At 70.6% G+C, this 57671-nt stretch carries 52 protein-coding genes and 2 pseudogenes (1 of these 54 only partly in view); 35 read left to right on the top strand and 19 right to left on the bottom strand.

The genetic code is table 11. The features are described 5' to 3' along the window. Positions 1-26 precede the first annotated feature (26 nt). The 3 genes from polA to AB1673_01615 all read left to right on the top strand — a co-directional run bounded on the left by polA (position 27) and on the right by AB1673_01615 (position 5935). On the top strand, positions 27-2705 hold the full coding sequence (gene polA, locus AB1673_01625; protein MEW6152675.1) for a DNA polymerase I: 2679 nt from the start codon (positions 27-29) through the stop codon (positions 2703-2705). A 368-nt stretch (positions 2706-3073) separates the two neighbouring features. Continuing rightward, entirely contained in the window at positions 3074-4405 is a 1332-nt protein-coding gene (rpsA, locus tag AB1673_01620) for a 30S ribosomal protein S1 (GenBank protein MEW6152674.1), read from the top strand. A gap of 111 nt (positions 4406-4516) precedes the next feature. Next, on the top strand, positions 4517-5935 hold the full coding sequence (locus AB1673_01615; GenBank protein ID MEW6152673.1) for a hypothetical protein: 1419 nt from the start codon (positions 4517-4519) through the stop codon (positions 5933-5935). 147 nt (positions 5936-6082) lie between these two features. Here the strand turns inward: AB1673_01615 and AB1673_01610 are convergent, their stop codons facing one another. The 8 genes from AB1673_01610 to cpaB all read right to left on the bottom strand — a co-directional run bounded on the left by AB1673_01610 (position 6083) and on the right by cpaB (position 14278). Next, the gene (locus tag AB1673_01610; GenBank protein MEW6152672.1) at positions 6083-6298 is read right to left on the bottom strand and encodes a Flp family type IVb pilin; all 216 of its coding nucleotides are present in this window, start codon (positions 6296-6298) and stop codon (positions 6083-6085) included. 157 nt (positions 6299-6455) lie between these two features. Next, the gene (locus tag AB1673_01605) at positions 6456-7109 is read right to left on the bottom strand and encodes a response regulator transcription factor (GenBank protein MEW6152671.1); all 654 of its coding nucleotides are present in this window, start codon (positions 7107-7109) and stop codon (positions 6456-6458) included. 85 nt (positions 7110-7194) lie between these two features. Continuing rightward, positions 7195-8844 carry a GAF domain-containing sensor histidine kinase gene (locus AB1673_01600; GenBank protein ID MEW6152670.1) on the bottom strand — a complete coding sequence of 550 codons (1650 nt, stop codon included), beginning with the start codon at positions 8842-8844 and terminating at the stop codon, positions 7195-7197. Between the two features lie 11 nt (positions 8845-8855). Then, the gene (locus tag AB1673_01595) at positions 8856-9782 is read right to left on the bottom strand and encodes a type II secretion system F family protein (GenBank protein MEW6152669.1); all 927 of its coding nucleotides are present in this window, start codon (positions 9780-9782) and stop codon (positions 8856-8858) included. A gap of 52 nt (positions 9783-9834) precedes the next feature. Then, complete coding sequence (locus AB1673_01590) at positions 9835-10800, bottom strand: type II secretion system F family protein (protein ID MEW6152668.1); 966 nt, start codon at positions 10798-10800, stop codon at positions 9835-9837. Further along, complete coding sequence (locus tag AB1673_01585; GenBank protein MEW6152667.1) at positions 10797-12284, bottom strand: CpaF family protein; 1488 nt, start codon at positions 12282-12284, stop codon at positions 10797-10799. Before AB1673_01585 ends, AB1673_01590 begins: the two co-directional genes overlap by 4 nt. A 10-nt stretch (positions 12285-12294) precedes the next feature. Further along, a complete protein-coding gene (locus AB1673_01580) occupies positions 12295-13551 on the bottom strand; it encodes an AAA family ATPase (GenBank protein MEW6152666.1) in 1257 nt (418 codons plus the stop codon). Positions 13552-13561: 10 nt separating this feature from the next. After that, a complete protein-coding gene (cpaB, locus tag AB1673_01575) occupies positions 13562-14278 on the bottom strand; it encodes a Flp pilus assembly protein CpaB (GenBank protein MEW6152665.1) in 717 nt (238 codons plus the stop codon). Positions 14279-14453: 175 nt separating this feature from the next. Here cpaB and AB1673_01570 point away from each other — a divergent pair, with 175 nt between their 5' ends. The 5 genes and pseudogenes from AB1673_01570 to AB1673_01550 all read left to right on the top strand — a co-directional run bounded on the left by AB1673_01570 (position 14454) and on the right by AB1673_01550 (position 19040). Further along, positions 14454-14939, top strand: coding sequence for a TadE/TadG family type IV pilus assembly protein (locus AB1673_01570; protein MEW6152664.1), 486 nt, complete (start codon positions 14454-14456; stop codon positions 14937-14939). Positions 14940-14954: 15 nt separating this feature from the next. Continuing rightward, positions 14955-16556 carry a pilus assembly protein TadG-related protein gene (locus AB1673_01565; GenBank protein ID MEW6152663.1) on the top strand — a complete coding sequence of 534 codons (1602 nt, stop codon included), beginning with the start codon at positions 14955-14957 and terminating at the stop codon, positions 16554-16556. 473 nt (positions 16557-17029) lie between these two features. Then, positions 17030-17398: pseudogene (locus AB1673_01560) on the top strand (transposase). Positions 17399-17712: 314 nt separating this feature from the next. Beyond that, on the top strand, positions 17713-18420 hold the full coding sequence (locus tag AB1673_01555) for a DUF222 domain-containing protein (GenBank protein ID MEW6152662.1): 708 nt from the start codon (positions 17713-17715) through the stop codon (positions 18418-18420). 5 nt (positions 18421-18425) lie between these two features. Continuing rightward, positions 18426-19040 carry a DUF222 domain-containing protein gene (locus AB1673_01550; GenBank protein MEW6152661.1) on the top strand — a complete coding sequence of 205 codons (615 nt, stop codon included), beginning with the start codon at positions 18426-18428 and terminating at the stop codon, positions 19038-19040. A 296-nt stretch (positions 19041-19336) separates the two neighbouring features. Here the strand turns inward: AB1673_01550 and AB1673_01545 are convergent. Continuing rightward, positions 19337-19537, bottom strand: a pseudogene (locus AB1673_01545) (ISNCY family transposase). 116 nt (positions 19538-19653) lie between these two features. Here AB1673_01545 and AB1673_01540 point away from each other — a divergent pair. Together AB1673_01540 and AB1673_01535 are read left to right on the top strand one after the other, a co-directional pair. Then, positions 19654-20412 (top strand): alpha/beta fold hydrolase, encoded by a 759-nt coding sequence (locus AB1673_01540; GenBank protein ID MEW6152660.1) that lies wholly within the window; start codon positions 19654-19656, stop codon positions 20410-20412. Positions 20413-20422: 10 nt separating this feature from the next. After that, a complete protein-coding gene (locus AB1673_01535; protein ID MEW6152659.1) occupies positions 20423-20716 on the top strand; it encodes a Dabb family protein in 294 nt (97 codons plus the stop codon). Between the two features lie 58 nt (positions 20717-20774). Here the strand turns inward: AB1673_01535 and AB1673_01530 are convergent, their stop codons facing one another. From AB1673_01530 to AB1673_01520, 3 genes are all read right to left on the bottom strand, one after another. After that, complete coding sequence (locus AB1673_01530; protein ID MEW6152658.1) at positions 20775-21335, bottom strand: hypothetical protein; 561 nt, start codon at positions 21333-21335, stop codon at positions 20775-20777. Between the two features lie 943 nt (positions 21336-22278). Then, positions 22279-22464: a hypothetical protein gene (locus AB1673_01525; GenBank protein ID MEW6152657.1), complete on the bottom strand. Its 186-nt coding sequence runs from the start codon at positions 22462-22464 to the stop codon at positions 22279-22281. Between the two features lie 28 nt (positions 22465-22492). Continuing rightward, a complete protein-coding gene (locus AB1673_01520; protein MEW6152656.1) occupies positions 22493-23056 on the bottom strand; it encodes a hypothetical protein in 564 nt (187 codons plus the stop codon). A gap of 96 nt (positions 23057-23152) precedes the next feature. Between AB1673_01520 and coaE the strand changes: the two genes are divergently transcribed. From coaE to uvrA, 4 genes are all read left to right on the top strand, one after another. Beyond that, positions 23153-23758: a dephospho-CoA kinase gene (gene coaE, locus AB1673_01515; GenBank protein MEW6152655.1), complete on the top strand. Its 606-nt coding sequence runs from the start codon at positions 23153-23155 to the stop codon at positions 23756-23758. Positions 23759-23879: 121 nt separating this feature from the next. After that, positions 23880-25898, top strand: coding sequence for an excinuclease ABC subunit UvrB (uvrB, locus tag AB1673_01510; GenBank protein ID MEW6152654.1), 2019 nt, complete (start codon positions 23880-23882; stop codon positions 25896-25898). Positions 25899-25916: 18 nt separating this feature from the next. Beyond that, a complete protein-coding gene (locus AB1673_01505; protein ID MEW6152653.1) occupies positions 25917-27665 on the top strand; it encodes a hypothetical protein in 1749 nt (582 codons plus the stop codon). Positions 27666-27712: 47 nt separating this feature from the next. Beyond that, positions 27713-30610, top strand: coding sequence for an excinuclease ABC subunit UvrA (gene uvrA, locus AB1673_01500; protein MEW6152652.1), 2898 nt, complete (start codon positions 27713-27715; stop codon positions 30608-30610). Here uvrA and AB1673_01495 read toward each other — a convergent pair. Further along, positions 30578-31777: a hypothetical protein gene (locus tag AB1673_01495; GenBank protein MEW6152651.1), complete on the bottom strand. Its 1200-nt coding sequence runs from the start codon at positions 31775-31777 to the stop codon at positions 30578-30580. The genes uvrA and AB1673_01495 overlap by 33 nt on opposite strands. A 43-nt stretch (positions 31778-31820) precedes the next feature. Here AB1673_01495 and AB1673_01490 point away from each other — a divergent pair, with 43 nt between their 5' ends. The 4 genes from AB1673_01490 to AB1673_01475 are packed head-to-tail and all read left to right on the top strand — an operon-like array spanning position 31821 to position 36214. After that, positions 31821-32942: a methyltransferase domain-containing protein gene (locus AB1673_01490; protein ID MEW6152650.1), complete on the top strand. Its 1122-nt coding sequence runs from the start codon at positions 31821-31823 to the stop codon at positions 32940-32942. Beyond that, positions 32939-34264 carry a sugar transferase gene (locus tag AB1673_01485; GenBank protein MEW6152649.1) on the top strand — a complete coding sequence of 442 codons (1326 nt, stop codon included), beginning with the start codon at positions 32939-32941 and terminating at the stop codon, positions 34262-34264. Before AB1673_01490 ends, AB1673_01485 begins: the two co-directional genes overlap by 4 nt. Further along, entirely contained in the window at positions 34261-35265 is a 1005-nt protein-coding gene (locus AB1673_01480; GenBank protein ID MEW6152648.1) for a glycosyltransferase, read from the top strand. Before AB1673_01485 ends, AB1673_01480 begins: the two co-directional genes overlap by 4 nt. Beyond that, on the top strand, positions 35258-36214 hold the full coding sequence (locus AB1673_01475; GenBank protein MEW6152647.1) for a glycosyltransferase: 957 nt from the start codon (positions 35258-35260) through the stop codon (positions 36212-36214). Before AB1673_01480 ends, AB1673_01475 begins: the two co-directional genes overlap by 8 nt. Here the strand turns inward: AB1673_01475 and AB1673_01470 are convergent. Continuing rightward, on the bottom strand, positions 36180-37994 hold the full coding sequence (locus tag AB1673_01470; protein MEW6152646.1) for an ABC transporter ATP-binding protein: 1815 nt from the start codon (positions 37992-37994) through the stop codon (positions 36180-36182). The two genes, AB1673_01475 and AB1673_01470, sit on opposite strands and share 35 nt — an antisense overlap. Then, positions 37991-38722 (bottom strand): hypothetical protein, encoded by a 732-nt coding sequence (locus AB1673_01465; GenBank protein ID MEW6152645.1) that lies wholly within the window; start codon positions 38720-38722, stop codon positions 37991-37993. The genes AB1673_01470 and AB1673_01465 overlap by 4 nt, the downstream gene beginning before the upstream one ends. A gap of 474 nt (positions 38723-39196) precedes the next feature. Between AB1673_01465 and AB1673_01460 the strand changes: the two genes are divergently transcribed. The 3 genes from AB1673_01460 to AB1673_01450 are packed head-to-tail and all read left to right on the top strand — an operon-like array spanning position 39197 to position 41213. After that, positions 39197-39982 carry a class I SAM-dependent methyltransferase gene (locus AB1673_01460; protein ID MEW6152644.1) on the top strand — a complete coding sequence of 262 codons (786 nt, stop codon included), beginning with the start codon at positions 39197-39199 and terminating at the stop codon, positions 39980-39982. Between the two features lie 2 nt (positions 39983-39984). Then, positions 39985-40578 carry an HAD-IB family phosphatase gene (locus AB1673_01455; GenBank protein MEW6152643.1) on the top strand — a complete coding sequence of 198 codons (594 nt, stop codon included), beginning with the start codon at positions 39985-39987 and terminating at the stop codon, positions 40576-40578. Further along, the gene (locus AB1673_01450) at positions 40554-41213 is read left to right on the top strand and encodes an NTP transferase domain-containing protein (protein MEW6152642.1); all 660 of its coding nucleotides are present in this window, start codon (positions 40554-40556) and stop codon (positions 41211-41213) included. Before AB1673_01455 ends, AB1673_01450 begins: the two co-directional genes overlap by 25 nt. Positions 41214-41216: 3 nt before the next feature. Here AB1673_01450 and AB1673_01445 read toward each other — a convergent pair whose 3' ends face one another. From AB1673_01445 to AB1673_01430, 4 genes are all read right to left on the bottom strand, one after another. Beyond that, the gene (locus tag AB1673_01445) at positions 41217-42131 is read right to left on the bottom strand and encodes a glycosyltransferase (GenBank protein ID MEW6152641.1); all 915 of its coding nucleotides are present in this window, start codon (positions 42129-42131) and stop codon (positions 41217-41219) included. 3 nt (positions 42132-42134) lie between these two features. Then, positions 42135-43229, bottom strand: coding sequence for a quinolinate synthase NadA (gene nadA / locus AB1673_01440; GenBank protein ID MEW6152640.1), 1095 nt, complete (start codon positions 43227-43229; stop codon positions 42135-42137). 127 nt (positions 43230-43356) lie between these two features. Beyond that, positions 43357-43875 (bottom strand): hypothetical protein, encoded by a 519-nt coding sequence (locus AB1673_01435; protein MEW6152639.1) that lies wholly within the window; start codon positions 43873-43875, stop codon positions 43357-43359. Further along, the gene (locus AB1673_01430; GenBank protein MEW6152638.1) at positions 43872-44189 is read right to left on the bottom strand and encodes a helix-turn-helix transcriptional regulator; all 318 of its coding nucleotides are present in this window, start codon (positions 44187-44189) and stop codon (positions 43872-43874) included. Before AB1673_01430 ends, AB1673_01435 begins: the two co-directional genes overlap by 4 nt. Before the next feature lie 44 nt (positions 44190-44233). Between AB1673_01430 and uvrC the strand changes: the two genes are divergently transcribed. From uvrC to AB1673_01360, 14 genes are all read left to right on the top strand, one after another. Further along, entirely contained in the window at positions 44234-46090 is a 1857-nt protein-coding gene (gene uvrC / locus AB1673_01425) for an excinuclease ABC subunit UvrC (GenBank protein ID MEW6152637.1), read from the top strand. Further along, positions 46083-46823 (top strand): class I SAM-dependent methyltransferase, encoded by a 741-nt coding sequence (locus tag AB1673_01420; protein ID MEW6152636.1) that lies wholly within the window; start codon positions 46083-46085, stop codon positions 46821-46823. The genes uvrC and AB1673_01420 overlap by 8 nt, the downstream gene beginning before the upstream one ends. Positions 46824-46892: 69 nt before the next feature. Beyond that, on the top strand, positions 46893-47294 hold the full coding sequence (locus AB1673_01415; protein MEW6152635.1) for a hypothetical protein: 402 nt from the start codon (positions 46893-46895) through the stop codon (positions 47292-47294). After that, complete coding sequence (rapZ, locus tag AB1673_01410) at positions 47291-48154, top strand: RNase adapter RapZ (protein MEW6152634.1); 864 nt, start codon at positions 47291-47293, stop codon at positions 48152-48154. Before AB1673_01415 ends, rapZ begins: the two co-directional genes overlap by 4 nt. Before the next feature lie 48 nt (positions 48155-48202). Beyond that, complete coding sequence (gene yvcK / locus AB1673_01405; GenBank protein ID MEW6152633.1) at positions 48203-49090, top strand: uridine diphosphate-N-acetylglucosamine-binding protein YvcK; 888 nt, start codon at positions 48203-48205, stop codon at positions 49088-49090. A gap of 65 nt (positions 49091-49155) precedes the next feature. Beyond that, entirely contained in the window at positions 49156-50169 is a 1014-nt protein-coding gene (gap, locus tag AB1673_01400) for a type I glyceraldehyde-3-phosphate dehydrogenase (protein ID MEW6152632.1), read from the top strand. Then, complete coding sequence (locus AB1673_01395; protein ID MEW6152631.1) at positions 50166-51278, top strand: phosphoglycerate kinase; 1113 nt, start codon at positions 50166-50168, stop codon at positions 51276-51278. The genes gap and AB1673_01395 overlap by 4 nt, the downstream gene beginning before the upstream one ends. Next, positions 51275-52054, top strand: coding sequence for a triose-phosphate isomerase (gene tpiA / locus AB1673_01390; protein MEW6152630.1), 780 nt, complete (start codon positions 51275-51277; stop codon positions 52052-52054). The genes AB1673_01395 and tpiA overlap by 4 nt, the downstream gene beginning before the upstream one ends. A gap of 42 nt (positions 52055-52096) precedes the next feature. Further along, complete coding sequence (gene secG, locus AB1673_01385; protein ID MEW6152629.1) at positions 52097-52324, top strand: preprotein translocase subunit SecG; 228 nt, start codon at positions 52097-52099, stop codon at positions 52322-52324. Between the two features lie 31 nt (positions 52325-52355). Further along, the gene (locus tag AB1673_01380) at positions 52356-54035 is read left to right on the top strand and encodes an ABC transporter substrate-binding protein (protein ID MEW6152628.1); all 1680 of its coding nucleotides are present in this window, start codon (positions 52356-52358) and stop codon (positions 54033-54035) included. A 36-nt stretch (positions 54036-54071) separates the two neighbouring features. Next, on the top strand, positions 54072-55064 hold the full coding sequence (locus tag AB1673_01375) for an ABC transporter permease (protein ID MEW6152627.1): 993 nt from the start codon (positions 54072-54074) through the stop codon (positions 55062-55064). A gap of 32 nt (positions 55065-55096) precedes the next feature. Next, positions 55097-56098 (top strand): ABC transporter permease, encoded by a 1002-nt coding sequence (locus AB1673_01370; protein ID MEW6152626.1) that lies wholly within the window; start codon positions 55097-55099, stop codon positions 56096-56098. Between the two features lie 81 nt (positions 56099-56179). Further along, the gene (locus tag AB1673_01365; GenBank protein ID MEW6152625.1) at positions 56180-57235 is read left to right on the top strand and encodes an ABC transporter ATP-binding protein; all 1056 of its coding nucleotides are present in this window, start codon (positions 56180-56182) and stop codon (positions 57233-57235) included. Between the two features lie 2 nt (positions 57236-57237). Beyond that, positions 57238-57671, top strand: partial view of a peptide ABC transporter substrate-binding protein gene (locus AB1673_01360; protein ID MEW6152624.1) — the 5' portion only. 1135 nt of this gene lie beyond the right edge of the window; 434 of the gene's 1569 nt are visible here — the first part of the coding sequence; the start codon lies at positions 57238-57240; its stop codon lies beyond the right edge, outside the window.

Genomic DNA, 57671 nt, shown 5'->3' with positions numbered 1-57671 from the left:
CCGTCCGCCGTACCATCTGCTGGCAGATGGCCCGCTACCTCCTCCTCGACGGCAACTCGCTCGCCTACCGCGCCTTCTTCGCTCTCCCGACGACGCTGGCCACGGCCTCGGGCCAGGTGACCAACGCGGCCTTCGGGTTCACCTCCATGCTCATCAACCTGCTCAAGGACCACCGCCCCGACGGCATCGTCGTGGCCTGGGACCGGCCCGAGCGGACGTTCCGCCACGACCTCGTGCCCGCCTACAAGGAGGGCCGGGCCGAGGCGCCCGACATCCTGCGCCAGCAGATGGGCCTGATCCGCCAGGTGGTCGAGACCCTCAAGATCCCCATGGTCGACGCCCCCGGCTTCGAGGCCGACGACGTGATCGCCACGCTGGCCACCCAGGCTCGCGACCGCCACGACGAGGTGATCGTCGTCACCGGCGACCGCGACGAGTTCCAGTTGGTCGAGGACCCGTGGGTCAAGGTCCTCTACAACCTGCGGGGCGTGTCCGACTACCTGCTGCTCGACGAGGCCGGCATCGAGGGACGTACGGGCGTGAAGCCGTCCCTCTACCCGATCTACGCCGCCCTGCGGGGCGACCCGTCCGACAACCTGCCGGGCGTACCTGGTGTGGGCGCCAAGACGGCGGCCAAGCTGGTCAACACCTGGGGTGACCTCGACAGCGTGTTCGCCAACGTCGACTCGAACACCCCCAAGCTGCGGGAGAACCTGCGGGCCGCCGAGGACCAGGTCCGCAGTAACGCCACCGCCACTCCCCTGGTGCGCGACGTCCCCCTCGACGTCCACCTCGACGACCTGCGTATGGGCCGCTACGACCTCGACGAGGTCCGCACCCTGTTCCGCTTCTTGGAGTTCAACACGCTGCTGCCCCGCCTCCAGGAGGCGGTGGGCAACGGCGTGGCGCCCGCCCCGGCGCCCCCCGCCGAGACCCTCGACGTCGAGACCCGCACGGTGCGCACCGGGGCCGAGGCCGCCGACCTGTTCACCTCGCTGGCCGCAGGCCCGGGGCCCGTCTCGTTGGTGGCCGCCTGGACGGGCGAGGAGGGCCGGTCCCCGCTGGCGGGCGTGGCCGTGGCCACCGGCCCGGCCGGCGCGGCCTGGGTGACTGCCGACCTGCTGGCCACCTCCGAAGCCCGCGAAGCCCTGTCGGCCCTGCTGGCCCGGGGCGGGCCTCCCCTGGTCACCCACCACGCCAAGGAGCTGACCAGGGGTCTTGGGCGGCTGGGCGTCGACGTCGGCTCCCTCGACGTGGACACGGCCATCGCCGCCTATCTCATCGACCCGGCCGAGGGCACCTACGCCCTCGAAGGCCTGGCCGCCCGCTACCTGGGCGTCGAGCTGCGCTCGCCTGACGCGCCGCCCGCCGGCCAGCTCGACCTGGCGGGCACGGCCGCCCAGCCCGCGGACGAGGCCGGCCTGCGGGCGGTGGCCACCGCCCGGCTGGCCGAAGTCCTCGACGAAGCCATGGGGGCGCGAGGCCTGCGCCGGCTCTACGACGACGTCGAGCGCCCCTTGGTGAGGGTCCTGGCCCGGATGGAGGACGCCGGCGTGCGGGTCGACGTGGACCAGCTCCGGGAACTGAACCAGGGCCTCGTCGAAGAAGGCCGGCGGCTCGAACAGCAGGTGCAGGAGCTGGCCGGCGAGCCGTTCCTCGTCAACTCGACCGTGCAGCTACGCCACGTGCTGTTCGACAAGCTCGGCCTCGAACCCCAGAAGAAGACCAAGACGGGCTTTTCGACCGACGCCGCCTCCCTGGAGAGGCTGCGGGGCCAGCACCCGATCATCGAGCCCCTCCTGCGCTACCGGGAAGTCGAGAAGCTGCGCTCCACCTACGGCGAGAACCTCATCGCCGAAGTCGGCCCCGACGGGCGTATCCACGCCACGTTCAACCAGACGGTGGCCCGCACGGGCCGGCTCAGCTCCGACCGTCCCAACCTCCACAACATCCCCATCCGCACCGAGGAGGGCCGCAAGATCCGGCGGGCCTTCGTCCCCGCCGACGGGTGCCGCTTCCTGGTGGCCGACTACAACCAGATCGAACTGCGGGTCATCGCCCACCTGGCCGAGGACCCGGGGCTGGTCGAGGCCTTCACCACCGGCCAGGACATCCACCGGGCCACGGCCGCCCGCATCTTCGGGTGCGACCCGGCCGAGGTCACGATCGGGCAGCGGTCGAAGGCCAAGATGGTCTCCTACGGGCTGGCCTACGGCATGGAGGCCTACGGGCTGGGCCAGCGCCTGGGCATCCCCACCGACGAGGCCGCCCACATCCTGGGGGCCTACTTCGAGGCCTTCCCAGCCGTGCGCTCGTACATGGACCGCACGGTGGCCGAGGCTCGCGACCGGGGGTACACCGAGACCTTGTTCGGCCGCCGCCGCCACATCCCCGAGCTGTCGTCGTCGAACTTCCGGCTGCGCCAGGCCGGAGAACGCCAGGCCATGAACGCCGGCATCCAGGGCCTGGCCGCCGACATCTTCAAGATGGCCCTGGTCCGCCTCGACCGGGCCCTGGCGACCGAAGGGCTGCGGAGCCGCCTGGTGCTCCAGGTGCACGACGAGGTCATCCTCGAAGTGCCCCCCGACGAGGAGGAGGCCGCCCGCGGGGCCACCCTCGAGGCCATGTCAGGGGTGTGCGAGCTGTCGGTGCCCCTCGAGGTCAACGTGTCCTGGGGCGCCAGTTGGGCCGACGCCAAGGGGTGAAGTGGCGCCTCAACTGGTCCCCGGGCAGGGCGGGCCGGATCGACGGTAGACTGGAGTGTTTGGGTGACCATGAGCGGAGGAGCACCCGCGAACGCCTCCCGGGAGTTGACCGACCGGGGGAGATCATGTTCCAGAAAGAAGGCTGACCAACAACCATGTCCGACCAGGCCGAAGCGCAGCGCGAGGCCGCTACGACCGACAGCGCAACAGAAGTGACCGGCGGGGAGCAACCCCAGGGGGTGGCGCCCGCCGAGAGCGCCCCCACCACCCCGACCGAGGCGGCCCCGGCGGCCGCCGAGGAGACCTCGGGGAACCAGACAGAGGGTGACTACGTCTACCGGACAGTCATCGACGACGACCTCGGGGGCATGTCCTTCGAGGAGGCGATCGCCAACACGATCGTCGAGTTCGACGACGGCGACATCGTCAAGGGTGTGATCGTCAAAGTCGACAAAGACGAGGTCCTCCTCGACATCGGGTTCAAGTCCGAAGGCGTGATCCCGGCACGCGAGCTGTCGATCCGCCACGATGTCGACCCCAGCGAGATCGTCTCCCTCGGCGAGGAGGTCGAGGCCCTCGTGCTCCAGAAGGAGGACAAGGAGGGCCGGCTGATCCTCTCCAAGAAGCGGGCGCAGTACGAGCGGGCCTGGGGCACGATCGAGCGCATCAAGGAGCAGAACGGCGTCGTCTCGGGGCCGGTCATCGAGGTCGTCAAGGGTGGCCTCATCCTCGACATCGGGCTGCGGGGCTTCCTGCCCGCATCCCTGGTCGAGCTGCGCCGGGTGCGAGACCTGATCCCCTACGTGGGCCGCAACCTCGAAGCCAAGATCATCGAGCTCGACAAGCACCGCAACAACGTCGTGCTGTCGCGCCGGGCGTGGTTGGAGGAGACCCAGAAGGAACAGCGCGAGGAGTTCCTCGACAACCTCAAGCCAGGCGAGCGCCGCAAGGGCACCGTCTCGTCGGTGGTCAACTTCGGGGCGTTCGTCGACCTCGGGGGCATGGACGGTCTCGTCCACGTGTCCGAGCTGTCGTGGAAGCACGTCGACCACCCGTCCTCGGTCGTCCAGGTGGGCGACGAGGTCGAGGTCGAGGTGCTCGAGGTCGACCTCGACCGCGAGCGCATCAGCCTCTCGCTCAAGGCCACCCAGCAGGACCCGTGGCAAGAGTTCGCCAACAACCACCGGGTGGGCGAGCTGGTCTACGGCCGGGTCACCAAGCTCGTGCCGTTCGGTTCGTTCGTCCAGGTGGGTGACGGGATCGAGGGCCTGGTCCACATCTCGGAGATGGCCGCCCACCACGTGGAGCTACCCGAGCAGGTCGTCACCCCCGGCGAGGAGCTGTGGGTCAAGATCATCGACCTCGACCTCCAGCGCCGGCGAATCAGCCTGTCGATCAAGCAGGCGGCCGAGGGCGGTGTCGTGGCCCCCGAGTACCAGGAGGCGTTCGGCGAGCACGCCTACGACGAGCACGGCAACTACATCGGAGCGGAGTACCCGGCCGCCGACTTCACGCCCGAGTCCGAGGGCCAGGCCGCGTGGGCAGCCGAGTACGCCGCCCAGCTGGCAGCCGAGGAGGCGGCCGCGGCCGCCGGCGGCACCCCCCCGGGAGCCGATGCCCCCGAGCCGGGAGCCGACGCCCAGGCCGGGCACGGCCAGGAGGACCCGGGTGGGGAGCAGGCTGGGGGCCCCACCGGGTAACCGCCCGGCTTCCCGACGAGGGCGGCGGCGAACCGCGACGATCGAGGCAATACTCAGCCCAGTGACCACGACCCACGCAGTTCCGGCGCGGGCCGGCGAGGGGGTGAGGCCTTGCCCACCGTGATGAGGCGCCTACGGGCACCCAGCCTCGAGTCGCTGTTCGTCGCCGCCCTCGTGCTCTTCGGTTTCCGGCTCGGCGCCCTGCCGATCTCGGACAACTCCATGTTCACCCACCTGCGAACGGGCATCGACATGGCCGGAGGCGCGGGCGTCCCTCGTGAGGACCCGTACTCCTATACGGCCGCAGGCGCCGAGTGGGTCGTGCAGAGCTGGCTGGCGGCGTGGAGCTACGGCGCTCTCGAGAACCTGGGCGGCTTCAGGCTCGTGGTCCTCCAACACGCCCTGCTCATGGCGTTGCTCGCCTTCCTCGTGGCCCGCTTGGCCCGGGCCGGCACCCCGCTGCGTACCGGCCTCTCGGCCACCCTGGCCGTGGGCCTGGGGGCCCCGTTCTGGTCGCCTCGCCCGTTGATGTTCGGCCTCATCTGCTTCGCTCTGGTCGTCACGGTGGTCGAGAAGCGGCGAACCCCGTGGCTGCTGCTGCCGATCGTGTGGGTGTGGGCCAACACCCACGGCTCGTTCCCCATCGGGCTGGTCTGGCTCGGGGCCCGGGCCGCGGGCGAGTGGCTCGACTGGCGCTACTGGCCCAAGGACACCGCCCGCTACGTGTGGGCCTTCCTCGGAGGTCTCGCCCTCTCGGTGGCCAACCCCCTGGGGGCCAAGCTGCTCCTCTTCCCGCTCACCCTGGGAGAGAAGAGCGCCGTGTTCGCCCGGGTTGTGGAATGGCGGTCACCCGACTTCCACGGCGGCCGGGTAATGATCTCCCTCCTGGTCCTGGCGGTGGTCCTCACCCTCTTGTTCCGGGCCCGGCTGACGTGGCGGGACGCCGTACCGGCGATGGTATTCCTCATCCTGTCGCTGTACGCCGTGCGGAACGTTCCGCTGCTGGCCGTCGTGCTCGCCCCCGTGCTCCAGCGGATCATGCGGCGGCCTGAGAGCGCCCGGCCCCGGCCCAGCGCCACACCCACCCAACTCCGTACCAACCGCGCGCTGGCCGCCACGCTGGCGGCCGCGTTCTTGCTGTTCGGCATCGGGACGTGGAACAACCAGCCTCTCCGGCTGGACACCTACCCGGTCGAAGCTGTCGACTTCCTGGAGGCCAACGGCCTGCTCGAAGCCCCCAACCGTCTGGCCCACCAAGACGTGGTCGGCAACTACCTCCAGCTCCGCTTCGGGCGCAGCGTCGAGGTGTTCATCGACGACCGGGTCGACATGTACCCCGTGGCCGTGTCCGACGACTACTTCGACCTGCTCAGGGGCGCAAGGACGTGGGACGGGGTGATCGACCGGTACGGCGTGAACGTCGTGCTGTGGTCGAGAGACCTCCCCCTCGCCCAGTTGCTGACACTCGACCCCAGGTGGCGGCAGGCCTTCAGCGATGAAGACTGGGTGGTCTTCCGCCGGGCAGGGTGACCCCCGGGGCGCCAAGGGGGGTGGTGTCTAAACCCTCCCCAGGCGGCCGACCGCCCCGTTCCCGGCTCGGCGACACACGCGAAGAAGCGGGCCCGGAGGCCCGCTTCTTCGCTCGCTGACCGGGGGTCAGGGAACCTGTGCCCAGGATCAGCCGGCGCCGCCAGCCTCGCCGATCTGGCTGCCGACGTTGGAGAAGGTGCTGTCAGCGTTGTCGCCCAGGACCTGGATGGCGGCGATGCAGACCACGGCGATGAGGGCCACGAGCAGGGCGTACTCGACGAGGGCCGCACCACGCTCGGACTTGCCGAACGTCGCACGCAGGTAGGGGGCGATGTGGGTCTTGAAGTAGGCCACGAGGTCCATTGATCTCTCCTGTTCTGTCGACCCCACCTCCGGGGCCTTGTAGTACATGTATCGAGATCCCTGGGCATCACCTTGATGGGCCATTCGGCTCACTCTCGGGATTCCCTTATCCCACGCACCACAAGCGCCTCCGGGCCGGGCCCCGGCGACCGCTTCGTCAGTCGAGCCGGATGATCCCCAGGCGGACGGCGCGCACCACGGCCTGGGTGCGGTCCCGGGCGTCGAGCTTCTGGTAGATGGAAGCCAGGTGGTTCTTCACCGTCTTGAGGCTGATGAACAGCTGGGCGGCCACCTCGGGCAGCGACAGGCCGTCGGCCACCAGTTGGAGGACCTCCTCCTCCCGGGCGCTGATAAGGGACGCCTCGCGGCTGTTCAACCGGCGGGCCTCCACCAGCATCGAACCAGCCAGGTCCTGGGAGAGCCCGCCCTCGCCGCAGGCCAGCTGCACGGCGGCTACGACCTCCTCGGTCGAACAGTCCTTGACCACGTAGCCCGCGGCCCCGGCCTGCAACGCCCTGGTCATCAGGTCGGCGTCGCCGTGCATGGTGAGTATCACGACCTGGGTCGACGGCAGTTGGGCGCGGATGAGCCTGGTCGCCTCGATCCCGTCGAGCACCGGCATGGTGACGTCCATGAGGACCACGTCGGGGCGTAGGTCGCGAGCCATGCGGACGGCCTCCTCGCCGTTGGATGCCTCCCCGACCACGTCCATCCCGCTGTCGGCCATCGAACGGCGCAGGCCATCGCGCAACATCCGGTGGTCGTCGGCCAGCAGGAGGCGGGGCTGGCGGCCGTCAGCGGCAGGGTTCACAGCGCCCGTCCTATCAGCAATGGTGTTCATGAGGCTCCCATCTGTCACCGGCGGGCGCCCGGGGCGGGCGCTCGTCGCTTGCCCGTCACGGGCTACTGCCCAGGCGGCAGCGCACGACGGTGCCGCCTCCGGGCACGGAGTCGACATCGAGGACCGCTCCGATGGCATCGGCCCGCTCGCGCATGCCGGTTATCCCGAACGAGCCGTCCTTGGCTTGGTTGGGCACGAAGCCCCGCCCGTCGTCGGCCACGACGAGCAGGGCGTCCCCTCCGCCGCTTTCCCAGCGCACGCTCAGGTGACGGGCGCGGGCGTGACGCTCGACGTTGGTGATGGCCTCCTGGGCGATGCGCCAGAGCTCGCGTTCCTGCACCACCGGCAGGCGGTGAGGGGCGTCATGGCTGAAGTTGACGTCCATGCCCGATCGGCCCTCGACCCGGTCGAGGTAGGTCACGATGGTCTCGACGAGGCCGCGGTCGTCGCTGATGTCGGCCCGGAGGTCGCCGAGGGTCTCTCGCACCTCGGCCACCGCCTCGCGCACCTCCGACCGCAGCTCGTCGATCTCCTTGCGCAGGACGTCGTCGTCGGTACGGCGCCTCACGCGGTCGAGACCGAAGGCCACACTGGCCAGGGACTGCCCCAGCCGGTCGTGCATGTCGCGGGCGATGCGCACCCGCTCCTCGTCGGCGCCGATGGCCCGGAGCCGGGCGAACCAGCGGGCGTTGTCGATCCCCAGAGCGGCGGGCTCGATGAAGCCGTCGAGGAGCTGGAGCTCGCGGCGCCCGTAGAACCCGGGGGCGTGATGCTCCAGCGCGACCAGGCCGACCAGCGCCCCTCGGGCCCGAAGCGGGGCATAGAGCCCCGAGTGGGACAGGACCTCAGGTCCCAGGCCCTCCCCCGGGCCGAGGACCAAGGCGAGAGAAGCCACGCTCGAGGCCATGGTCGATGCCAGGGCAGGAGGCAGCTCGTGGTCCTCGAAGGCCCGGCCCACGGTGGTGCCCTCGGCCGCGACCACGACCCATCGGGATGTGGCCTCGTCACGGACGAGGACGGCGGCCACATCGCTGGCCACGATCGTCTTCAGGCGGGCCACCGTCGAATCGGCCACGCTCTTGAGGTTGAGCGAGGCCGGCAGGTGCTGGGCCACGCGGTGCAAGGAGACGAGCAACTCGTTGGCCTCCACCAGCTCGGCCATGCGGTCCATGGTCCGGGAGTGCTGGCGCTGGGCGTCGCCGAAGATCCGCCGGGCGTAGCCGGCCAGCAGGGCGACCAGCAGGAGCTCCACCATCCACTGGCCGGATACCTGGAGGTCCCGCCCGGTGGAGCCGTCGCTGGTGATCGCGTAGGGCACGCTCACCGCTAGCCCGGCAGCTAGGGCCAGGCGGGCCGCGAACCAGTGGCCTCGGGCGAAGCCCGCGGCCACCACGCCGGTAACGATGCAGAAGGCGAAGGGCGAGTCCCAGTAACCGGTGCTGGCGATGGCGGCCGAGGCCAGGCCGACCTCACCCAGGTAGGGCAGCAGGGCGAGGGCCCGCCGGGCTGGGTCCGGGCTGGCCACCGCGGGCTGCAGGGCCAGGGGCCGGTACGTTCGCCAGATGGCGTAGGTAAGGAGGATGAGCCCCCACGTGACCACCGGCCGGGCCAGTGGTCCCCGGAAGGGGGCCACGGCCAGGCCGGCGGCCAGGGTCCCCCAGCGCACGCCGTTGACCAACGGCTGGAAGGGAGCGCGGCGGCTCATCGTCGGAAGGGCTAGTTGCCGAGCACGCTCGTGAAACCGGGGGCCGCGGGGCCGAGGATCACGATCATGATGGCCGGGAAGATGAACAGGGTGAGGGGGAGCAGCATCTTCACAGGCAGCTTGGCCGCCTTCTCCCGGGCCCACTGGCGCCGCTTGGCCCGCATCTCGGCCGCCTGGGTGCGCAGCACCCGGCCGATGGGGATGCCCAGAGCGTCGGCCTGCATGAGAGCGAGCACGAAGTTGGACAGCTCGGGCTGCTCGGTGCGGCGCTTGAGGTTCTGGAAGGCGTCCCGCCGGGGCAGGCCCAGCTCCATCTCCTTCAAGGTCCGGTGGAACTCGTCGGCCAGCGGAGACTGGAAGTGCTGGCAGACGACGTCGAGGGCGCCTTCGAACCCCATGCCCGCTTCCACCGAGATGGCCAGAAGGTCGAGGGTGTCGGGCAGGTCCTTGAAGATGGCCAGCTTGCGGGCGTCGACCTTGCGTTGCAGCCACGAGGCCGGCAGCATGATGCCCACGGCCGGCAGGAGCAGGAGCACGAGGAGTGCCCGGCTGGCGACCGGCTCGCTCAAGACCACCCACAGCAGGGCACCCACGGTGAGCACGGCCGTCAGGGCCATCTGGCCGACCACGAACTCCTCGGCCCTGACCGAGTTGGCCATGCCCGCGTGCAGCAGCTTCTTGTGAACGTTCTCGACGTAGTTCTTGGGCGTCAGCTTGGTGATGCCGCCCAGGGCCTGGCCCAGAGGGTGGACGAGGCGCATGACGAACGGCTCCGCCAGCCGGCGCTCGTACTCGTCGGTGGGGCCGTTCTCGTCGTCGAGCTGGCGGAGGTACTCGCCGGCATCGAGCGCCGGGCGCTGGGCCCTCACGCCCGCGTAGGCGATGAGCGCTCCGGCCAAGGCCAGAGAGACGGTGATGGCTATGCCGAGGGAGCTCATCGGTGGTTTCCTCCAGGCAGGGTCTTGCGGGGAGTCGTCGGACGGTCCATCGTCAGACCTCGATCTTGGTCATGCGGAAGATGATCGCCGCGCCGATGGCCACCATGGCGGCGGTCCCGGCCAGCACGACGATCCCCCACCCCTGGTACATGGGCTCCATGTAGCCGGGGCTGATGGTCTGGATCATGAAGAGCATGAAGGGGGCCATGCCGCCGAGGATCCAGGCCGAGATACGGCCCTCGGCCGTCAGGACCTGGACCTCCCGGCGCACCTCGTCACGGGCCCGGATGAAGTCGGACAGGGTGTGCAGCAGGTCGGCGAGCCGGCCCCCGACCGTCTGCTGGATGCGGATGGCCTGCACGACCCAGTCGAGATCCCGGATCTGGAGGCGCTGCGACATACGGCTGAGGGCGTCGACCAAGGGGTCCCCGAGGCGGGTCTCGTTGACGACCCGGGCGAACTCCTCCGATATCGGGGGCTCGGACTCCTCGCACATCATCTGGATGGCTCGCAGGAAGGTGTGACCGGCCGACAGGGACGAGGCGATGAGGCTCAGCGCGTCCGGCAGAGCGGCCTCGAACTTCTTGCGGCGCCCGGCGATCCGGCGCTTGATGGCGGCCTGCGCCCCGATGGGCCCGATGGCCAGGCCCACGAGGCCGAATAGCCACACGGTGGTCAGCCCGTAGAGAAGGGCGGCCAGCGCGACCGACGAACAGGCCGTGATCACCACGAACTCGGCCGGCTTCATCGGGATCCGGGCCCGCTCGAGGGACGCCTTGAGCGACCCCTTGGCGTCGAACTGGGTCACCATCCGGCCCGCGAACCCGACCGTCCCCTCGACGATGGGACTGCGGGTCTCGGTCAGCGCCTCCACCCGCACGTCGCGCTCCCCGAAGGGGAGGTCGAGGATCTCGGCCAGCATCTTGTCCCGGTTGCGGACCTTGACCAGCCAGCCGGCAACGACCAGCGACAGGCCGAAACCGACCAGCAGCATGGATGCAACAAGTGAAGTGCTCATCGTGCCCTCTCCGGTCGTACGAGCTGGGAGATGTTGGGGACCTTGGCGTTGCGCAGGCGAGTCGACGGCTGGGTGGCCGGGGCGGGCGGCCGGAAGGCCTTGGCCGGGATCTCGACCCCGACCTCGCCCAGCTTGTCGAGGAACTTGGGCCGCAGGCCCGTGGGGGCCAGTTCGCCGTCGGGCTTGCCGTCCTCGCCGCGAGCGTTCTGGCGGAACTTGAAGATGTCCTGCATGAGGATCGTGTCGCCCTCCATGCCCTGGAGCTCGGTGAGAGCGGTCACCACCCGCCGCCCGTCGGGCAGGCGGTCGAGGTGCATGACCAGGTGAAGGGCGGAGCAGATCTGCTCGCGGATGGCCCGGACCGGTAGGTCGTAGCCGGCCATGAGGACCATGGTCTCCAGCCGGCTCAGGGCGTCGCGGGGGCTGTTGGAGTGGACGGTGGTCATCGAGCCCTCGTGGCCGGTGTTCATGGCCTGGAGCATGTCGAGGGCCTCGCCGCCCCGGACCTCACCCACGATGATGCGGTCGGGACGCATACGGAGGGCGTTGCGCACGAGGTCACGGATGCGGACCTCGCCGGCGCCTTCGGCGTTGGGCGGTCGGGCCTCGAGGCTGATCACGTGGGCCTGCTGGAGCTGGAGCTCGGCCGCGTCCTCGATGGTGATGATGCGCTCGTTCTCGGGGATGAACGACGACAGCACGTTGAGGTTCGTCGTCTTACCGGTACCGGTACCTCCCGAGACCAGCACGTTGAGCTTGCCCCGGACGCACGCTTCGAGCACCACCGTGAGGTCGAGGGTGAACGTGCCGAAGTTGATCAGGTCCTTGGCCGTGTACGGGTCAGCGGCGAACTTTCGGATGGTCAGGACCGAACCGTGGATGGCCAGGGGCGGGATGACGGCATTGACACGGGAACCGTCAGGGAGGCGGGCGTCGACCATGGGCGAACCCTCGTCGATGCGCCGGCCCACAGCTCCCACGATCTTCTCGATGACCTGGCGGTACTGGGCGTCGTCGGTGAACGAGGCACCCGTGTGCTGGAGGCGGCCGTCGCGCTCCACCCAGATGTCGTCGAAGCTGTTGCACATGATCTCTGTGATCGACGTGTCAGCCAGCATGGGGTCGAGGGGGCCGTAGCCAAGCGTGTCCTGGATGACCTCCTGGACGAACTTGCGACGCTCCGACGGGGAGATCTTCACCTGCTCGCTCTGGAGGATGGCGTCGAGGGCATTGCGGACCTCGACGGCCAGGCGCTCACCCGAGAGACCCCCGATCTTGGGGGCCACCTCGGCCAGCACCAGCTCCCTCACCTTGCGCTTGTTGGCTTGCCAGCCGGCCGACGCGGCGGCCGTGCGGGGGCGGTTACCGGGGGTGGCAGCCGTGGCCGCCGCCGGCTGCTGCTGACCGGGACGGCGGGGCCGGGGCGGCTCCGCGGTCACGCGGTCCTCTTCTTCGATGGCTGCGAGCTTGTCTGAGAGCTTCACGGTTCCCCTTCTACGACTGGGTCGGCTTGAGGAGCGGACGGAACATGCGGGCGAAGAAGCCCTCGGGCTTGCCGACACCGTTGACGACAGGCAGGCGGAGGGCGTTGTCGGCCGGCAGGAGCGGGACGAGGCCCGTGTGGAGGCGCCGGCTGATCTCCGAGGTAGGCGCGAAGGCCAGGATCGGGGTGCCGACGTTGACTGACTTGCTGACCTCTCGGGCATAGGGCAGTACTGCCTGGAAGCCCTGCGAGAACAGCTTGGTGATCTGGTCCACGTCGAGGCCGACGTCCTTCTCGGCCTTGTTGAGGATCAGGTTGATGTTGTCGCTGGGGATCTTCAGCTTGTCGAGGGTGTTCAGGAAGACGCCCATGTTGCGCACGCTGGGCAGGTCCATCGTGGCCATGACGTAGAGGCTGCTGGACAGGTCGAAGGCGGCCAGCACGACCTCGCTGAGCTGGGCGGGCGTGTCGACCACGACGTAGTCGTACTTCGACCGGGCCGCTTCGAGGACCTTGGTGACGTCGGTGGGGTGGATCCGGTCGGCGTCCGAGGGGTCCTTGGGGGCAGCCAGCACGTGGATCCCGGTGTCGTGGACCACCATGTACTCATCGAGGTGGGAAGCCAGGTCGCCGTCCTCCTCGTCGCGGTTGAGCAGGTCGGCGATCGAGTAGCGGGGCCGCAGACGAAGCGCCGTGGACACCTCCCCGAACTGCAGGTCGAGGTCGATCACGCACGTCCGCTTCCCGGTGTGGTGCTGGAGGAAGTAGGCCAGGTTGGTGGCGAAGAACGTCTTGCCACAACCGCCGGTGGCCGAGGCGATGGTGAAGACGTTGGCCGTCTGAGGGGTCGATGCCGCCGGGCTCGGGAGCTGGGCCGTGTTGGCCACCGGCCGGCTGAGGGCAACGGCCCGCTCGAGAGTCTCCCGCAGCACCCGGTCGGTGACGGGGAGGTGGAGCAGGTCGATGGCACCGGTGCGGACGATGTCCCGGAGCTGGGCCTCGGGCCTCTCGGAGAAGGCCAGCACCATGCTCATGGCCGGCAGCTCGTCGTGGATGACCTGGAGCCGGTTCAGGCCCGACTTGGTGCCCAGCGAGGGCCCGGCCACCAGCACGTCGAACGGGCCGTCCTCGGTGAGCATGTCGCCCACCTGGCCCGGGCGGTCGCAAGGGACCACCTCGGGCCGGGGACGGAGCTCGCCGGCCACGCTCCGGACCTGGTTGGCCAGGTCCGGGTCGCGCTCCAGAACGAGGATCTTCGGGTTGCGCATGGTGTCGCTCCTACAGGGTCTTGAGGGCTTGACCGGCGTTGACGCCGGGGGTGCCGCCGACGGGCGGCTGGTCCTTGGCGGCCAGGGCGAAGTAGAGGCGCTGGAAGCTGGTCAGGTAGACGAGCTGCTCGCCCTCCTCGGGGGAGACGGCCAGCAGGAACACCAGACCCGCTCCGTCAGGCCGGCCGGCCGCGCCCGCCAGCGTCGAGCCGTTGACATTGAGGATCTCGACGCCCTGCATGATCAGCTTGGCCTGGCTCTGGCTGGCATCAGCCGACAGCAGGCCGTAGATGTTGATGCGGTCGCCGGCGCCCGCGAACCCGGCTACACCCGGGACGTTGGCCAGCTCGAGAGCCAGGGCTGTCTTGCCGTCGGGGATCGTCAGCGTCCCGATGCGGGTCTGGGCCTGGGCCCACTGGTCGGCGGTGAGGACCTGGCCCTCGGGCACGCCGAGGACGGCGTTGAGCCCGGCCAGCTGCGAGGGGTCGGTCAGGGCGTTGGCCGGTTTGGCCGACTCGGGGATCTGCTTGCTCTTCACGAGGCCCTGGTTGAGGGCGTTGCCGCCCGAGGTGCCCGAAGGGATCGGCTTGGCCGCGTAGAGCACGGCGACCCGGGGGCCACTGGCGGCCGAGCCACCGTCGTCACGGGCAAGCAGGTAGGTGGCGCCGGCGCCGACCAAGAACACGGCCAGGCCCAGGACCACGATGAGGTTGGATCGTTTTGCCATCACATCTCCCGGTCAGTTGCTGAGGAACTCGGTAGGGGGCCCCCGGCAGTCCGGTGGTCCGCCCCCTAGTTCTCGGCCCGACCCGACCGGGACTTGAACGAAAAATAGGTCTAAAGGCCTACTCCGAACCGTCCGATACCCACAGAGTCCGTTCCCCACCGTCGATGGAGCCAGAGTGAGCCAACGTTTCCTCCCTCCGCGCCTGCGGGCTCTCCGGGTGGTGCGCCGCCGCAACGAGTCCGGTGCTGCCGCTGTCGAGTTCGCCATCGTGGCCATACCGTTCTTCCTTCTTCTGTACGGCCTGATCGTCTTCGGCATGGCCCTGGCCGTGAAGCAGAGCGTCACCAACGCGGCCGCCGAGGGCGCGCGGTCAGCCGTCGGCATCAGTGACCCGGCTGTCGCCATCGCCCAGGCCCAGGCCACGGTCAACAACCGCCTCGACTGGCTGGGGAACAACTACCAGCCCGGCGACGTGACCATCAGCTGGTTCACGCCCGGGTCGGGATGTGGGGCGTCCAGCCCGCCGGCCGGCAGCCCCATGACGATCTGCGTGGCCATCGACCTTCCCTACAAGGCCCGGGAAGTCGTGCCGGCGGCGCCGATCATCCAGAACGTGACGCCCGAGAACCTGCGGTCGCTGGCCGTCGTCCAGATCTACTAGGCGAAGGGGACAACGATGAAGAAGCTGACCGCCCGGCGCGACGAGCGGGGTGCGATCCTGGTCATGTCGACCGTCGGCGTGGTGGTGGCCGTCATCGCCGCCGCCCTGGCCGTCGACCTGGGCCGTATCGCCCAGGAACGCCGCGACGACCAGCGGGTGGCCGACCTGGCCGCCCTCGACGCCGCCCGTGACCTGTCCCAGATGCAGGCCCTGGCCGAGGCCAGTGCCGTGCGCAACAACTTCCCCCTGGGCGGCGGCAACACGATCGTGGCCGTCGAGGGCGTCAAGACCGACGGTGCCTGCGTCCCCATGCCCGGGGCCGGCACGGTCTGCGTGACCGTCACGTCCGACATCGACTACGTCTTCCGGCCCGGTGGCCGGCCCATCGTCGCCACCGCCGTCGCTGGCGAGGTGCCCAGGGGCGGGTTCATGATCGGTTCCTCGCTGGTGACCGTCGACTCCTCCCGGGCCACGATCCTCAACAACTTCGTGGGACGCATCATCCGGGGCAGCGCCGTGAACCTGTCGGTCGCCAGTTGGCAGGGCCTGGCCACCGGCCACGTCTCGCTCGAGGCCCTGCGCCTCCAGCTGGCCAACCTGGGCTACACAGTGGGTGACACCCAGAGCCTGCTCGACACCAACATCACGGTCTCGACCCTGCTGCAGGCCATGGCCAACGCCCTCAACGCCCAGGGCGACGTGGCCCGGGCCGACATCGTAAACGTGCTCCGCCTGGCCGTGACCTCGACCACCAACATCGCCCTCGGCCAGTTCATCAACGTGGCCCAGGGAGCCGAGGAAATGGCCTTGGCCTCGCAGGTCAACGTCCTGCAGATGATCACCGCCGCCGCCCAGGTGGCCAACGGCAGCAACTTCGTCGACGTCCCCAACATCGGCATCACCGTGCCCGGCCTGCTCGGCACCCGCCTGCGCCTCCAGGTCATCGAACCTCCCCAGTTCTACTTCGGCCCCGAGGGCGGCAGCGTCAGCACCGGCCAGGTCGACCTGCTCGTCGAGACCGACCTGAACCTCAGCCTCAACGTGCTCGGCCTGAGCAACGTGACGGCCCGGGGCAAGCTGCCCGTGCGCATCTCGGCGGCGGGCGCAACCGGCACCCTGACCGACATCGAGTGCGGAGCCGGAGCGGGCATGACCGTGACCATCGACCCCACGGCCTTCGCGGGCTCGGCCACCACCAACGCCGACGGCATCATCGTGCGGGGCACGGTCCTGATCGTGCCCCTCGACCTGGTCCGCATCGGGGTGACCAGTGTGGTGCCCACGGTCGACGGCCCGCCGGTGGACAAGTTCTGGTCCTATCCGACCCAGTTCCCCCCGCCCGACGGCACAACCACCTCCCAGCACGCCGGTTCCCAGCCCATCGGCCTCCAGGGGCTGACAACGTTCACCGCCAGCGACGTTCAGGTCCTCGGTCTGGTGAACCTCGGACTGCTCGACGGGATCGTCAGCGCCCTGATCAACGCCCTGACCCCGCTGATCGGCAACGTCGACAACAGCGTTCTGACGCCGTTGCTGAGCGCCTTCGGCATCGACATCGGCAGCGCCGACGTGACCGCCCTGTCGATGCAGTGCGGCCAGCCCATGCTGCTCGGATGACGGGCCCGCATATACATGGGTGACGACGTCAGGTACTGAGCCGGGGGGCCGGCCTTCGTGTCCACCCTGGTTGCAACGCCGAGCCGCCGGCAGGAACGCCGTCATCAGGGGCAACCCCTCAGAGCCCGGGCGGTCAAGCCCGGGTGATCGAGGCCGGGCGATCGAGGCCGACATCTGCTACCCAACCGACTCGTGGTTCCTCGCCAAGGCGTGGCCAAGCTCGCCCGCCTGGCTGCCGGATCAAGGCCGGCGGCCGCATGCCATCGGGGCCTGGCTGGCCGGCGCAGCCACGACGCCAAGAAGGAGGCCAAGGCCATCACCGGTGAGACGGCCACGATCGCCACCTGGGCCATCGCCGATGCCCGGCACGTCGCACTCAATGCCCGCCGGGGCCTGCACCCCAAGGCGATGTCGGCACGGGCCGGGCCGCGGCGATGGTCGCCGAGCTCGAGCGCACGGCGGACCTGGTCGAGCGCGTCGTGGCCCAGACCCGCACCCGCCTCGGCGGTGTGACGCCCGACGGCTCGACCAAGGTCGTGTCGCTGCACGAGCCCGACGCCCGCCCGATCGCCAAGGGGCGCCTGGGCAAGCCCGTGGAGTTCGGCTACAAGGCTCAGGTGGTCGACAACGCCGACGGCGTCGTGGTCGACCACCGGGTGGTGGTCGGCAACCCGCCCGACGCGCCGATGCTCGTCCCGGCCGTCGCGCGTATCAAGGCGCTCGTCGGCAGGGCGCCGCGGGCCGTGACCGCCGACGGCATCTACGGGGAGGCGTCGGTCGAGGACGAGCTCAAGGCCATGGGCGTCAAGACCGTCGTCATCCCCCGCAGGGGTCGTGCGGCCCGAACGACCCGGAGGCCCACATCGGGCAGACCAACAGTTCGTCGGGTCGGACGCGCTGCCTGCTGAGCCGCTCGTCCGGCGTCGACCCTGCCGAGGAGAACGACGTCGGTGGTCGGCTGCCGGGCGCCGCGGGCTGCGGCCTCGCGCGGCTATTCATTGGTAGGCCGATTCCCTGTAATCCGGGTCCTACAATTTAGGCTATTGGCTTGACTTCTATTCAGGTGGGGCGTACACTTGTTCGTATGGTGACGGCAGGGTTCACGGCCCGATCAGACCAAGTGGCGACCTGGGCCGACGAGCGAATTGCCGATGTGATGGGTGTCATCAATGCCGCTACTGCCGAGCTCGTCTCCATCGTCGGCGAGGTAATAGAGAACGACGCGTGGGGCGGCGGGGGGCTGCGCTCGCCCGCCCACTGGGTGGCGTGGCGGGCGGGGGTGTCCCCGGCCCGGGCCGCCCACCTGGTCAAGATGGCCCGCCGGCTGGGCGAGCTGCCCACGGTGGCCGCGGCGTTCGCCGAGGGGCGGTTGAGCGAGGACTCGGTGAAGCTGGTGGCCGCCCGGGTGCCGGCCGAGCGCGACGCCGAGGTCGCCGGCCTGGCCCAGGTCATGACCGTGGCGCAACTGGCCCGCACACTGCGCTCGCTGCCCGCCCAGCCCGTCGAGGAGCCCGAGGCCGAGCCCCGGCCCGAGCCCGAGGGGGGCGGCGAGGTCGCCTTCGGCCACGACGACGACCGGTGGTGGCTGCGGGCCGGGGGCCTGGCCCCCGAGCGGGGCGCGCTGGTGGCCAAGGCCCTCGAGGCCGCCCGTGAGGCCGAGTTCCGGGCCCGGCACCCCGAGGCCGCCGAGGGGGCCAAGCCGACCGGGGTCACGTGGTCCGACGCCCTAGGAGGGTGGTGTCTAAACCCTCCCCAGGCGGCCGACCGCCCCGTTCGCGGCTCGGTGACACTGCAAAGGTGCTGTTCAGGGCAGGTCGGGCGCCTCGGCGCTCAGCGCCGAACGCGAAAGACACCAGCCTCCTAGAGCGCATGGCCCTGGCCGCCATCGAGGCCCTCGACCCCGCCAGCGGCGGGGGACGCACGGCGTCGGGCCGCTACCAGGTGCTCGTGCACGTGGGCGTGGGCGACGACCCCGCCGCCCACCTCCACCTCGGGCCCGCCCTCACCGCCAGTGCCCGGCGGCGCATCACCTGCGACGCCGACCTGCGCTGGGTACTGGAGGACGAAGGGCGCACCGTGGCCTGGGGCCGAAAGACCCGCACCGTCCCGCCGGCCCTGCGGGCCGCCATCGAGGACCGTGACCGGGGGTGCCGTGCCCCGGGCTGCACCCAGGCGCGCTGGCTGGAGGTCCACCACCTCGTGCACGTCTGCGACGGTGGCCAGACCGTCCCCGAGAACCTGCTGTGCCTGTGCGGCCGCCACCACGACGACCACCACCGGGGCGTGCTGGGCATCGAAGGCGACCCGACCAGGCCCGGCGGCCTGCGCTTCACCGACAGGTGGGGCCGAGACCTCGCACCGCACCCGCCCCGGCCACCGGCCGCCCCACCCCCGGCCGCCGCCCGCTCGATCGGGGTCACGCCCGCCAAGTGGCAAGCACCGTCGGGCGAGCGCTTCGACGGCCGCTGGTTCGCCTGGAACTGACGCGCGGTCGCGGGTCGCCCTAACTACTTCGACCTGAGTTTCGCCGTGCGCCCCCAGCCCTGAGCGCATCTGCGCGTTTCAGTGGCAGGTCGCGGCATCCCGCCCGGCCCTCCCGGCCCGTTCCCGGCCCTGCTTCCCGCCTCATTTCGAGTGCGGGTCGCGCCGGGTCGCCCGGAGGAGCCGGGTCAGACGAACAGCGGTGCCGCGGGTTTGCCGCGTGGTGGCGGGCCGGTCGCCACTCGGCGGGGCGGCGCCGGTGCGGCGGGCCCCGGCGCCGGGTTGGCCTTGGCCTCGAGGAGGGCCGAGACCTTCACCGCGTTGTGGGCCAGCACGCCGAGCCCGCACCAGGTCTCGGCCCCGCCGATGCCGTCGAGCAGCGTACGGTCCCAGGCGTAGGCGTGCTTGAGGTGCGAGATCCTGCCCTCGCAGCCCGTTCGCCACTTCGCCAGCCGGCGAAACCCCCGCCGGCGCTGGACCTCGCGGCGGGTGGCGTCGGGCTCGCCCTTGCGCTGGAGAGCGACCTCCTGGCCGACCGCCGGCTACGCAGACGCATATAGGTGACGGCATCAGCTATTGAGCCAGGGGCCGCGGTGCTCGCATACTGAACGGTGGCATGAGCAGATGCAGGTTCGTCTGGGCACACGGGCTGCAGAGCTCGGTGGCCCACGAGGACGAGCTGGGCCTGTTCGACTGGCGTCCGGTCCACGAAGTAGCCCAGGTCGTGCGCTACGACGTCCGCGGCCACGGCGGGGCGGAGGTCCACCCCTACGAACCGCTGGCCTACGGCTGGTCGACGCTGGTCGACGACATGCTGTGGGCCGCCGGACAACACGGGCCCTTCGTGGCCGGTGGAACGTGCGTGGGGGCGGCCACGGCTCTCTACGCCGCTCTGCGGGCGCCCCGGCGGGTGCAGGCCGCCGTCCTGATGACCCCGCCGGCTGCCTGGGAGTCACGCAACGGCCAGGTCGAGGAGTACGCCTCGGCCGCCGCCCTGGTCGAGCGCAAGGGCTTGCGGTCCCTGGTCGAGTCATGGCGGGCCCGGCCCCAGCCCGGCATCCTCGACCGCGAGTTGCCGGCGGCCCGAGACATCGGCCTGCGCCACCTGGCGGCCATGGACGAGCGGGCCCTGCCCGCCATCCTGCGGGCCATGGCCCGCTCCGACCTGCCCTGCCGGGAGGAGCTGTCCTCGGTCGTGCTGCCCGTGCTGATCCTGGCCTGGGACGGCGACCCCTGCCACCCGGTGGCCACTGCCGAGGCCCTGGCCGACACGCTCATCCTGTCCGAGCTGCACGTGGCTAGCGACCTGGCCGGCGTACGGGCCTGGCCCGGCGTCGTGCGCGACTTCCTCGGCAACCTCTGCCTCTGGGAGTAGCTCGCCCGGCGTGTTCCGCCACGTCGCCATCTTCACGTTCGCCGAAGGGACGACTCCCGCCCAGGTCGAGGCCATGTCCGCCGGCCTGGCCCGGTTGCCGTCGCTCATCGCGGTCCGGCGCGACTACCGCTTCGGCCCCGACGACCGCCTGACCGACGGCAACGGCGACTTCGCAGTCGTGGCCGACTTCGACGACGCCGCCGGCTACCAGGCCTACACCACCCACCCCGCCCACGTCGACGTAGCCACCGGCCTCGTCCGCCCCATCCTCGCCCACCGCTCCGCCGTCCAGTTCACGACGTAGCCCCGGCTCGCGGCTGGGCCGGACCAGTCGCATAGGACAGAGGCCTCCGCCGCGCCGATCACCGCGGGACGGGACCGACCACCGCCTGTATCTCCCGTGCTGGGAAGCCTTCGATCCGGCCCTCGGTTTCGATATCGCGCAACACACCGCTGTTGGCACCAAACGACCACGTCGCCGTCCACCGTTGCGTCACCACGATGTCATAGGTCCCCGACCAGACGTAGTCGTGGGTGATCTCGCCGTCCGGCCAGGGCTTCCCCTCGAACGAGTGCGGCCCCGACGACTCGCCGTCGCCCCAGTCGACGTAGTACTGGCCCACAGATTCGATGGTCAGCGGCCCGAATGGAGTCTCCGGCACGTAGTGCGTGTGCCTGGTTTTACCACGTGTTTCGAGGTACATAGTCTTGCCGACAATCGCCCAGCCAGGTGCAACGTATGGGTCTGGATGAGGATGGGGGATGAGCTCCCAATAGCGCGCAGCGTACGCCCCTGGCGTATCGGCCGGCTCGCCGTCCCTGGTCGGGCAGGGTGGATAGGTCTCGTAGTAGATGCTGAAGAGATCGTTTCCGCGCTCCTCGTTCGGCCCCGGCCGGATCTCAGGAGCCACGTCGTCTGGCACCGATGACCCCTCCCGATAGTAGCCAGTGGCAATGCACGGCTCCCCGTCATCGTCACTTGTTAGCTTCGGATAGGGAAGGTAACGAGGGCCCGGCGCTGTTCCGCCGCTCTCAGGAGCGGCCTCCCGTGACTCCTCGTTTCCACACTTGGCGATCCCGCCACTTCGAGATCCGCAGAGTCCGCCGGTACTTGGTTGGCCCTCAGCACCCGGGACCGCAAGCAGACCGCTTACCAGGGTAGCCAGGGCCACGACCACCGTCAGGGTCAGGCGTCTGTGCATGGGTCTTTCTCTGGAGCTACGAACCCGGGTTGAAACCCATCATAGATATAGGACCAACCTACGATATTGTAGCCGTGCGGATCACGAGGCTTGTCGAGAGGCCGCACCGCAACCCACTGAGTACCGAGCTCCGGTATCGAACTCACAGATACGGCAGAGTAGTCTCGCTGCACACGCGCGTAGATACACGTCGGCCTCATCGACAGAATCTCAGCAACCTCTGTCCTAGTATTGCCGGGCTCTGGAAGACGATATCCGGTTAGACCTTGCCGGACATCGTCTTGCAGGATATCGATCTGGAGTTGAAGCCATGCGTCAGTCCCGTACAGGGATCGCAGCCGGTCATAGGCCTCACGAGGAATGAACTTCGTGGCTACGACCATGCGGACGACGTCACCGACCAGTGCGTCGAGGCCGGCAAGGACACGGTTTACGTAGGCGGTGTCGATGACTTCAGGGACGGCGTAGGGGTTGGTAGTAGTCGTGGTGGGAGCGGCGGTGGGGACGGTGGCGCCCTGAGGCTGGGCCTCGGTCGAGGACCGGTCGCAGCCTGCTAGGGCGGCGCCCAGCAGGGCCAGGGCCAGGAGCCCTCCTACGCAGCGTCCCGCACGATCCCGCCTCCGCACGCATCTAGGATGTCATGGTCTTTCACGGCTTGCAAGGGCTATCTGAGTGCGCGGCGGCGGCCGACGACGGGGGCGCCGACGACCAGGCTGGAGCCGGCCCACAGGGCCAGGCCCAGGGCCAGCCAGCCCGTCTCGTTGACGTTGACGTTGGTGCTGAAGGCCGACAGGGCCACGATGGCGAAGCAGGCGACGGCGGCGATGAGGAAGACACGGGTGAGGTTCATGGCCTCGGTGGTACCCGTAACGACCAGGTCACACGCCTTCGGGGCTGGGGGCGGAGCGCAGGTAACCGAGCATGTCCTCGGCCCGGTAAAGGTTGTGGGTGGACGGGTGCTGGGGCGCCTTGCCGATTACCACGCCGTCGGGCGTCCGTCCCCAGAACCCCTCGTAGACCTGGCCAGCCCGGTGGGGATCGTAGATGTAGTGGGGCTCGGCGTGGCCAACGTCCAACCCCGACCGTTCCCAGGAAGGACCGTCGAGGAAGATCACCGTACGGGGCCGCGTCACGGCCAGGGCGTGGCGCAGGCGTTCGGGCTCATCGCCCACGTGCACGAGCGCCGTGAGAGACAGGGCCTCGGCCGTCCCCCAGGTCGGGACCTGGCCCCGGAACACCTCGACAGACCAGCGCCGCACCTCGGCCCAGAACCCCCGGGGATCGGGGTAGAAGAAGCCCTCGTGCGGCTCCCCGACGGCCAGCGGGGTCTCCGGCCACATGAGCAGGGTGTCGCGCCAGCTGGGCGGCTTGGTCGTGGCCAGCAGAAGCCAGGCGTTGGCCGCCCCCGGGGAGAACGGCGGCCAGTCGCCCACCTTCTCCACGACCGCCCGTCGCGCCCGCTTCGAGAGCCCCTGGGCGGTGCGGAGCCGTTCGGCGGGGTCGGGGGCGTAGAGGTGCGGATCGGTGCGGATGACCCGATGATACGGTCGGCCATCGGTGTGATCGGGCTGACAGGAGGCATCGGGTCGGGCAAGACCACGGTGTCCGACATGCTCGCCGGGATGGGCGCGGTCGTCATCGACACCGACCTCGTCGCCCGGGACGTGGTCGAGCCTGACGGGGCGGCCCACGCCGCTGTGCGGCGCCGGTTCGGCCCAGCGGTCGTCGGCCCCGGCGGCGAGATCGACCGAGCCGCCCTCGCCCGGCTGGTGTTCGCCGACCCCGAGGCCCGGTCCGACCTCAACGCCCTCGTCCACCCGGCGGTAGCCACCGAGGTCGACGCCCGCCTCCGCGAGCTGGCCGGCACCGGGACCACGGTGGTGCTCGTCGTACCCCTGCTGGTCGAGGCCGGGTGGACGGACCGGGTCGACCACGTGGTGGTCGTGGACTGCCCCGAGGACACGGCTGTGCGACGCCTGGTGGGCTCCGGTCGCCTCACCGAGCGGGAGGCCCGTCAACGGGTCGCCGCCCAGGCCAGCCGCCAGGAACGACTGAACCGGGCCGACACGGTGATCGACAACTCCGGGCCCGCCGACGCCCTCGGCCCCCAGGTCGAGGCGCTGTGGGAGGCGCTTCACCGCTGACCTCGTGCGAGAAGCAACCTCTCCGGTTGCTTCTTGCACAGACCTCCGGGCGGACGGACGGGCCGCGCCGGCCGCCAGACGTACACCAGTTCGGCAGCCGTGGGCGTACGCTGGCGCCACCATGCCGCCGTTCAGGGTCGTCGCCGACTTCGCACCCGCCGGGGACCAGCCCAAGGCCATCGAGGGGCTGGCCGCCGGCGTGGCCCGGGGCGACCGGTTCCAGACCTTGCTGGGGATCACCGGGAGCGGCAAGTCGGCGACGATCGCGTGGACCATCGAGCAGGTGCAGCGACCGACGCTGGTCATCGCCCCCAACAAGTCGCTGGCCGCCCAGTTGGCCAACGAGTTCCGGGAGTTCTTCCCCGACAACCGGGTGGAGTACTTCGTCAGCTACTACGACTACTACCAGCCCGAGGCCTACATCCCGTCGTCGGACACGTACATCGAGAAGGACTCCACGATCAACGACGAGATCGACCGGCTCCGGCACTCGGCCACGGCCGCCCTGCTGGCCCGCCGGGACGTGATCGTCGTGGCGTCGGTCTCGTGCATCTACGGCCTGGGCTCACCGGAGGAGTACGCCAACCAGATCCTCGCCCTGGTGCCCGGCCAGGAGATCGACCAGCGGGCCATCCTGCGCAAGCTCGTCGACATCCAGTACGAGCGCAACGACATGAACTTCGCCCGGGGCAAGTTCCGGGTCAGGGGCGACACCATCGAGGTGCACCCGGCCTACGAGGAGACTGGTGTGCGCATCGAGCTGTTCGGCGACGAGGTCGAGCGCATCAGCCGGGTCGACCCCCTGACCGGCGAGGTGCTGGGCACGCTCGACGACCTCACGATCTTCCCGGCGACCCACTACGTGGCCGGTGAGGAACGCATGCGAAAGGCCATGGTCCGCATCGAGGACGAGCTGCGCGAGCGTCTCCAGTACTTCGAGAAGGAAGGCAAGCTGCTGGAGGCCCAGCGCCTGCGCATGCGCACCGAGTACGACCTGGAGATGATGCGCGAGGTCGGGTTCTGCAACGGCATCGAGAACTACTCGCGCCACATCGACGGGCGGGCGGCCGGGGAGGCACCCCACACGCTGCTCGACTTCTTCCCCAAGGACTTCCTCATGGTGATCGACGAGAGCCACGTGGCCGTCCCCCAGCTCCACGCCCAGTACCAGGGCGACCGGTCCCGCAAGGAGACCTTGGTAGACCACGGCTTCCGCCTCCCGTCGGCCGCCGACAACCGGCCCCTGCGGTTCGACGAGTGGTTCGAGCGGGTCAACCAGTGCATCTTCCTGTCGGCCACGCCCTCGGCCTACGAGGTCGGGATCTCCGGCCAGGTCGTCGAGCAGATCGTGAGGCCGACGGGGCTCATCGACCCCGAGGTGCAGGTGCGCCCGACCAAGGGCCAGATCGACGACCTGCTGGCCCAGATCAACCAGCGGGTCGAGCAGGGCGACCGGGTGCTGGTCACGACCCTGACCAAGAAGATGGCCGAGGACCTCACCGACTACCTGCTGGAGCTGGGCGTGCGGGTGCGTTACCTGCACAGCGAGATCGACACCATCGAGCGCATCGAGATCCTGCGCGACCTCCGGCTCGGGGAGTTCGACGTGCTCGTCGGCATCAACCTGCTCCGGGAGGGGCTCGACCTGCCCGAGGTCTCGCTGGTGGCCATCCTCGACGCCGACAAGGAAGGGTTCCTGCGCAGCGAGACGTCGCTCATCCAGACGATCGGCCGGGCTGCCCGCAACGTCGGCGGCCAGGTGATCATGTACGCCGACAAGGTCACCGACTCGATGCAGCGGGCCCTCGGGGAGACCAACCGTCGGCGAGGGCTCCAGCAGGCCTACAACCGCGAGCACGGCATCGACCCCCAGACGATCCGCAAGGCCGTCACCGACATCCTGGCCGTCCTGCGCCCCGAGGGCGAGGGCGCGCCCACGCCCGGGCGCGACCGGCGCAACCGGCGCCGCGACAAGATCCGCAGCGACTTCGCCGAGCTACCGCCCGGTGAGCTCTCCCGGCTCATCAGCACGCTCGAGGAGGAGATGCGGGAGGCGGCCGCCGATCTGCGCTTCGAGTACGCCGCCCGCCTGCGCGACGAGATCGGCGACCTCAGGAGGGAACTGAAGCAGGTCGGCTGACCTGCCGATAAGGCCTACATGAAGGTCGTCGCGCCCACACGCGACCCGTGGCAGGGCCTGCCAAGGCGGCTGTGGGACGCGCCCCTGTGGGCCCACGGCGTAATGCTGGCGATCGTCCTCGTTGCGCTCATCCCGGTCGTCGGGCCGCAGGCGTCGTTCTCGGCCGACGAAGGGGCGGCGATCGTCCAGGCCCGCTCGCTGGCCCACGGCGAGGGCTGGACCGTCGCCCACCCGTTCCCCGAAGCCGACCCGACGAGCCGCTACTACCCCCTGGCCCTTTCCGAGCACGGCTCCAACGGCACTGCCCCGTTCGCCAAGCACCCGCTCTACGCCCTGGTCCTGGCCGGGGCCTTCGTCTTTGGCGGGATGGCAGCCATGGTCGCCCTCTCGGTCATGGGCACGGTTGCGGCCGCCACCCTCGGCGCCGCCCTCGGACGGCACCTACACCCATCGCTCCCCAGGCCGACGCTGTGGGTGCTGGGCCTGGGTAGCCCGCTGCTCTTCGACGGCTACCTCCTGATCGCCCACAGCATTGGCGCGGCGGCGGCCGCAGGGGCGGCCCTTCTGGCGGTGAGGGCGATCGAGAACCGGCGCTGGACGCTGGGCCTGGCCGTCGGGCCGGTCGTCGCCGTCGCCGTCCTGTTGCGCTCGGAGGCCGCCCTGTTCGGCCTGGCGCTGGCGGTCACCGCCGCCGCCGTGGGCCTGGTCAAAGCAGACCACCGCTGGCCGGCCCTGGGGGTTGCGGTGGCGGCAGCAGGGGCGGCCGTGGTCGCCCGCGTAGGCGAACAGGCCTGGGCACGGCACATCGTGGGCGCAGGAACGGGTACAGGGCCGGCCCAGCCGGGCTACGAGGACCCGCTGGGTCTCGTCGAGGGGCGGCTCCAGGCGTTCTCCCTGACCTGGCTCGACCCCAGCTACTCGGGGTCGAGCCTGCTCGAGGCCCTTCTGCTGCTGATGGCCGTGTCCGTCGGCGCCGCCGCCGTGATCGTGCGCCGGCGCCAAGGCGACAGCCGATCGGCCCAAGCCGTACGGGCCGCGGCCGTGGTGGCCGCCGCGGCCTCAGTAGCCGCGCTGGTCGTCTCCCCCCGGAACGTGGTCCCCGGACTGCTCGTGGCCTTCCCGGTCGGGCTGGCTGGTCTCCTGCTACTCGACCGAAGGACCGTGGCCTCCCTCCCGGCCAGGGCCCTGGCCGGGACGTTCGCCCTGTTCAGCCTGGCCGTCCTCGCCACGCAATACTCCCGGGGCGGCACCGCCGAGTGGGGCGGGCGCTACTTCGCCCTCGGGCTGCCCCTGCTGGCCCCTCTGGCTCTCGACGCACTGCGCCAGCACGGCGCCCGGCTCGACCGCGAGACGGCCCGCAGGGCGGGCGGGGCCCTGGCGGTCTGTTCGTTAGCCCTGGCAGTGATGGCCGTCTCCGCCCTGCGGGGCTCTCACCAGCGGACCGACGAGTTGGTCGCCGCCTTCGCGGCCACCGGGCGGGCCTCGGTGGCGGTGGCCGGGGAGAAGCCGGTCCTGGTGGCCACCATGGGAGCCGTCCCTCGGCTGTCGTGGTCGACGTTCGACGACCAGCGCTGGTTGCTGGCCCCCCCGGAGGAACTGGACGACGTACTCGACGGCGTCCGGGCGGCGGGGGTGTACCGAGTCGCCCTGGTCACCAACAACCTCGGGCGCGACCGGCTGGCCTGGGGCGAGGGCGTGGCAGTGACTGCCACCGTGGCGTCGCCGCGGGCGCCCTGGGACCTGCTGGTCCTCGACCTCGGGCCCTGACATAACCGTACATACGTTCCCCCGGGTTCGCCGGTATCCTCGGCGCAGTGTCTGACACCCTTGTCATTCGGGGGGCGAGGGAGCACAACCTTCGCAACGTCAACCTCGAGCTCCCCCGTGAGCGGCTCGTGGTGTTCACTGGGCTGTCCGGGTCGGGCAAGTCGTCGCTGGCCTTCGACACGATCTACGCCGAGGGGCAACGGCGCTACGTGGAGTCGCTCTCGGCCTACGCCCGCCAGTTCCTGGGCCAGATGGACAAGCCCGACGTCGACTTCATCGAGGGCCTGTCCCCGGCCATCTCCATCGACCAGAAGTCGGCGTCCCGCAACCCCCGCTCGACGGTGGGCACCATCACCGAGGTCTACGACTACCTGCGCCTGCTGTGGGCCCGGATCGGCGTGCCCCACTGCCCCAAGTGCGGGGCCGTCGTCTCCCGCCAGACCCCCCAGCAGATCGTCGACCGGGTCCTCCAGTTGCCCGAGGGGACGCGGTTCCAGGTGCTGGCCCCCGTCGTGCGGGGACGAAAGGGAGAGTACGAGGGCCTGCTCAAGGAGCTGGCCGGCCAGGGCTTCGCCCGGGCACGGGTCGACGGCGAGCTGCACGAGCTGTCCGAGCTCGACGAGCTGCGCCTGGCCCGCTACGAGGCCCACACCATCGAGGTGGTGGTCGACCGCTTGGTGCGGCGCGAGGGGATCGAGCGGCGGCTGACCGACTCGCTGGAGACGGCCCTACGCCTGGCCGAGGGGGTGGCCGAGGTCGAACTGGTGGAGCGTGACCCCGAGCCGGGGGCCGAACCGGAGATCCTCACGTTCAGCCAGCACCTGGCCTGCCCCAACGACGGCACGTCGTTCGACGAACTGGCTCCCCGGAACTTCTCGTTCAACTCCCCCTACGGGGCCTGCCCCCGGTGCGACGGGCTCGGGACCCGTTTCGAGGTCGACCCCGAGCTGGTCGTGCCCAACCCCGACCTTTCCATCGACGCCGGGGCGGTGGCACCGTGGGCCGGCACCAAGGGGGAGTACTTCCAGCGGGTGCTGGCCGCTCTGGCCGAGGCCCACGGGTTCAAGACATCGACGCCCTGGAAGAAGCTGCGTAAGTCCGACCACAAGGTCGTGCTGTTCGGGGGCGGGCCCCGGCAGGTGCACGTGCAGTACCGCAACCGCTACGGGCGCACCCGGTCCTACAACACCCACTACGAGGGCGTCGTCCCCTACCTCCAGCGGCGCCACTCCGAGGCCGAGTCCGACCACATGCGCGAGCAGATCGAGGGCTACATGCGGGAGGTACCGTGCCCCGATTGCGGCGGGGCCCGTCTCAAACCCGAGTCGCTGGGGGTGACGGTCGGCGGGCTCGACATCCACCAGCTGTGCGACCTGTCGATCGCAGAGGCGGCCGACCACCTGCTCGGGCTGGAGCTGAGCGAGCGCGACCGCATGATCGCCGAACGGGTCGTGCGCGAGGTCAACGCCCGCATGCGGTTCCTGCTCGACGTGGGCCTCGACTACCTCAGCCTCAACCGGTCGGCGGCCACCCTGGCGGGCGGGGAGGCCCAGCGCATCCGCCTGGCCAGCCAGATCGGCAGCGGGCTCGTCGGTGTGCTCTACGTGCTCGACGAGCCCTCCATCGGGCTCCACCAGCGTGACAACCGGCGCCTCATCGAGACACTCGTGCGCCTGCGCGACATCGGCAACTCGGTGATCGTGGTCGAGCACGACGAGGAGACCATCCGGGTGGCCGACCACGTGGTCGACATCGGCCCCGGCGCGGGCGAGCACGGCGGCGAGATCGTGGTGTCGGGCTCGGTCGAGGACCTGCTGGCCGCCCCCCGGTCGATCACCGGGCAGTACCTCTCGGGCCGCCGGACCATTCCCGTGCCGGCCGCCCGCCGCCCGCCGGCATCGGGGTGGCTGGTCGTGCGGGGTGCCCGCGAGCACAACCTGCGGGACATCGACGTGCGCCTGCCCTTGGGCACGTTCGTGTGCGTCACCGGCGTGTCGGGCTCGGGCAAGTCGACGCTGGTCAACGACATCCTGCACCGGGCCCTGATGCAGAAGGTCTACCGCTCGAAGGTCGTCCCTGGCCGCCACCGCCAGATCGACGGGATCGAGCACCTCGACAAGGTCATCGGCATCGACCAGTCGCCCATCGGCCGCACCCCCCGGTCCAACCCGGCGACCTACACGGGGGTCTTCGACCACGTCCGCAGGCTGTTCAGCCAGACCCAGGAGGCCCGTGTCCGGGGCTACCAGCCGGGCCGGTTCTCGTTCAACGTCAAGGGTGGGCGCTGCGAAGCGTGTTCGGGGGACGGGACCATCAAGATCGAGATGCACTTCCTGCCCGACGTGTACGTGCCGTGCGAGGTGTGCAAGGGCGCCCGCTACAACCGCGACACGCTCGACATCACGTTCAAGGGGCGCAACATCGCCGAGGTGCTCGACCTGTCGTGCGAGGAGGCCGTCGAGTTCTTCTCCAACCAGCCGCCCATCGCCCGCCACATGCAGACCCTCGTCGACGTGGGCCTGGGTTACGTGCGCCTGGGCCAGCCCGCCCCCACACTGTCGGGTGGCGAGGCCCAGCGGGTGAAGCTGGCCAGCGAGCTGTCCAAGCGCTCCACCGGCCACACCATCTACATCCTCGACGAGCCCACCACCGGCCTGCACTTCGAGGACATCCGCAAGTTGCTCACGGTGCTCAGCCGGCTGGTCGACCAGGGCAACACCGTGCTCGTGATCGAGCACAACCTCGACGTGATCAAGTCGGCCGACTGGCTGGTCGACCTCGGCCCCGAAGGGGGCAAGGGCGGCGGCACCATCGTGGCCGAGGGCCCCCCCGAGGACGTAGCCAAGGCCCCCGGCAGCTACACCGGCCAGTTCCTGGCCCCGGTCCTGACCGGGGAGGTAGGGGTGAAGCCGTCAGGCCCGCCGTCCGCCACCGCCCTTCGCTAACCAACCCAACTGGTGTACAGAACGCGCCGTTCCTGGCGCGTCCTGCACACCATTTGGTGAGGGGGGAGGGGAGATGAGGACGAGCGCACCGAAGGCGTAGAGCGGCAGCAGGACGCGGCCGATATCCTCCCAGCGCCACCAGACCGGGGCCGCCAGAAGGACACCTAGAACCGCGAAGGCCAAAGCGAGCGGGGCGAGGGGGTCACCGAGGCGCCGCAGGCACAGGACGACGAGGGCCACGGCCAGGAGCGCTCCGCCTGCCATCACCGCCGGGTCGCTCATGTGGGGTGCGGCCTCGACGATGCCCACCAAAGGGGCGGAGAGCCGGCTCGGGGGCGACTCCCACGGCCACGCCCCGAACCGAGCCTTGACGACGGCCAGCCAGGTCCCCCAGGCCAGGAAGGGAACGCTCAGGGTGAGGGCCCGCCTCCAGCCGAGGTTGCGCAGCGCGGGCCAGGCCAAGACGGCCGGGACGAGCAGCATGGTCTCGCGGGTGAGGGTGGCCAGCATTAACAGGGCGACGGCCGCGCCCGGGCGGCCCCGGAGCCAGCTCCGCACCCCGAAGAGCGCGAACCCGGCGGCCCACGTCTCAGGGACCAGGCCGACCAGGGAGGCCACGGCCCCAGGCGTGACCACGAGGACCGCGCCAAGGCGCCCGTCGACCCCCCTGTCCTCCAGTAGGCGGGCCCCAGCCAGCGCGAGGAAGCCCGCCCCCGCCAGGGCGGTCAGCACCAGGAGGGGCTCGATGAACCGGGGCTGGCCGAGGCTCATGGCCCACAGCGCGTAGGCCAGCAGCGGGCGCTGCGCGCGGTAGGCGGCGTGGGTCTCGTCGTAGAAGACCTCGGGGCGGGCCAGGGAGGGGTCGCGCGCCAGGGCGGCGTAGCCCTGGGCGTCGCGCATGATGACCATCGTCGTCAGCGGGTTGTCCACGTACCGGCCGGCGTAGACCGTGGTGAAGGCCGAGGCGATGCCCTGGCCCAGCCGGTCGGCCCAGATGAGCCGGAGGCTCAGGACCGGGACGGCGGCCAGCAGGCCGAGGACGAAAGCGGCGACCAGCCGGTTCCCCGGGAGCAGGGAGCGGCGAGGGTGGCCCAGGCTGGCGGCCGCGCCCGATGTCACCCCCTCAAGATCGGTCCGCCGGTTGCCGAACTTGAGAGCCCCCCTCAATGCCGTCGGGCCACATGCCGATACATCCAGGGTGATACCAGGCGTGGAAACGCTGGCCTGCCCCTTGACCGGCCTGGGGCTATGCGAGTACCGCCTGGACGAGGCCGAGGACCTCGTCGGTCGCCTGTCGCCGCGGGCCGGCCCGAGAACCCCCGTCGGCCCCACCGCGACTGTCCTGGTCCGCGAGGACGGGGCGGCCGCCTATCCGGTGGTCAACGGGTTCCCGGTGCTGCTGGCACCCGAGGTCCTTCGCCCAGCTTCAGGTGGGCCCTTCGAGGTAGACCTAGCCGATCCGCGCTACGCCGAGGCCTACGTGGAGATGGACTTCTACAACGCGGCGGCCGCCAACGTGGCGCCGGGAGCCGGCTCGTCGTCCCAACTACGCCTCGACCGCCTGGCATCGCTGTCCCCAGAGCAGCGCCAGGCCTTTCCCGACCCGGCGGAGCTGTGGCTGGACTCGGCCTACGAGTCGACAGCGCAGTGGGAGGCCTACCACCACTTGAGCCCTCTCGGCGGAGCCCGAGCCCTACAGATCGGGGGCAAGGGGGAGCAGGCAGTCATGTTCCTTCTGGCCGGAGCGGCCGAGGCTTGGGTCGTAAGCCCCATGGTGGGCGAACTGGCCTACGCCCGGGCCCTGGCTCAGCGCTTCGGGATGAACGACCGCCTCCGGTGCGCCGCCGGAGTGGCCGAGGAGTTGCCGCTGGCCAGCGCCACGATCGACCGCATCTGGGCCAAGTCTCTCCACCACACCGTCGCCCAGCTCGCCTACCCCGAGTGCGCCCGGGTGCTGCGCGACGGTGGTCGTCTGGCCGCCGTCGAACCGTGGCGGGCCGCGCTGCACGACCTCGGGACGCGTATCCTCGGCAAGCGGGAACGGGGTGTCCACTGCCGCCCGCTCGACTACCACCGCGTGGCCCCGTTCCTGGAGGCCTTCCCGGACGGCCGGGTCGTCCGCCACGGTCCCTTCCTCCGCTACCCGATGCTGGCCCTCGAGAGGTTCGGGCTGAAGCTCGACGTAGCAAGGGCATTGCCGCTGGCCCGGCTGGACGACCGTCTCGGCTCATTGGTTCCCGGGCGCCATCGCCCCGGGAGCTGCGCCGCCCTCCTGGGTGGGCCGTCGGCCATTCAAGACCGGGTCCCGCCGAGCCGATCTTTATCGCAATGATGCGACGCTGCGCCCGCCCGGTGTCGTTCGTGGGGACTGCGCTGGCGGTCCTCGCCCTCGGCAAGATGCACGCGGTCGCCAACGGCTACGACTTCACCCGTTCGCCCCGGCTGCTGTGGTCAGCCGGCTACGTCGCCCTACTCGTCCTGGCTGCCTACGCCGTTGGGCTCCCCGAGATGACCCGGTCGCGGTGGTCGACCGTGATCTACACCGTTGCCGCCACCTTGGCCGCCTCGGTGGTGGTGTCGATCGTGCAGCTCCTGGCCGGCTCGGCCTTGCTACCCCGCTTCGTCGTGCTGCTCACGCCGGCACTGCTGCTGCCGCTCTACCTGCTGGCTTCGGCCTTGGCGGCCGATGGCAGGCGGAGGGACGAGGGCCGCGACCGGTTGGTGGCCGTCACTTCGAACGGGGAGGCCGTCGAGTTGGGCCACGCCCTGGCCGCCAGCCCCGAGCGCCCGGCCACCCTGGTGGCCGTGATCGAACCCGCTCGAGCGGCCTCGGGCTCGGCCGAGGCCGGGCGCCGCCCGCTCGTCGACCTGGTGGCCGAGACCGGGGCCACGGCCGTGGTGCTCGACCGCCACGCCCAGGCCGACGACTCGATCGTGGCCCAGGCTGCCCTCCTGCACGAGCAGGGCGTGCGGGTGCGTACTCTGTCGCTCTGCTACGACGAGTGGCTCGGCAAGCTGCCCATCAGCGAACTGGAGCGGGTGTCGCTGATGTTCGACATCGGCGAGGTACACCGCATGCGCTACGGCCGGCTGAAGCGGGTGACCGACCTGGTGGCCGGCGGGGTCGGGCTGGTTGCGCTGGCGGTGGCCGTACCCTTCGTCCTCGTCGGCAACCGGGTGGCCAACCGGGGCCCGCTCTTCTACCGCCAGGCCCGGGTGGGCAAGAACGGCTGCCAATTCGAGATCCTCAAGTTCCGCACGATGTCGACCGACGGTCGCCAGACCGACTGGACGGCCGAGGACGATCCCCGTATCACCCGGTTCGGGGCCTGGCTACGGCGCACGCACCTCGACGAGCTCCCCCAAGCCGTCAACATCGTGCGGGGGGACCTGTCGGTCGTCGGCCCCCGCCCCGAGCAGCCCCACTACGTGGCCGAGCTGGCCGAGAAGATCCCCTTCTACCGGATGCGCCACCTCGTCCGCCCGGGGCTCACGGGCTGGGCCCAGGTGAAGTACCCCTACGGGGCCAGCGAGGCCGACGCCCTCGAGAAGCTCCAGTACGAGTTCTACTACCTGCGCCACCAGAGCCTGAGCCTCGACTTGCGCATCATCGGCCGCACCGTCCGCAGCGTGATCGGCAGGGACGGCCGATGACCGCCCCGCGCCCCCTCGTCACCGTGATCATCCCGGCCCGCAACGAGCAGGCCGACATCGCCGGCTGCATCGACGCCGTCGCCGCCCAGGACCACGGCGCCGACCGCATCCAGCTCGTCGTCGTCGACGCGGCATCCGACGACGGGACCGTCGAGGAGGTCGTGCGGGCTGCCGCTGCCCACCGCTTCGCCGAGGTCGTGGTCGAGGGAAACCCCCGGCGTCGCACGTCGGTAGGCCTCAACGTCGGCCTCGACCGCGCCAAGGGGGAGTACGTCGCCCGCGTCGACGCCCGCAGCCGAGTCGCCCCCGGCTACGTCTCGACCTGCCTGCGGGCCATGGCCGACCACCGCGTCGGGGTCGTCGGCGGTGCCCAGGTAGCGCTCGCCCGATCGGCCGGCCTGGTCGATACCGCCATCGCCCGGGCGCTGCGCAACCGCTACGGGACAGGCCTGAGCCGCTACCGCCGAGGCCGACGGTCGGGCCCGAGCGACACGGTGTGGATGGGCTTCTTCCGCACCGGCGATCTGCGGGCCATGGGCGGTTGGTCCGAAGCCGTCGCCCTCAACGAGGACTTCGAGCTGAACCGTCGCTACCGCGAGGCCGGCTACCTGGTGTGGTTCGACTCCGAGCTTCGCAGCCGGTACCTGCCCCGCCGCAGCCTGGCCCTCCTGGCCCGCCAGTACTTCTACTTCGGCCGTGTCAAGGGCACCTGGTGGGCCCGCGGCGACCGGCCCACGCTCCGCCAGGCCGCCCTGCTGGCCGCCCCCCTGGTCGCCGGCGGGCTGGCCGCCCTTGCGTACCGCAAGGCGGGCCCGGCCACCTTGCTGGCCGTGCCCGGAGCATTGCTGGCCGTCGAGGCCGCCGGTTCGGACGAGCCCGCGCCCCTCACCCATCACGCCCTGGCCGCCGCCACCATCGCCCTGACGAACGGCTCCTGGTGGGCCGGCACCGTCGTCGGCTTCGTGGGCGACAAGGCCGGCCTGAGGCACCAGCATGGGTGAACCCGCCCCCCGGCTGTCCGACCTTCCGGGTGCCCGTGGCCCGGCCGTGACAGTGGTCGTGCCGACGTACAACCGGGCCCCGTCACTGGCCCGCCTCCTGGCTGCCCTGGCCGACTGCGAGCCACCCCCCGGGGGCTTCGAGGTAATCGTCGTCGACGACGGGTCGGACGACGGCGGGGCGACCCAGGAGGCGGTGACGACAGCGGCCAGCGGTGCTCGCTACGTTCGCCAGACCAACGCGGGGCCGGCAGCGGCCCGCAACCAGGGATGGCGGCTGGCCCGCGGCCCGATCGTGGCCTTCACCGACGACGACACGCTCCCCGACCGCCAGTGGCTCGTCGACCTCGTGGCGGAGATGGACCACCGTCCCGACCTGGCCGCGGTCGGAGGCGACATCCAACCTTTGAAGTCCGGCTTCCTGGCCGACTTCGTCCAGTTGGAGCGCCTGGTCGGGCACGGTTCGGACGAGCGGGGCGTGCGCTTCCTGGTGACCGCCAACGCCGCTTATCGCACCGACCGCCTCCGCGAGGTGGACGGCTTCGACGAGGGCTTCCCAATGGCCTCGGGCGAGGACACGGACCTCAGCTTCCGCCTGCGCCGGGCGGGCCACGTGCTGGGTGTCACCTCCCGAGCCACGGTCCTTCACGACCACCGCACGTCCGTGCGCGCCCTCATGCGTACGTACCACCGACACGGCATCTCCCGCCAGCGTCTCGCCGCCCTGCACCCCGACCTCGGCGTCGGTGCGTCCACCCGGTCGATGCTCGGTCCTGCCTACTGGGCCCGCCGCTACCGGTACTACCGCACGGGCGGCTGCTCGCCCCCCCAAGCTGTCGCCTTCTGCGGTCTGCGCCTGGCCGGCCTCGCCTGCTACGCGGCTGGGATCGCCAAGGCCGGTCGGCGGCAGCCGGGCGTCAGTGGCCTCCGCCGTCGTCGTCGTTCTCCATAGAAGCAAGCTCCGAGAACAGGGGGTCGGTCGCCAGGAGCTCCTCGTAGCGTCCTATGCCGTGAACCCGGCCTCCGGCCAGGTGGACAACGCGGTCGGCCGACCGGATGGCCGAGTGGCGGTGGCTCACGATGACCATCGTCACGTCGCCCCGCAACGCCTCCAGGGTTCTGAGGATCCGGCGCTCGGTGGCCGCGTCGAGCGATGACGTGGCTTCGTCGAGCACCAACAGGGACGGGCGGTCGTACAGCGCCCGGGCCAGCCCGAGCCGCTGGCGCTGGCCCCCGGACATGCGCGCCCCGTCCTCGCCGAGCTCGCCGAGCAGGCCACCCGGCAGGCCGGCCACGAACTCGTCCAATTGGGCGGCGGCCAAGGCGGCCCGGACTCGGTCGTCGTCGATGTCCTGCGGTGGGCAGCCGAAAGCGACGTTCTCCCGGACGCTGGCGTCGAGGACGGCCACTGACTGGGGGACATAGCCGAGCCGCTGCTGCCACGAGAGGCGACAATCGGCCAGCGCGCGACCATTGACCGTCACCTCCCCACCCGAGGGGTCGAGCAGGCCGAGCACGAGGCCGATCAAGGTCGACTTGCCCGCCCCTGACCCGCCCACCACCCCGATCGTCTCGCCCGCCTCGACGGTCAAGTCGACACCGGCCAGCACGGGCTCACGGCCCGGGTAGGAGAAGTCGACCTCGCCCAGGACCAGCTGGCGGAAGGGCTCGTCGCCGTCCAGCGGGTCGCGATCGGGGCGGTCCACCTCCTCGGGGTTCGGGGTGGCGGCCAGGTCGGCCTCGATAACCTCGAGGTTCGGAATAGCCACGCGCGCCTTGCCTTCGGCGTTGAGGGACCGGTTGAGCGAGGGCAGTAGGCGGAGGCCGGCAGCGACGAACAGGCCGACGACGGCCAGGGCCGTGGTCGTCGTCCGCAGTTGGAAGGCCACGGCGCTCACGACTGCCGCCCCCCCGATGAGGCCGATCTCGAGGTAGTAGCGCGGAAGCTGGTCGGTGAGCGCAATCAGCCTCATCCGGCTGGCCGCCAACTCCCGGTTACGGAGGATGGCGTCGCCGATGGCATCCGCCCGGCCGCTGATCTTTACCTCCCGTACCGATGCCAGCGCCTGCTGGACCCGCTGGATGGCGTGGCGGCTCTCCTGCACCAACGCCGCGCTGGAGGCGGAAACCCTCTGGGACGTCAGGCGGCGATAGGCCCAGATCAGGACCGCGAACCAGATGCCCCCGGCCAGGGCCTCGATCGGAGCGACGACGGCCAGCACCACCCCCACTGCGATCAGGACCACCCGGTCCCCGATCGCCGGGATGGCCGTGGCCAACCCCTCCTGGAACACCCTACGAAGGGACTCGTGCAGCGTTCGCTGGAGTTCGGCGCTGTTGCGGCCGAGGTGGAAAGTCAGGGGCGCGGCCAGGTAGCCCCGGACCAAACGGTCGGCCACCGCCGTCTCGCTCTCCAGCGCGACCCTGATGTTGGACCGCAACAGCACAACCGCGAGGATGCCCTTGCCCACGAACACCACGACCACCGACGAGGCGAGGATGAGCGCCAACCTGCCGGTGTCCTGCGTCCCCAGCCACTCGGACAGCCAGCGGGCGGGGCCGGAGAGCTCGTCACCGGGTCGGGCGATGCCCAGTTGCACGAGGGGGAACACGAGGGCGACACCACAGGCGTCCAGGAGGGCCAGCAGAACGGCCCCGGCCGCGATGAGGCGCGCCCGGCGTCGCTGGGGGGCTGGCAATACCGGCCAAAGGCGGCGGAGGAAGCGGATCATCGGCGGTTGGCCAGGCGTGCCGCCTGTTGGCGGGCGCGCCATCCGGCGGCGGCCAGCACCCGCGCCAACGACCGGCTCTCGGTGACCACGCCGGCTAGTGCCTCGGCCGCCAACTCGTCGTCACGGCCACGTGTGTCCCCGAACAGCTCCGGGGCCCACCGGCGACGGCCTTCGGCGCACGGATCGTCCCGGTAGGCCCGGGCGGCCAGAGCAGGCAGCCCGGCAGGGTCAGCGCAGAGGTCTGCCACTTCCGTGACCGCCGCGTGGGCACGGTCGCGGTCACCCGGCTGGGCGAGCACGACCACCGGGCGGTCGGCAAGGAGAGCCTCGGTGAACCCGCCGCTGGGCAGGTCGGCGACCACTACGTCGGCGGCCGCCAGCAGGTCGACCAGTGACGACGAGGCAGGCACGGCGATCACCTGGGGAGGTAGGCCGGAGAGGCGGCCGCTCTCGAACCTGGCCGAGTTGTGGTGGGGCTTCATGACCACCTCGAACGTCTCGGCCAGGGAGGCGAGTGCCGGCGCGTTGGAGAGCGACGAACGATGAGCCCAGGTAGGCAGCCACGCCAGGACCGGCCGGCCCGAACGCCCGACACCGAGTGCGTCCCGGGCGCGTTCGCGACTCACCTCGCCACGACGGAACGCGGCCCACTTGGGGAAGCCCACCACCGCCGTCCTCACACCGGGGGCAGCCAGGGCGATCTCCGCGGCCGAGAAGGGCCCGTGCACCAGCACCAAGTCGAAGCCACGATTGACAACTCCGTGACCGTAGGCACCATTGACGAGACCTACGCCGTACATCATCCGGGCCCGCGCCCCCGAGTAACCCCGCACCCATGAACTGCCTTGCGTCGTTCCCCCCGAAGCCCTTAGCCGGCGGCGGCGAAGCGGTTCCTCGCCAACCTTAGTCAGCTCAGCAAGCACCGCCTGCTCGGTCGCGGCGTCGACGAGCCTGACGAGCCGCTCTGTCTTCACGTCTAGCCATCCCCTCGCCGGGTCAGGGGCGGAACCCCAGGCAACATTGCGGCCGGGCGGCTCGAGGACGAAACGGGCGTCTACCCCCCGGGCCCGCAGCGGGCCCAGAACGGGGGCCCACACCGGTACCTCGTGGGGGGAGTACAGGTAGATGTCGAGCTGTGGCGTCATGTTCGTACCGGCGGCACGCTCAACTTCTGGGACCGTCCGTCCGACAATACTGCCGTGATGGCGAACGTACCGGGAGACGGCCGAGAAGCGGCACGTACCCGGACCCGGGTCCTGGGGGCCGCCCGACCGCTCGACTACTCGGCCACCCAGGCCTTCTTCGACGAGAGGGCGGCAAGGGCGGCGACCCAGGAGCCGCTCACCGCCGTGCTCTACCAGGATGCCAACCCCGACCTGGCCCGCCAGCGCGACGAAGTCGAACGGGCGCTGGTCCTCGGCTGGCTGCCCACCGGGAAGTCGTTCCGGGCTCTCGACATCGGGTGCGGCATCGCCAGATGGGGCCACCACCTGGCCAGCCGGGCGTCCGCCTACCAGGGCGTCGACTTCAGCCCCGGCCTGGTCGAGCTCGCCCGCGCCTCTCTGGGCCCGGTGTACCCGCCCGGGAGCTTCGCCGTGGACGTGCTGGCGGCCACCGACCTGGCCGCTGATCGCCTGACGATCCCCCCTCCGTTCGACCTCGTGGTGCAGGCCGGGCTGCTCGTCTACCTGAACGACGAGGATGTCGGAAGGGTGATCGCCGCCCTCCCGGCCCTTCTGGCGGACGAGGCCACCATCTACCTTCGTGAGCCGGTGGCAACCGGCGACCGGCTCACGCTCGACCGCCACTGGTCTGACGAGCTGAAGCAGGAATACAGCGCGGCCTACCGGCCGGTGGACTTCTACCGTGAGGTCATCGAACGCACCCTCGTCCCCACCGGCTTCAGGGTGACCCGTTCCCAGGGTCTCGACCCCGGCTTGGCCAACCGGGCCGAGACGAGCCAACACTTCTTCCTGCTGGAGCGCTGAGGGTGGCGACCGCCTTCTGCATCGACCTCGACGGCACGCTGGTTTCCACACCTCTGGTCCCTCTGGTGGCGTCCGCCTCGGACATCGCCGAGGAGATCGAGGTCCTGACCGCGGCCACCGAGCAGGGCGCGATCCCCTTCGCCCGGTCCCTGCGGTTGCGGTGCCGCCTCCTGCGTGACGTGCCCCTGAGCGAGGCCCGCCGCCGGGTGGGCTACGCAGCGGTCAACGAGGACATGCTGGCCTTCGTCCGTCTACGGCACGACCGGTGCTTCGTGCTGACGGGCGCGCCGGACTGCTGGGTCGCGCCGCTGGCCGAGCGGTTCGGTTGCGAGATCATCAGCTCACGGGCGCGGACCGAAGGGGACCACTTGGTAGACCTCGAGATGGCTCTCGACAAGGGGGACGCGGTGAGAGGGCTACGAGCCAGGTTCGAGACGATCGTGGCCGTGGGATCGAGCGTCAACGACTTGCCGATGTTCGAGGCCGCGGATGTCCGCGTCGCCTACGGCTTCGACCTGGCTCCGGGCATCCGCGAGACAGCCGACTACTGGACCACGAGCGGGAGGGCGCTGTGCCGGCTGTTGACACCGTTGTGATCGGCGCCGCAGGCACGGGCTCCCGCCTCGGAGTGGGCATCCCGAAGTGCCTGGTGGCCGTCGACGGGCGCTCGATCATCGACCACCAGCTCGATCTGCTGGCCGAGGTGGAGGACCTGCGGGTGGTCGTCGGCTACCGCGAGGAACAAGTGGTGCGTCACGTGAGCAGCCGCCGCCCCGACGCCATCTTCGTGCGTAACCCCGACTACTCCCGCACGACGACGCTCGACAGCACCTTACGAGCCGTTCGCCACATCGGAGACCGGCCCTTCCTGGCCCTGGACGGCGACTTACTGATCGAGCCGTCGAGCTTCCACGCTTTCATGGAGCGCTGTGAGGCCACCGGCCCACCTCTTCTCGGCATCTGCCGATCAGGCACTGACGAGGCCGTGTTCGTGACTCGCGGCAGCACAGGGGAGATCACCGGGTTCCGCCGTTCAGTGGCCACGGACTACGAATGGTGCGGGCCCGCCTTCGTCCGGCCGGAGCACCTGCGCGATGCCGATGGCTACGTGTACCAGGCCCTGGAGCGGTTCCTTCCGTTGCCAGCATTCGAGGTGGTGGCCCGCGAGGTCGACACCCAGTCCGACCTGGAGCGGGCGAGGTCGGCCCTGGGGGATTGGCCCTCGTCCTGACTGCTACCCGCCAGGCCCCCGGACGCGGCCGCGGCGGCGGCGGATGGCGGTGGCGGTGCGGGCGGTGTCACGCCAGGAGCCGAGGTAGCGGCGCAGGCCGGAGAGGCCGCCGGCACCGACCTCCTCGCCGATGAGGGCGGCTTCTCCGAGGAGCCAGCCGGTTAGGTCGGTGCGGCCGGCGTACTTCCAGACGGTGACCCGGTAGTTGGCCATGGACTGGCGCCGTTCGGGGCTGGTGGGCAGGACCTCGGTGCCGACCGCCCGGCCCACGATCAGGTTGGGGACGTAGCGCACGACGAGCCCCCGCTCCTGCGCCCACCAGAACAGGTCGAGGTCGTCGGCCGTCAGGTAGGCCGGGTCGAACAGGCCTTCCACCTCGGCCACCCGGCGGTCGAGGACGTGACGGCGCACGATGACGCACGCCGCGTTGCCCGCGGGCACGACCTCGGCGTCGCCCCGGAACGGGGTCTCGATGGTCACCAGGCGGTGGGTGCGGCTGCGGCGGGTCGCGCCCGTGGCCGTCTGGCCGCTCTCGCCCTCGCGTACCGCGGGGGCGAGGAAGTCCCAGGTGCCGGCGGCCTCCTGACGCAGCCTGCGCAGGAACCGCTGGTGGAACGACACCTCGGGGGCGGCCACGACGACGATGCTGCCCGTGGTGCGGGCCACGCCCGCGTTGGCCGCCGCGCTGTAGCCGGTCCCCTCGGCCACGGCGACCAGGACCGGGGCCAGCGAGGTCCCCGCCGTCAGGTCGATGAGCTGCTTGGCCGCGGCCTGGCCGGCGGCCCCCACGGCCACCACGATGACCTCCATGGCCGGCTCCCCGCCCGTACGCTGGGCCGCCTCCAACCCCGTCCCAACCCGGGTGGCGTCCTCCATGTCGCCGAAGGTGACCGTGACGATGCTGATGTCCGCCGCCATGGGCTACACGATCTCCAGCATCCGTTCGAGGGCGACCCGGGCCCAGGCGGCCGTCTCGGGGTCGACCGTGATGCGGTTGACGACCGTGCCGGCCACCAAGTTGTCGAGGCACCAGGCCAGGTGGGCGGCGTCGATGCGGAACATGGTCGAGCACGGGCATACCAGCGGGTCGAGGGACACCACCGTGCGGTCGGGGTGCTCGGCCGCCAGCCGCTGCACGAGGTGGACCTCGGTCCCCACGCCGATCACCGTACCGGCCGGCGCGGCCTCCACCGCCCTGATGATGAAGTCGGTGGAGCCGACCTGGTCGGCCCGCTCGACCACCTCGTGGGAGCACTCGGGATGGACGATCACCAGGCCGTCGGGGTGCTCGGACCGGAAAGCCTCCACGTGCGCCACCTGGAACCGCTGGTGCACCGAGCAGTGCCCTTTCCAGAGCAGGAAGGTCGATGCCTTCACGTCGGCGTCCTCCAGGCCGCCGAGGTCGCGCCTGGGGTCCCATACGGCCATCTCCCCCGCACCGAAGCCGAGCTGGTAGGCGGTGTTGCGGCCCAGGTGCTGGTCGGGGAAGAACAGGAGCTTGTCGCCCCGCGCCAGGGCCCAGGAGATCACCGCCCGGGCGTTGGACGAAGTGCACACCGCGCCCCCCTGGCGACCGACGAACGCCTTGAGGGCGGCCGAGGAGTTCATGTAGGTGATGGGCACGACCCGCTCGACGTCGGTCACCGCCGCCAGCTCGTCCCAGGCCGTCTCGACCGAGTCGAGGTCGGCCATGTCGGCCATCGAGCAGCCGGCGTTGAGGTCGGGCAGCACCACCACCTGGTGTTCGGCGGTGAGGATGTCGGCGGATTCCGCCATGAAGTGCACGCCGCAGAACACGATGTACTCGGCGGAGTGGTTGCCGGCCGCCAGCCGGGACAGCCCGAACGAGTCACCCCGGGCGTCGGCCCAGCGCATCACCTCCTCGCGCTGGTAGTGGTGGCCGAGGATCAGCAGCCGGTCGCCGAGGGCCGACTTGGCCGCCGCGATCGCGGCCTCAAGCTTCTCGGGAGTCGCGTGGGTGTAGTGGTCAGGGAGCGCCGCCTGGATTCGGAACATACGAGTGTCCCCTTTGCCTGAAGCTCCGATTCTCGGCCGGCGGGGACAGCCTGGTCGCCCACCGCGGGGTTGTCGGCCTCGGAAGCAGATTGTGACCGGGATACCAGGCCCGGCGTTGATCACAACCCTACCGCGACCCCGGATCTTCCTGCTTGGTGATCTCGTCCCGGACGGCTTCCAGGACCGACAGGTGGAACAAGTCCTTTGGTCGGCCGGCGGCCGCTTTCATGCGCATTAGGTCACCGAGGGAGACGACCCTCACGACCAGCCCCTCGCCGAGGTCAAAGTTCGAAGCCGAGCGATCAAGGTCCTGGTAGCCCCCCGAACCGCTCGGGGTGCCGAGGACGTCGATGTCCCCAGCCTCGGAGCTGAACGTGAACGAGTCCCCGGCGGCCAGCGTCCGGGCGTCAAGGATGAAGGGCAGGTCCTCCTCGACCCCGGCGACCCGGACCTTGGCACCGAGCTCGACCAGCGCCTGAGCCAGGCTTTCGAGGTTGCCGGGGGAACGGTCGTAGCAGATGTCGACGTCGTTGGTCACGAGGGGCGCACCGATCAGCCCGGCCGCGTAACCGCCGATCACCACGTACCTCACCTCGTGGCGGTTGAACGTGCGGAAAGCCCTCTCGGGGTCGAACAGGGGCTTCAACTCACCTTGCGGGCCTGCTGGAGGCGGTCGAGGAAGCGACCGTAGGCGACGAGGCCCTTGGACCGGTCGGCCGGCGAGAGGGCCAACCAGCTACGCACCTGGCCCCGGTTCACACCGTTGTCGTCGCGTTCTTCGAGCTGCAGTTCGTGGCCGCACGCCTTGAGGAGGCGGACCAGCGTGTCGTAGCGGGGGACCTGGCGGCCCCTCTCGATGCGGGCGATGGCCGGCTGGGGCACGCCGCTGCGGGCGGCCAGCTCGCGCTGGGTGAGCCCCGCTGCCCGCCGGGCCTGGTTGAGGTACGTCGCCGCGTCCACCAGGGCGCAAGATACCAGAAACGTCATCGGTAGAATGGGGAGCGATGCTGCAGCGTCCGCCGGCCGGGACCATCCCCGACGCCCCCGGCTCCTACCAGTTCCGAGACGGCGAGGGCCGGGTCATCTACGTGGGCAAGGCCAAGTCCTTGCGCAGCCGGCTGTCGAACTACTTCGCCAACCCGGCCACGCTCGCCCCCCGCACCGCCCAGATGGTGGCCGCCGCCGAGACGGTGGAGTGGATCCAGGTGCGCAACGACGTCGAGGCCCTCATGCTCGAGTACAGCCTGATCAAACAGCACCGGCCCCGGTTCAACATCCGCCTGCGCGACGACAAGAGCTACCCGTTCCTGGCCCTGACCATGAGCGAGCAGTGGCCCCGGGCCATGGTCGTGCGGGGGGCCAAGCGCAAGGGCAACCGCTACTTCGGGCCCTACGGGCACGCCTACGCCATCCGCAAGACCCTCGACCTGCTGCGGCGCACGTTCCCCATCCGGGCCTGCTCCCCCGCCAAGTTCAACACCCACCACCGCCTGGGGCGCCCCTGCCTGGAGTTCCACATCGAGAAGTGCGCGGGGCCGTGCGTGGGCGAGATCACCAAGGAGGACTACGACCGCCTCGTCGAGGAGCTGATCGACTTCCTCGACGGGGATACCCAGCCCGTCGTCAAGCGGCTGGAGACCGAGATGCGCGAGGCCGCCGACCTCCAGGAGTTCGAGCGGGCCGCCCGGCTGCGAGACCGCCTGGCCAACGTCCGCAAGGTGATCGAGAAGCAGGACATGGTCACCGAGCGGCCCGAGGACCTCGACGTGGTCGGGATCGCCGACGACGACCTGGAGGCGTCGGTCCAGGTCTTCTACGTGCGCCGGGGCCGCATGGTGGGGCGCAAGGGCTTCGTGCTCGACAAGGTGCAGGACGTGACGCCCGCCCAGCTCGTGGGCCACGTCCTGGAGGGCCTCTACGCCGAGCCGGAGGTGGCCGGTGTCCCCCACGAGGTGCTGGTGCCCGTCGAGCCCGAGGACCCCGACCTCTACGTGCGCTGGCTGAGCGAACAGCGAGGCACGAAGGTGGTGGTCAGGGTGCCCCAGCGGGGAGACAAGCGGTCCCTGCTGGCCACCGTCACCCAGAACGCCCAAGAGGAGTTCGTCCGCCACCGGCTCAAGCGCTCGTCGGACCACAACGCCCGGGCCAAGGCTCTCAACGCCCTCCAGGAGGCCCTGGAGCTGCCCACTGCCCCGCTGCGGATCGAGTGCTTCGACATGAGCCACGTCCAGGGCAGCGACTACGTGGGGTCGATGGTCGTCATGGAGGACGGCCTGCCCAAGAAGGCCGACTACCGGCGGTTCAAGATCCGCGAGGCGTCGGTCAACGACGACCTGGCGGCCATGGAGGAGGTGCTCACCCGCCGCCTGTCCAGGCTCGTCGAGGAGCGCAACCAGCCCGTGGCCGAGCGTTCCCGGCGCTTCTCCTACACCCCCAACCTCATGCTGGTCGACGGCGGCCACCTCCAGCTCGACGTGGCCGTGAAGGTCGTCGAGCAGATGGGCCTGGAGGACGAGATCGCCCTGGCCAGCCTGGCCAAGCGCTTCGAGGAGGTCTACCTGCCGGGCCAGACCGACCCCGTCCGCATCCCCCGGCAGTCCGAGGCCCTCTACCTGCTCCAGAGGGCGCGCGACGAGGCCCATCGCTTCGCCGTCTCCTACCACCGCGAGCTGCGGGGCAAGCGCATGACCCGTAGTGCCCTCGACGGCGTCCCCGGCCTAGGGCCGGCCCGCAAGGCCCGCCTCGTCAAGGAGCTGGGAGGCGTCAACGCCGTGAAGGGGGCTGCCCTCGACGACCTGATGGCCCTGCCTTGGCTGCCCGAGACGGTGGCCCGGGCCGTCCACCAGTCGCTCCATGGCTGACGCCGACCCCTGGGAGTCCAACGCCCGGTGGTGGCAGGACGGCTTCACCGAAGGAGCCGACGCCGAGTACGCCGAGCAGATCCTGCCCATGGCCGCCGAGCACCTGGCGGGGGCCGTCAGCGTGCTCGACGTGGGCACGGGGGAGGGACAGGTAGCCCGCCTGGCGTGCGGCCCGGGCGTCGGTTCCCGCCGAGTGGTCGGCGTGGACCCGACGTGGGCCCAGCTCACCGTCGCCCGGGAGCGGGGCGGGGGGCCGTCCTTCGGGCGGGCGCAAGCCGCTTCCCTGCCGTTCGCGACGGGTTCGTTCGACGCCGTGGTGGCCTGCCTGGTGTTCGAGCACATCGACGACGTGGACGGGGCCCTGGCCGAGGTCGGGCGGGTCTTGAGGGCCGGGGGCCGCTTCCTGTTCTTCCTCAACCACCCGCTGCTGCAGACCCCGGGCTCGGGTTGGATCGACGACCACATCCTCGACGAGCAGTACTGGCGGATCGGGCCCTACCTCCTCGAGGACAAGACGCTGGAGGAGGTCGAGAAGGACGTGTTCATCCCCTTCGTCCACCGGCCCCTGTCCCGCTACGTGAACGCCATGGCGGGCGCAGGTCTCTACCTGAGGCGCATGGACGAACCGGCCCCGCCCCCCGGCTTCCTGGCCCGGGCCACCGAGTACCGAGAGGCCGCGACCGTCCCGCGCCTGCTCTTCCTCCTGGCCGAGAAGGCGCCACCCCACCGCTGATGTCATAGCCCCTTGTTATACTGAGCGCATGCTCTTCCCCCGTACCGTCCCACCGACAAAGGGGAACCCATGGGGCACGACCAAGACCGGCGCGACCTCCACGCCGCGCTCGAGCACTCGATCGGTCCGCGACCGGCAACCATCCTGATGAACCTCCTGCCTCCCGTCGGCTACGCCGACCTCGCCCGCCGGTCGGACGTCGACGGGCTGGGGATGGCCCTGCGCGGCGAGATGGCCGACCTGGGGGCGGCCCTGCGCGGCGAGATGGCCGACCTGGGGGCGGCCCTGCGCGGCGAGATGGCCGACCTGCGCGTCGAGACTGCCGACCTGCGGACGGAGATGCGTTCGGGCTTCGGTGACATCCGCATCGAGATGCAGCGCCAGTTCGTAAGGTTCGTCTACACCAACCTGGCGCTGATGATCGCGGTGGCCGGCCTCGTGCTGGCGGCAGTCACCATCGGGAGATCGTGAGCGAGTTCCTGATCATCACCGGGCTGTCGGGCGCCGGCCGGTCCCAGGCGGCCGACACGTTCGAAGACCTCGGGTGGTTCGTCATCGACAACCTCCCCCCCGCCCTCATCGGCAAGGTGGCCGAGCTGGTCGAGTCACCCGGGTCGACCACCGAGCGGGTGGCCCTGGTCGTGGGCACCGGGCAGTACCTCGACGAGCTGAGCCCGGCCCTCGACCAGCTCCGGCGCTCGGCCCGCGAGCTGCAGGTGCTGTTCCTCGACGCCTCCGACGAAGCCCTGGTACGCCGCTACGAGAACACTCGCCGCCGCCACCCCTTCGGCGACAGTGAGCGCCTCCTCGAGGGCATCCAGAGGGAGCGGGCCGCGCTGGAGGGCGTGAAGTCGGAGGCCGACGTGGTCATCGACACGACCGAGCTCAACGTCCACCAGCTCCGTGACCGGGTTCTCGAGCTGTTCGCCCGCGACGGGCCCACGGGTATGCGCACGAGCGTCATCTCCTTCGGCTACAAGCATGGGCTGCCCCTCGACGTCGACCTGGTGTTCGACTGCCGGTTCCTGCCCAACCCCCACTGGGTCGACGACCTGCGCCCCCACACGGGGCTCCACCCGGCCGTGCGCAGCTACGTGCTCGACCAGTCCGATACCAAGGAGTTCCTGGCCCACCTCGACGAGCTCTTGGAGCTGCTCCTCCCGGCCTACGTGCGCGAAGGAAAGGCCTACCTGTCGATCGCCGTGGGGTGCACCGGGGGCAACCACCGCTCGGTCGTCATCGCCGAGGAGCTGGGCCACATCCTGGCCCGCCACGGCTACCCGCCCACGGTCTCCCACCGCGACATCGACACCCGCGAACCCGGGCGCTGAGCGCTACGCCCTTGCACATCCGGTCGGCGGCGGGTCACGGTTAGGGGCGTGGCAGGAGCAGGGCCCAGGGTCGTGGCGCTGGGGGGCGGGCACGGTCTGGCCGCCACCCTGGCGGCGGCGCGGCGCTACGCCGGCGACTTGGCGGCCATCGTGTCGGTGGCCGACGACGGCGGGTCGAGCGGGCGCCTTCGCCAGGCCTTCGGGATCCCCGCCCCCGGCGACCTGCGCCGCTGCCTGGTGGCCCTGGCTGACCCCTCGTCGCCGTGGGCGACCGCTTTCGAGCACCGCTTCGACGGCGGGGGCCTGGAAGGGCACGCCTTCGGCAACCTGGTAATCGCCGGCCTGGCCCAGGCCACCGGCGACTTCGAGCTCGCCCTCCTCGAGGCCGGCAAGGCCCTGGGGGCGGCGGGGCGGGTGATCCCCGCCACCCGGGAGCCGGTCACCCTCAAGGGCGAGGTACGGGCGGTCGACGGCAACGGGGGCCGGTCGGTCGAGGGCCAGGTCGCCCTCCAGGAGGCAGGGCGCATCGCCGCCCTGTCCCTGGTGCCCAGTGACCCCGAGCCTCCCCGGGCCGCCCTCGACGCCCTGGCCGCCGCCGACCAGGTCGTCATCGGTCCGGGCTCGTTGTTCACCAGCGTGCTCGCGGTTGTCGCTGTCCCTGCCATCCGCCGCGCCCTGGCGGCCACGCCCGGCTACAAGGTCTACGTCTGCAACCTACGCCCGCAGTTGCCCGAGACGGCGGGCTACGACGTGGCTGCCCACGTCGACGCCTTGGCCGCCCACGGGCTCGAAGTCGACGTCGTCCTGTGCCATCGCGGGGCTCTACCGAAGGGGGCCACCGCCGTCCCGTGCGTCGAAATGGACGTCGCCAACGACGAGGGAACGGCCCATGACCCGGTCCGGCTGGCGGGGGCCCTCTCCGATCTGGTCGGATAGGGACAAGCGCGGGGAAAGGTGGGCACTTCCCGGGCGTGAGACCAAACGACAAGGGAGGAAACGGCATGGCTGTGCGTGTTGGTATCAACGGCTTCGGGCGGATCGGGCGCAACTTCTTCCGGGCCGTGCGCAAGCGCGGGGCAGATGTGGACATCGTGGCGGTCAACGACCTCACCTCCCCGGCCACGCTCGCTCACCTCCTGAAGTACGACTCGGTCATGGGTCGTCTCGACGGGAACGTGACCGTCACCGACGACGGGATCCAGGTCGACGACGACTCGTTCAAGGTCACGGCCGAGCGCGACCCCAAGGCCCTGCCGTGGGGCGAGCTCGGGGTCGATGTGGTCATCGAGTCGACAGGCTTCTTCACCGATCGCGACAAGGCGGCCGCCCACCTCGACGCCGGCGCTCCCCGGGTCATCATCTCCGCGCCGGCCAACGGGGCCGACGCCACCTTCGTGGTGGGCGTGAACGACGACACGTTCGACCCGAGCCAGCACGCCATCGTCTCCAACGCATCGTGCACCACCAACTGCTTCGTGCCCATGGTCAAGGTCCTCGACGAGGCGTTCGGCGTGCAGAAGGGCCTCATGACGACGGTTCACGCCATGACCAACGACCAGAACCTGCTCGACCTCCAGCACAAGGACCTGCGCCGGGGCCGGTCGGCGGCCATCAACATCGTCCCTTCGTCCACCGGTGCGGCCCGGGCCACGGGCCTCGTCCTGGCGTCGATGAAGGGACGCCTCGACGGGAGCGCCCTGCGGGTACCCGTGCCCGACGGCTCCATCACCGACTTCACCGCCGTCCTCGACCGGGAGGTCACCGTCGAGGAGGTCAACGAGGCCTTCCGCAAGGCGGCGTCCGAGGGTCGGCTCAAGGGCATCCTCGAGTACGCCACCGACCCCATCGTCTCCACCGACATCGTGGGCTCGCCGGCCTCGTGCGTGTTCGACTCCGAGCTGACCATGACCATGGGCAACCTCGTGAAGATCTGCGGCTGGTACGACAACGAGTGGGGCTACAGCAACCGGCTCGTAGACCTGGTGCTCATCGTCGGCGGCGCCAACCAGAAGTGAGGGTCCCCCAGCTCGAAGACCTGCCCGACCCCTCGGGCCAGCGGGTCCTGCTACGGGTCGACTTCAACGTCCCAATCACCGACGGGAAGATCGACGACGACCTGCGCATCCGCGCCGCCCTGCCGACGATCGAATGGCTCGTCGGCCGGGGGGCGAAGGTGGACGCCTGCAGCCACCTGGGCCGCCCCAAGGGCACCCCTGACGAGCGCTACTCGATGGCCCCGGTGCGAGAACGGCTGGCCGAGCTGGCGCCCGAGGTCAACCTGCTGGAGAACCTGCGCTTCGACCCGGGCGAGGAAAGCAACGACCCCGAGTTCGTGGCCCGGCTGGTCGAGGGCCACGACCTCTACGTCAACGACGCCTTCGGGGCGTCGCACCGCTCGCACGCCTCGGTCGTGGGCCCGCCCCAGACCCTGCCCAGCGCCGCCGGCCGCCTCCTGGCCCGGGAGGTCGAGGTGCTCGGGGGCCTGCTGGGGGCGCCGGCCCGGCCGTTCGTGGCCATCTTGGGCGGGGCCAAGGTGAGCGACAAGCTGGGTGTCATCAACGCCCTGCTCGACAAGGTCGACACGCTGGTCATCGGCGGGGGTATGGCCTTCACGTTCCTGGCCGCCCAGGGCCACGAGATCGGGGCCTCGCTCCTGCAGGCCGACCAGGTCGACGCCTGCCGCCAGCTACTGGCCTCGGGCCGGCGGATCCTGATCCCCTCCGACGTGGTCGCCCTGGGCCCCGACGGCGAGGTCGAGACGGTCGGCACCGACATGCCGGCCGGGTGGAAGGGCCTCGACATCGGCCCCGAGACGGCGGCCGCCTTCTGCGCGGAGATCTCGGCGGCCGGGACGGTCCTGTGGAACGGCCCCATGGGCGTCTTCGAGGACCCCCGGTTCGCGGCCGGGACCCGCGCCCTGGCCGAGGCCGTGGCCGACGCCCCCGGCTTCACGGTCGTGGGTGGGGGCGACAGCGCAGCCGCCATGGCCAAGTTCGGCCTCGACGCCAAGGTCGACCACGTTTCCACCGGCGGCGGGGCGTCGCTGGAGCTGATCGAAAAGGGTGACCTGCCCGGCCTGGCCGCCCTCCGCCGAAGCTTCGAGCCGCCGGGCGGGGGGGACTGAAAGTGCGCAAGCCACTCATCAGCGGCAACTGGAAGATGAACTACAACCACCTGGACGCCCTCCAGGTGGTGCAGAAGCTCTCCCACTGGCTGACCAAGGACGACTACGAGGCGGTCGACGTGTCCGTGCACCCGCCGTTCACGGCCCTGCGGACCGTCCAGACGACCCTCGAGGCCGACCGCGTCCCCATCGCCTTGGGCGCCCAGAACTGCTACTGGGAGGAGAAAGGGGCCTTCACCGGGGAGATCAGCCCGGCCATGCTGGCCAAGCTCAACGTGTCCTACGTCATCGTGGGCCACTCCGAGCGCCGGGAGTTGCTGCACGAGACCGACGAGGACGTCCGCCGCAAGCTGGAGGCCGTCTACGAGCACGGCATGACACCGATCGTGTGCGTGGGCGAGACCCTCGACGAGCGGGAGTCGGGCCAGACCGAGGCCAAGGTGACGGGCCAGGTGAAGGCGGCCGTGACCGGCCTGGCGGCCGAGCGGGTGGAAACGCTGGTGATCGCCTACGAGCCCATCTGGGCCATCGGCACAGGGCGAACGGCTACGCCCGACGACGCCCAGGCCACCATCGGGCTGATCCGGGCGACCGTGCGGGGGCTGCACGGGGACGGTCCGGCCGACGCCGTTCGCATCCAGTACGGCGGGTCGGTGAAGTCGTCCAACATCGCCGAGATCATGGACGCCCCCGACATCGACGGCGCTCTGGTCGGAGGGGCCAGCCTCGATCCCGAGGAGTTCGCCCGCATCGTGCAGTACCGGTTCCCGGGCTGATCGACCCGAGAGCCCGATGCACCCTCTGGTAACCTCGCGCCCATGCTGACGCCACTCATCGTGGTCATCCACGTGCTCGTGTCGCTCGGCCTGATCCTGCTCGTCCTGCTCCACAGCGGGCGGGGGGGCGGGCTGTCCGACATGTTCGGCGGGGGCATGGGAGCGGCCGCCGGGTCGACGGTCGTCGAGCGCAACCTCGACCGCATCACCGTCGCCAACCTGGTGATCTTCGCCTTCACCACCGTGGTCCTGGCCCTGCGCCTCCAGTAGCACTCCGGCGCTGACTAAGGAGGTCCCGGCCGTGCGTGGTCAGGGTCGGACGGCGGCATTGCTCGTCGGCGCCGTACTCTGGGCGACGGCGTGCTCGACCGGCCCGGTGGCCAGGCCCGGGTCATCTGCGTCAGAGCCGGTTCCCGGCGGGCACCTGGTCGACTACCAGAACTTCTCGGCCGGCGACGTCACCCACATCGACCCCGCGCTGGCCGAAGTCCTCGAAGGCATGCAGCCCGCCATGCTCATCTTCGACGGGCTCACCGACTACGACTACCGCACAGGCGAGCTCAAGGCCGCGGTGGCCGAGTCGTGGGCCTCGAACGACGACGCCACGGTGTGGACCTTCACCCTGCGCCGGGGTGTGACCTTCTCCAACGGCGACCCGGTCCTACCCAGCGACTTCAAGTTCGCCTGGGAGCGGGCCGCCAGCCGTGCCCTCGCCTCTATCCAGGGTTACCACTTCACCGACACCCTGCGGATAAGGGGAGCGGCGGCCGTGGCTGACGGTTCGGCCGCCGAGATGAGCGGACTGCGGGCCGACGACGGGGCCATGACCCTCACCGTCGAGCTCGAGGCCCCGATCAGCTTCGCGCCCGCGGTGGTAGCCCACGTCGCCTTCTCGCCCGTCCCCCGCCGCATCGTCTCGGCCCTCCCCGACCAGCGCAAGTGGGAGGAAGGAGCGATGATCGGCAACGGGCCCTTCCGGATGGCCGAGCCCCGCCGGCCCGGGGAGTCGGTGAGGCTCGTCCGCAACGAGACCTACTGGGGCGGGGTCAACGGCCACCTGGCCTACCTCGACAGCATCGAGTTCCGCATGAGCCAGGACCAGGACTCGGCGTGGGCCGCCTTCGAGGCCGGCCAGGGCGACATCGGGCGCATCCCCCCGGCCCGCTACGGGGACACCCGGGCCCGCTACCCCGGGCGCACGGCCGAGCAGCCGATCAACGTCGTCTACTTCTATACCTTCAACTCCGCCGACCCCGTCGTGGGCGGGCCCCAGAACGTCAAGCTCCGCCAGGCCATCTCGATGGCCATCGACAAGCAGAAGATCGTCGACGACCTGTACAGCGGCGCCCGCCAGGTGGCCACCGGTCTGACCATGCCGGGCATCCCCGGCTTCCGGGCCGGGCTGTCGCAGTACTCGGGCGGCGACCTCGCCCGCGCCCGGCAGCTCTTGGCGGACTGGGAGTCAGAGACGGGCCGGACGGCCGCCGGCCTCCCCCCCCTCAAGCTCAACTTTGGGTCGGGCTCGGGCCACGACCTGATCGCCACGATCATCCAGAGCAACCTGCGGGACATCGGGGTCCGCAGCGAGCTCGACCCCCGCGACCCCAGGAGCTACTTCTCCGAGATGCGCCAGGGCCAGGGCCAACTTCTGCGGGCGGGGTGGGGGGCCGACTACAACGTCTACGACAACCAGCTCTTCCCCCTGTTCCACAGCTCCCAGGCGGGGCCCGGCGGCAGCAACTTCGCCCAGTACCGCAGCACCCGGTTCGACGACCTTGTGGCCCAGGCCCGGCGGACGACGGACGAGGGCCGCCGTGTGGCCCTCTACCACGAAGCCGAGTCCGTGCTCCTGAACGAGGACACGATCGTGATCCCCCTCAACTGGTACTCGGGGACCATCGCCTGGAGCGACCGCCTCGAAGGCGTGGTGCAGAGCGCGCTGGGCTTCGTGGCCTACGACGAGATGTGGTTCAGCCGCTGAGGCCCAGCCCGGCGGCGACGGGCTAGGACGGGGCCCGTGGGCCGCTACGTCCTGCGCCGGGCCCTGTGGTTCCTGCCCCTCACATGGGCGGCGGTGACCCTGTTGTTCGTCGCCTTCCACGTGATGCCCGCCGACCCCGTCGACCTCATGGGAGGCTCGCGGGGGGTGACGCCCCAGGTCCGGGCCAACATCGAGTCCCGCCTGGGGCTCGATCAGCCCGTGCACGTCCAGTACGGGCGTTACATGGCCCGGCTGGCCCAGGGGGACCTGGGTGAGTCGTTCCGCAGCGGCCGCAGTGTTGGGTCGATCCTGGCCCAGACGGCTCCCGCCAGCGTCCGCCTCGCCTTCTGGGCGGTCACCATCCAGGTGGTCTTGGGCCTGGCCGCGGGCGTTCTCTCGGCCGTGAAGCGTAAGTCGTGGGCTGACTCGCTGGTCACGGTCTCGACGACCCTGTTGCTGGCCGTGCCGGTGTTCGTCCTCGGTTACCTGCTCATCTACACCTTCAGCGTCACGCCCGCCCAGCGGGGGTTCCCCGACTGGGCGCGGTTGCCGGCCGAAGGGATCCGGCCCGACCGCTGGCTGGGGGTCATTCCCCTCGGAGGCCAGTGGCGGTCGCTGGTGCTCCCGGCCGTCACCTTGGGGGCCGTGAACGCCGCCCTGCTGGCCCGCGTCGCCCGGGGAGCGATGCTCGACGCCCTTCTGGGCGACTACATCCGCACGGCCGAGGCCCTGGGCGTGCCCAGGCGGCGGATCATCCTCCACCACGCGCTGCGCAACGCCATGCTGCCGGTACTGACCTTGGTCGGGCTCAGCCTGGCCGACCTCATCGGGGCGGCAGTCATCACCGAGACCATCTTCAACTGGCCCGGCATCGGCAGTACGGTGGCCCGGGCCGTGCTCGACCTCGACGCCCCGGTGGTGCTCGGGCTGTCGATCGTCCTGGTCGTCACCTACCTGGCCGTCAACCTGGTGGTCGACGTGGGCTACGCCTTGCTCGACCCCCGGGCCCGCCACCAGGACGGCGACTGATGGCACCGTCGGTGGGCCGCGGTGATGGGCCGGTGGGGCACTCCGGCCGGGACCGGCCCCCGGGACGAGCCGCCCTTGGCCGGCCCGGTTGGACCGAGGTGGGGGGCACGGGGCGGCTGCTCGGTGGGACGGCCCCGGGCGGCACGGGGCCGGCACTGGCCGTTCCCGTCACATCCGCGGGCCGGGCCGGGTACGGGCGGGGGTGGGGCGACGTGTGGCGGCGGTTCCGGCGTGACCGGACGGCCATGGCCGGCCTGGTCTTCATCGGCCTGGTGGTGGTGGCCGCCGCTCTGGCGCCCCTCGTCACCCCCGCGGACCCACTGTCGGTCCCCCGGGGGAGCCGCGGCCTGAGCCCGCCCAGCCTCGACCACTGGTTCGGCACCGACGTGCTGGGGCGCGACCTGTTCACGCGGGTGGTGTACGGGGCACGGGTGTCGCTGGCCATAGCCGGGTTGGCGGTGGCCATCGCCTGTGCCATCGCCCTGTTGGTCGGGACGGCTGCCGGCTATCTCGGGGGCACCCCCGCAGCCGTCCTGATGCGCACGACCGACGTGTTCCTCTCGTTCCCGGTCCTTCTGGCCGCCTTGGTAGTGATCACGGTCGCCGGGCGGGGGCCGCTCACGATCGTGGCCGTGCTGGCTCTGCTGGGGTGGATGCCCATGGCCCGCCTCCTGCGCGCGGGCGTGCTCGCGGAGAAGGGGGCGGCCTACGTCGAGGCCGCCCGGGCCGCCGGGGGGTCGCACTGGCGCCTGGCCGTTCACCACATCCTGCCCAACGCCATCGGGCCGGTGGTCGTCTACGCCACGATCTTCCTGGGCACGGCCGTGCTGAGCGAGGCCGGTCTCTCCTTCCTGGGCGTGGGCGTGATGCCGCCTACCCCATCGTGGGGAGCGATGGTGGCCGAAGGCCGGTCGGTACTGACCACCAACCCCCACGTCGTGCTCTTCCCCGCCGGGGCCATCGCTCTGACGGTCCTCGCCTTCGTGTTCGTGGGCGACGGGTTGCGGGACGCCCTCGACCCCCGCGACCGGTGACGGGCCAGCCCGTGGGCCGCCGCCTTATCATGGGTGGGCCCGCAGCCGTCAGGCTGGCCGGATGGACAGGAAAGGGGGGCGATGACGGTCGAGGCAGGCGCGGGTGAAAGCGTCGGCGAACAAGTCGGCGCGATCCCGGGCCAGGGGGCCGGCGAGAGCCTGCTGACGGTCCGCAACCTGACCAAGCACTTCCCGGTGACCAAGGGTGCGCTGCTGCGCCGCCAGGTGGGCTCCATCCATGCGGTCGACGACGTGTCGTTCGCCGTCGAGAAGGGCACCACCTTCGGGCTGGTGGGTGAGTCGGGGTGCGGCAAGTCGACGACTGCCCGCCTGATCCTCAAGCTGATCCCCGCGACCTCGGGCGAGGTCGAGTTCGACGGGCGGTCGATCTTCCCGCTCGGCTCCAGAGAGACCCGTGCCCTGCGGGCTGAGATGCAGATCGTCTTCCAGGACCCGTTCGCCTCCCTCAACCCCCGCCACACGGTGGGCCAGATCGTGGCCGAGCCCCTGATCGTCCAGGGCCGGTCCCGTAAGGAGGCCCGGGCCCGGGTCGAGGAGCTGCTCGTGCTGTGCGGTCTGCTCCGTGAGCACGCGTCGCGCTACCCCCACGAGTTCTCGGGGGGCCAGCGCCAGCGGGTCGGGGTGGCACGAGCCCTGGCCCTGAACCCCAAGCTCGTCATCCTCGACGAGCCTGTTTCCGCCCTCGACGTCTCCATCCAGGCCCAGATCGTCAACCTGCTCGACGAGCTCCAGGACACGCTCGGGCTGACTTACGTGTTCATCGCCCACGACCTGTCGGTCGTCCGCCACATCAGCGACAAGGTGGGCGTGATGTACCTCGGCCAGCTCGTCGAGGTGGCCGACCGCGACCAGCTCTACGAGCACCCGGCCCATCCCTACACGGTCGCCCTGCTGTCGGCCGTCCCGGTCCCCGACCCCGAGCGCGAGCGCCGGCGCCAGCGCATCATCCTGACCGGTGACGTCCCGTCCCCGGCCAAGCCACCCCCGGCCTGCCGCTTCCACACCCGGTGCTGGAAGGCCCAGGAGCTCTGCCGGACCGTCGTCCCACCCCTGGAGGAGAAGAGCCCCGGGCACTGGACGGCCTGCCACTTCCCGGAGACCCGCGAAGTCTTGTGAGGGTGTTCGCGGTTCTCGCGGTGGCGGCCTCGCTGGCCGCCTCGGCCTGTTCGTCCTCGGGTGCTGGCACCGGCCGCTTCGGAGCGGACGCCGAGCGGGGCGTGCTACGTGTCGGCCTCGAACGGCCGCAGTCCCTCGACCCGGCCCAGGCCCGCTACGTGGCCGACTTCCTCGTCGTCGACCAGCTCTTCGACGGCCTCACCGCCTACGACCCGGCCACCTTGGAGGTACGCCCGTCGTTGGCCTCGAGGTGGGAGGTGTCACCTAACCAGCGCATCTGGACGTTCCACCTCCGCACCGACGCCACGTTCAGCAACGGACGGGCCATCACCAGCGAGGACGTCAAGTACACCCTCGACCGGATCGCGGCCCGTGGTTCGGGCTCGCCCGCCGCCCCCCAGCTCGACGCCGTGATCGGGTTCAAGGAAGTCAACTC

It is taken from the genome of Actinomycetota bacterium (genome assembly GCA_040754375.1).
In the GTDB taxonomy this organism is placed as follows: Bacteria; Actinomycetota; Acidimicrobiia; order Acidimicrobiales; family AC-14; genus JBFMCT01.
The sequence above is the reverse complement of the archived record's forward strand: the minus strand, read 5'-3'. Positions and strand labels throughout refer to the sequence as shown.

What these genes read in the sequence shown, in the direction of transcription:
- AB1673_01460 (MEW6152644.1), top strand. Translation starts at nt 39,197, where the DNA reads ATGGCGAACGTACCGGGAGACGGCCGAGAAGCGGCACGTACCCGGACC.
- AB1673_01595 (MEW6152669.1), bottom strand. Translation starts at nt 9,782, where the DNA reads ATGAGCTCCCTCGGCATAGCCATCACCGTCTCTCTGGCCTTGGCCGGA.
- rpsA (MEW6152674.1), top strand. Translation starts at nt 3,074, where the DNA reads ATGTCCTTCGAGGAGGCGATCGCCAACACGATCGTCGAGTTCGACGAC.
- AB1673_01480 (MEW6152648.1), top strand. Translation starts at nt 34,261, where the DNA reads ATGACCGCCCCGCGCCCCCTCGTCACCGTGATCATCCCGGCCCGCAAC.
- polA (MEW6152675.1), top strand. Translation starts at nt 27, where the DNA reads ATGGCCCGCTACCTCCTCCTCGACGGCAACTCGCTCGCCTACCGCGCC.
- AB1673_01365 (MEW6152625.1), top strand. Translation starts at nt 56,180, where the DNA reads ATGACGGTCGAGGCAGGCGCGGGTGAAAGCGTCGGCGAACAAGTCGGC.
- AB1673_01475 (MEW6152647.1), top strand. Translation starts at nt 35,258, where the DNA reads ATGGGTGAACCCGCCCCCCGGCTGTCCGACCTTCCGGGTGCCCGTGGC.
- AB1673_01565 (MEW6152663.1), top strand. Translation starts at nt 14,955, where the DNA reads ATGAAGAAGCTGACCGCCCGGCGCGACGAGCGGGGTGCGATCCTGGTC.
- AB1673_01590 (MEW6152668.1), bottom strand. Translation starts at nt 10,800, where the DNA reads ATGAGCACTTCACTTGTTGCATCCATGCTGCTGGTCGGTTTCGGCCTG.
- coaE (MEW6152655.1), top strand. Translation starts at nt 23,153, where the DNA reads ATGATACGGTCGGCCATCGGTGTGATCGGGCTGACAGGAGGCATCGGG.
- AB1673_01525 (MEW6152657.1), bottom strand. Translation starts at nt 22,464, where the DNA reads ATGAACCTCACCCGTGTCTTCCTCATCGCCGCCGTCGCCTGCTTCGCC.
- secG (MEW6152629.1), top strand. Translation starts at nt 52,097, where the DNA reads ATGCTGACGCCACTCATCGTGGTCATCCACGTGCTCGTGTCGCTCGGC.
- uvrC (MEW6152637.1), top strand. Translation starts at nt 44,234, where the DNA reads ATGCTGCAGCGTCCGCCGGCCGGGACCATCCCCGACGCCCCCGGCTCC.
- gap (MEW6152632.1), top strand. Translation starts at nt 49,156, where the DNA reads ATGGCTGTGCGTGTTGGTATCAACGGCTTCGGGCGGATCGGGCGCAAC.
- AB1673_01485 (MEW6152649.1), top strand. Translation starts at nt 32,939, where the DNA reads ATGATGCGACGCTGCGCCCGCCCGGTGTCGTTCGTGGGGACTGCGCTG.
- AB1673_01420 (MEW6152636.1), top strand. Translation starts at nt 46,083, where the DNA reads ATGGCTGACGCCGACCCCTGGGAGTCCAACGCCCGGTGGTGGCAGGAC.
- AB1673_01470 (MEW6152646.1), bottom strand. Translation starts at nt 37,994, where the DNA reads ATGATCCGCTTCCTCCGCCGCCTTTGGCCGGTATTGCCAGCCCCCCAG.
- AB1673_01550 (MEW6152661.1), top strand. Translation starts at nt 18,426, where the DNA reads ATGGCCCTGGCCGCCATCGAGGCCCTCGACCCCGCCAGCGGCGGGGGA.
- AB1673_01580 (MEW6152666.1), bottom strand. Translation starts at nt 13,551, where the DNA reads ATGCGCAACCCGAAGATCCTCGTTCTGGAGCGCGACCCGGACCTGGCC.
- cpaB (MEW6152665.1), bottom strand. Translation starts at nt 14,278, where the DNA reads ATGGCAAAACGATCCAACCTCATCGTGGTCCTGGGCCTGGCCGTGTTC.
- nadA (MEW6152640.1), bottom strand. Translation starts at nt 43,229, where the DNA reads ATGTTCCGAATCCAGGCGGCGCTCCCTGACCACTACACCCACGCGACT.
- AB1673_01610 (MEW6152672.1), bottom strand. Translation starts at nt 6,298, where the DNA reads ATGGACCTCGTGGCCTACTTCAAGACCCACATCGCCCCCTACCTGCGT.
- AB1673_01555 (MEW6152662.1), top strand. Translation starts at nt 17,713, where the DNA reads ATGGGTGTCATCAATGCCGCTACTGCCGAGCTCGTCTCCATCGTCGGC.
- AB1673_01445 (MEW6152641.1), bottom strand. Translation starts at nt 42,131, where the DNA reads ATGGCGGCGGACATCAGCATCGTCACGGTCACCTTCGGCGACATGGAG.
- AB1673_01505 (MEW6152653.1), top strand. Translation starts at nt 25,917, where the DNA reads ATGAAGGTCGTCGCGCCCACACGCGACCCGTGGCAGGGCCTGCCAAGG.
- AB1673_01415 (MEW6152635.1), top strand. Translation starts at nt 46,893, where the DNA reads ATGGGGCACGACCAAGACCGGCGCGACCTCCACGCCGCGCTCGAGCAC.
- AB1673_01540 (MEW6152660.1), top strand. Translation starts at nt 19,654, where the DNA reads ATGAGCAGATGCAGGTTCGTCTGGGCACACGGGCTGCAGAGCTCGGTG.
- AB1673_01600 (MEW6152670.1), bottom strand. Translation starts at nt 8,844, where the DNA reads ATGAGCCGCCGCGCTCCCTTCCAGCCGTTGGTCAACGGCGTGCGCTGG.
- uvrB (MEW6152654.1), top strand. Translation starts at nt 23,880, where the DNA reads ATGCCGCCGTTCAGGGTCGTCGCCGACTTCGCACCCGCCGGGGACCAG.